Origin of the sequence: Blautia aquisgranensis, from assembly GCF_040096615.1 — a bacterium.
In the GTDB taxonomy this organism is placed as follows: domain Bacteria; phylum Bacillota; class Clostridia; order Lachnospirales; family Lachnospiraceae; genus Blautia_A; species Blautia_A aquisgranensis.
In genome coordinates, this window is record NZ_JBBMEJ010000014.1 from 57,672 (window position 1) to 101,591 (window position 43,920).

53 protein-coding genes and 4 pseudogenes (1 of these 57 cut by a window edge) are annotated in these 43,920 nt (G+C 40.7%); 42 read left to right on the top strand and 15 right to left on the bottom strand.

The window, feature by feature from the left end; translation table 11 throughout:
* The 8 genes from WMO28_RS11915 to WMO28_RS11950 all read left to right on the top strand — a co-directional run.
* Positions 1–84: the final stretch of a hypothetical protein gene (locus WMO28_RS11915; RefSeq protein WP_119240229.1), read on the top strand. 177 nt of this gene lie to the left of the window's left edge; only the last 84 of its 261 coding nucleotides appear in the window; its start codon lies beyond the left edge, outside the window; the stop codon is at positions 82–84.
* A gap of 36 nt (positions 85–120) precedes the next feature.
* Positions 121–2,883, top strand: coding sequence for a molybdopterin-dependent aldehyde oxidoreductase (locus tag WMO28_RS11920; protein WP_178642250.1), 2,763 nt, complete (start codon positions 121–123; stop codon positions 2,881–2,883).
* Between the two features lie 101 nt (positions 2,884–2,984).
* A complete protein-coding gene (locus WMO28_RS11925; RefSeq protein WP_178642247.1) occupies positions 2,985–5,279 on the top strand; it encodes a pyridine nucleotide-disulfide oxidoreductase/dicluster-binding protein in 2,295 nt (764 codons plus the stop codon).
* On the top strand, positions 5,279–5,500 hold the full coding sequence (locus tag WMO28_RS11930; RefSeq protein ID WP_005427475.1) for a DVU_1557 family redox protein: 222 nt from the start codon (positions 5,279–5,281) through the stop codon (positions 5,498–5,500). The genes WMO28_RS11925 and WMO28_RS11930 overlap by 1 nt, the downstream gene beginning before the upstream one ends.
* Positions 5,501–6,034, top strand: coding sequence for a class I SAM-dependent methyltransferase (locus tag WMO28_RS11935; RefSeq protein ID WP_178642244.1), 534 nt, complete (start codon positions 5,501–5,503; stop codon positions 6,032–6,034). It abuts the gene before it with no gap.
* A gap of 3 nt (positions 6,035–6,037) precedes the next feature.
* A complete protein-coding gene (locus tag WMO28_RS11940; RefSeq protein ID WP_021650124.1) occupies positions 6,038–6,472 on the top strand; it encodes a DVU_1555 family C-GCAxxG-C-C protein in 435 nt (144 codons plus the stop codon).
* Positions 6,469–7,794, top strand: coding sequence for a radical SAM (seleno)protein TrsS (gene trsS, locus WMO28_RS11945; protein WP_178642240.1), 1,326 nt, complete (start codon positions 6,469–6,471; stop codon positions 7,792–7,794). The genes WMO28_RS11940 and trsS overlap by 4 nt, the downstream gene beginning before the upstream one ends.
* Before the next feature lie 20 nt (positions 7,795–7,814).
* On the top strand, positions 7,815–8,990 hold the full coding sequence (locus WMO28_RS11950; protein ID WP_349057118.1) for a DVU_1553 family AMP-dependent CoA ligase: 1,176 nt from the start codon (positions 7,815–7,817) through the stop codon (positions 8,988–8,990).
* A gap of 33 nt (positions 8,991–9,023) precedes the next feature.
* Here WMO28_RS11950 and WMO28_RS11955 read toward each other — a convergent pair whose 3' ends face one another.
* Positions 9,024–9,755: a DUF5714 domain-containing protein gene (locus tag WMO28_RS11955; protein WP_178642237.1), complete on the bottom strand. Its 732-nt coding sequence runs from the start codon at positions 9,753–9,755 to the stop codon at positions 9,024–9,026.
* A gap of 330 nt (positions 9,756–10,085) precedes the next feature.
* Here WMO28_RS11955 and WMO28_RS11960 point away from each other — a divergent pair, with 330 nt between their 5' ends.
* On the top strand, positions 10,086–10,328 hold the full coding sequence (locus WMO28_RS11960) for a cation-transporting P-type ATPase (RefSeq protein ID WP_015526489.1): 243 nt from the start codon (positions 10,086–10,088) through the stop codon (positions 10,326–10,328).
* 175 nt (positions 10,329–10,503) lie between these two features.
* On the opposite strand, the gene WMO28_RS11965 is transcribed toward WMO28_RS11960, so the two are convergent.
* Together WMO28_RS11965 and WMO28_RS11970 are read right to left on the bottom strand one after the other, a co-directional pair.
* On the bottom strand, positions 10,504–10,713 hold the full coding sequence (locus WMO28_RS11965) for a DUF6219 family protein (RefSeq protein ID WP_117640132.1): 210 nt from the start codon (positions 10,711–10,713) through the stop codon (positions 10,504–10,506).
* A 60-nt stretch (positions 10,714–10,773) separates the two neighbouring features.
* Positions 10,774–10,953: a hypothetical protein gene (locus tag WMO28_RS11970; protein ID WP_435376420.1), complete on the bottom strand. Its 180-nt coding sequence runs from the start codon at positions 10,951–10,953 to the stop codon at positions 10,774–10,776.
* Positions 10,954–11,766: 813 nt separating this feature from the next.
* On the opposite strand from WMO28_RS11970, the gene WMO28_RS11975 reads away from it, so the two are divergent.
* Positions 11,767–12,405: a DUF1847 domain-containing protein gene (locus tag WMO28_RS11975; protein ID WP_349057119.1), complete on the top strand. Its 639-nt coding sequence runs from the start codon at positions 11,767–11,769 to the stop codon at positions 12,403–12,405.
* A gap of 124 nt (positions 12,406–12,529) precedes the next feature.
* On the opposite strand, the gene WMO28_RS11980 is transcribed toward WMO28_RS11975, so the two are convergent.
* Together WMO28_RS11980 and WMO28_RS11985 are read right to left on the bottom strand one after the other, a co-directional pair.
* On the bottom strand, positions 12,530–12,817 hold the full coding sequence (locus tag WMO28_RS11980) for a tyrosine-type recombinase/integrase (protein WP_330597755.1): 288 nt from the start codon (positions 12,815–12,817) through the stop codon (positions 12,530–12,532).
* Between the two features lie 175 nt (positions 12,818–12,992).
* Positions 12,993–13,595 (bottom strand): Type 1 glutamine amidotransferase-like domain-containing protein, encoded by a 603-nt coding sequence (locus WMO28_RS11985; RefSeq protein ID WP_173737984.1) that lies wholly within the window; start codon positions 13,593–13,595, stop codon positions 12,993–12,995.
* 332 nt (positions 13,596–13,927) lie between these two features.
* Between WMO28_RS11985 and WMO28_RS11990 the strand changes: the two genes are divergently transcribed.
* The 13 genes from WMO28_RS11990 to WMO28_RS12050 all read left to right on the top strand — a co-directional run bounded on the left by WMO28_RS11990 (position 13,928) and on the right by WMO28_RS12050 (position 22,016).
* Entirely contained in the window at positions 13,928–14,299 is a 372-nt protein-coding gene (locus WMO28_RS11990) for a hypothetical protein (protein ID WP_349057120.1), read from the top strand.
* Between the two features lie 276 nt (positions 14,300–14,575).
* Positions 14,576–14,740, top strand: coding sequence for a rubredoxin (gene rd / locus WMO28_RS11995; protein WP_020993356.1), 165 nt, complete (start codon positions 14,576–14,578; stop codon positions 14,738–14,740).
* Positions 14,741–14,816: 76 nt separating this feature from the next.
* Positions 14,817–15,251: a bacteriohemerythrin gene (locus WMO28_RS12000; protein ID WP_106492463.1), complete on the top strand. Its 435-nt coding sequence runs from the start codon at positions 14,817–14,819 to the stop codon at positions 15,249–15,251.
* Positions 15,252–15,512: 261 nt separating this feature from the next.
* Positions 15,513–15,662 carry a hypothetical protein gene (locus tag WMO28_RS12005; protein ID WP_349057121.1) on the top strand — a complete coding sequence of 50 codons (150 nt, stop codon included), beginning with the start codon at positions 15,513–15,515 and terminating at the stop codon, positions 15,660–15,662.
* A gap of 179 nt (positions 15,663–15,841) precedes the next feature.
* Positions 15,842–16,054 carry a DUF6219 family protein gene (locus WMO28_RS12010; RefSeq protein WP_005421604.1) on the top strand — a complete coding sequence of 71 codons (213 nt, stop codon included), beginning with the start codon at positions 15,842–15,844 and terminating at the stop codon, positions 16,052–16,054.
* Between the two features lie 3 nt (positions 16,055–16,057).
* On the top strand, positions 16,058–16,513 hold the full coding sequence (gene bcp, locus WMO28_RS12015) for a thioredoxin-dependent thiol peroxidase (protein ID WP_055053844.1): 456 nt from the start codon (positions 16,058–16,060) through the stop codon (positions 16,511–16,513).
* Positions 16,513–17,274, top strand: a complete 762-nt coding sequence (gene yaaA / locus WMO28_RS12020) for a peroxide stress protein YaaA (protein ID WP_062807489.1) — start codon at positions 16,513–16,515, stop codon at positions 17,272–17,274. Before bcp ends, yaaA (WMO28_RS12020) begins: the two co-directional genes overlap by 1 nt.
* Before the next feature lie 176 nt (positions 17,275–17,450).
* The gene (locus tag WMO28_RS12025; RefSeq protein ID WP_008708185.1) at positions 17,451–18,500 is read left to right on the top strand and encodes a GGDEF domain-containing protein; all 1,050 of its coding nucleotides are present in this window, start codon (positions 17,451–17,453) and stop codon (positions 18,498–18,500) included.
* 33 nt (positions 18,501–18,533) lie between these two features.
* Positions 18,534–18,692, top strand: coding sequence for a rubredoxin (locus WMO28_RS12030; RefSeq protein WP_081017100.1), 159 nt, complete (start codon positions 18,534–18,536; stop codon positions 18,690–18,692).
* Between the two features lie 153 nt (positions 18,693–18,845).
* Positions 18,846–19,592 carry an SDR family NAD(P)-dependent oxidoreductase gene (locus WMO28_RS12035; RefSeq protein WP_005421611.1) on the top strand — a complete coding sequence of 249 codons (747 nt, stop codon included), beginning with the start codon at positions 18,846–18,848 and terminating at the stop codon, positions 19,590–19,592.
* A gap of 92 nt (positions 19,593–19,684) precedes the next feature.
* Complete coding sequence (gene trxA / locus WMO28_RS12040; RefSeq protein WP_005421612.1) at positions 19,685–19,990, top strand: thioredoxin; 306 nt, start codon at positions 19,685–19,687, stop codon at positions 19,988–19,990.
* 12 nt (positions 19,991–20,002) lie between these two features.
* A complete protein-coding gene (locus WMO28_RS12045) occupies positions 20,003–20,323 on the top strand; it encodes a rhodanese-like domain-containing protein (RefSeq protein ID WP_005421613.1) in 321 nt (106 codons plus the stop codon).
* 1 nt (position 20,324) lies between these two features.
* The gene (locus WMO28_RS12050; RefSeq protein WP_349057123.1) at positions 20,325–22,016 is read left to right on the top strand and encodes an FAD-dependent oxidoreductase; all 1,692 of its coding nucleotides are present in this window, start codon (positions 20,325–20,327) and stop codon (positions 22,014–22,016) included.
* A gap of 120 nt (positions 22,017–22,136) precedes the next feature.
* Here WMO28_RS12050 and WMO28_RS12055 read toward each other — a convergent pair whose 3' ends face one another.
* Positions 22,137–22,820: a Crp/Fnr family transcriptional regulator gene (locus tag WMO28_RS12055; RefSeq protein ID WP_044924567.1), complete on the bottom strand. Its 684-nt coding sequence runs from the start codon at positions 22,818–22,820 to the stop codon at positions 22,137–22,139.
* A gap of 166 nt (positions 22,821–22,986) precedes the next feature.
* Between WMO28_RS12055 and WMO28_RS12060 the strand changes: the two genes are divergently transcribed.
* From WMO28_RS12060 to WMO28_RS12085, 6 genes and pseudogenes are all read left to right on the top strand, one after another.
* Positions 22,987–23,310: a thioredoxin family protein gene (locus tag WMO28_RS12060; protein ID WP_055057012.1), complete on the top strand. Its 324-nt coding sequence runs from the start codon at positions 22,987–22,989 to the stop codon at positions 23,308–23,310.
* A gap of 15 nt (positions 23,311–23,325) precedes the next feature.
* Positions 23,326–24,249: a thioredoxin-disulfide reductase gene (trxB, locus tag WMO28_RS12065; protein WP_148445632.1), complete on the top strand. Its 924-nt coding sequence runs from the start codon at positions 23,326–23,328 to the stop codon at positions 24,247–24,249.
* A 134-nt stretch (positions 24,250–24,383) separates the two neighbouring features.
* Positions 24,384–24,599, top strand: a pseudogene (gene yaaA / locus WMO28_RS12070) (peroxide stress protein YaaA); the annotation flags it as partial.
* Between the two features lie 45 nt (positions 24,600–24,644).
* Positions 24,645–26,186: an ASKHA domain-containing protein gene (locus WMO28_RS12075; RefSeq protein WP_349057124.1), complete on the top strand. Its 1,542-nt coding sequence runs from the start codon at positions 24,645–24,647 to the stop codon at positions 26,184–26,186.
* An 80-nt stretch (positions 26,187–26,266) separates the two neighbouring features.
* Complete coding sequence (locus tag WMO28_RS12080; RefSeq protein WP_173719879.1) at positions 26,267–26,497, top strand: hypothetical protein; 231 nt, start codon at positions 26,267–26,269, stop codon at positions 26,495–26,497.
* A 92-nt stretch (positions 26,498–26,589) separates the two neighbouring features.
* Complete coding sequence (locus WMO28_RS12085; protein ID WP_349057125.1) at positions 26,590–27,177, top strand: HD-GYP domain-containing protein; 588 nt, start codon at positions 26,590–26,592, stop codon at positions 27,175–27,177.
* 194 nt (positions 27,178–27,371) lie between these two features.
* Here the strand turns inward: WMO28_RS12085 and WMO28_RS12090 are convergent.
* The 6 genes and pseudogenes from WMO28_RS12090 to WMO28_RS12115 all read right to left on the bottom strand — a co-directional run.
* Positions 27,372–27,587, bottom strand: a pseudogene (locus WMO28_RS12090) (GyrI-like domain-containing protein); the annotation flags it as partial.
* A 118-nt stretch (positions 27,588–27,705) separates the two neighbouring features.
* Positions 27,706–27,963: pseudogene (locus WMO28_RS12095) on the bottom strand (MmcQ/YjbR family DNA-binding protein); the annotation flags it as partial.
* A gap of 36 nt (positions 27,964–27,999) precedes the next feature.
* Positions 28,000–28,891, bottom strand: a pseudogene (locus WMO28_RS12100) (radical SAM protein).
* Positions 28,892–28,970: 79 nt separating this feature from the next.
* Positions 28,971–29,441: a GNAT family N-acetyltransferase gene (locus WMO28_RS12105; protein ID WP_005924656.1), complete on the bottom strand. Its 471-nt coding sequence runs from the start codon at positions 29,439–29,441 to the stop codon at positions 28,971–28,973.
* Entirely contained in the window at positions 29,441–30,916 is a 1,476-nt protein-coding gene (locus WMO28_RS12110; RefSeq protein ID WP_118512127.1) for an amino acid adenylation domain-containing protein, read from the bottom strand. Before WMO28_RS12110 ends, WMO28_RS12105 begins: the two co-directional genes overlap by 1 nt.
* Before the next feature lie 20 nt (positions 30,917–30,936).
* Positions 30,937–31,611, bottom strand: coding sequence for an alpha/beta hydrolase (locus WMO28_RS12115; protein WP_118338790.1), 675 nt, complete (start codon positions 31,609–31,611; stop codon positions 30,937–30,939).
* Between the two features lie 253 nt (positions 31,612–31,864).
* Between WMO28_RS12115 and WMO28_RS12120 the strand changes: the two genes are divergently transcribed.
* A complete protein-coding gene (locus WMO28_RS12120) occupies positions 31,865–32,011 on the top strand; it encodes a hypothetical protein (protein ID WP_173729342.1) in 147 nt (48 codons plus the stop codon).
* The gene (locus WMO28_RS12125; protein ID WP_118512129.1) at positions 32,001–32,192 is read left to right on the top strand and encodes a DUF5131 family protein; all 192 of its coding nucleotides are present in this window, start codon (positions 32,001–32,003) and stop codon (positions 32,190–32,192) included. Before WMO28_RS12120 ends, WMO28_RS12125 begins: the two co-directional genes overlap by 11 nt.
* On the opposite strand, the gene WMO28_RS12130 is transcribed toward WMO28_RS12125, so the two are convergent.
* The 3 genes from WMO28_RS12130 to WMO28_RS12140 all read right to left on the bottom strand — a co-directional run bounded on the left by WMO28_RS12130 (position 32,170) and on the right by WMO28_RS12140 (position 33,607).
* A complete protein-coding gene (locus WMO28_RS12130) occupies positions 32,170–32,340 on the bottom strand; it encodes a hypothetical protein (RefSeq protein ID WP_173683925.1) in 171 nt (56 codons plus the stop codon). The genes WMO28_RS12125 and WMO28_RS12130 overlap by 23 nt on opposite strands.
* Before the next feature lie 317 nt (positions 32,341–32,657).
* Positions 32,658–32,861: a hypothetical protein gene (locus WMO28_RS12135; RefSeq protein ID WP_118512131.1), complete on the bottom strand. Its 204-nt coding sequence runs from the start codon at positions 32,859–32,861 to the stop codon at positions 32,658–32,660.
* A gap of 26 nt (positions 32,862–32,887) precedes the next feature.
* The gene (locus tag WMO28_RS12140; RefSeq protein ID WP_349057126.1) at positions 32,888–33,607 is read right to left on the bottom strand and encodes a hypothetical protein; all 720 of its coding nucleotides are present in this window, start codon (positions 33,605–33,607) and stop codon (positions 32,888–32,890) included.
* Positions 33,608–33,745: 138 nt separating this feature from the next.
* On the opposite strand from WMO28_RS12140, the gene WMO28_RS12145 reads away from it, so the two are divergent.
* From WMO28_RS12145 to WMO28_RS12195, 11 genes are all read left to right on the top strand, one after another.
* Positions 33,746–33,910 carry a type II toxin-antitoxin system antitoxin gene (locus WMO28_RS12145; protein ID WP_118062271.1) on the top strand — a complete coding sequence of 55 codons (165 nt, stop codon included), beginning with the start codon at positions 33,746–33,748 and terminating at the stop codon, positions 33,908–33,910.
* Positions 33,911–34,305: 395 nt separating this feature from the next.
* On the top strand, positions 34,306–34,782 hold the full coding sequence (locus WMO28_RS12150; protein WP_005423684.1) for a sigma-70 family RNA polymerase sigma factor: 477 nt from the start codon (positions 34,306–34,308) through the stop codon (positions 34,780–34,782).
* Between the two features lie 82 nt (positions 34,783–34,864).
* Positions 34,865–35,053: a helix-turn-helix domain-containing protein gene (locus WMO28_RS12155; RefSeq protein ID WP_055057014.1), complete on the top strand. Its 189-nt coding sequence runs from the start codon at positions 34,865–34,867 to the stop codon at positions 35,051–35,053.
* Between the two features lie 57 nt (positions 35,054–35,110).
* Entirely contained in the window at positions 35,111–36,022 is a 912-nt protein-coding gene (locus WMO28_RS12160; protein ID WP_349057127.1) for a helix-turn-helix domain-containing protein, read from the top strand.
* A 1-nt stretch (position 36,023) separates the two neighbouring features.
* Entirely contained in the window at positions 36,024–37,424 is a 1,401-nt protein-coding gene (locus WMO28_RS12165) for a tyrosine-type recombinase/integrase (protein WP_349057128.1), read from the top strand.
* Positions 37,425–38,270: 846 nt separating this feature from the next.
* Positions 38,271–39,155 (top strand): ParB/RepB/Spo0J family partition protein, encoded by an 885-nt coding sequence (locus WMO28_RS12170; RefSeq protein WP_158440012.1) that lies wholly within the window; start codon positions 38,271–38,273, stop codon positions 39,153–39,155.
* A gap of 10 nt (positions 39,156–39,165) precedes the next feature.
* On the top strand, positions 39,166–39,951 hold the full coding sequence (locus tag WMO28_RS12175) for an AAA family ATPase (protein ID WP_147598863.1): 786 nt from the start codon (positions 39,166–39,168) through the stop codon (positions 39,949–39,951).
* Positions 39,941–40,846: a ParB/RepB/Spo0J family partition protein gene (locus tag WMO28_RS12180; protein ID WP_349057129.1), complete on the top strand. Its 906-nt coding sequence runs from the start codon at positions 39,941–39,943 to the stop codon at positions 40,844–40,846. The genes WMO28_RS12175 and WMO28_RS12180 overlap by 11 nt, the downstream gene beginning before the upstream one ends.
* Positions 40,843–41,826: a DUF6017 domain-containing protein gene (locus WMO28_RS12185; protein ID WP_349057130.1), complete on the top strand. Its 984-nt coding sequence runs from the start codon at positions 40,843–40,845 to the stop codon at positions 41,824–41,826. The genes WMO28_RS12180 and WMO28_RS12185 overlap by 4 nt, the downstream gene beginning before the upstream one ends.
* An 11-nt stretch (positions 41,827–41,837) precedes the next feature.
* Positions 41,838–42,131 carry a hypothetical protein gene (locus tag WMO28_RS12190; RefSeq protein WP_349057132.1) on the top strand — a complete coding sequence of 98 codons (294 nt, stop codon included), beginning with the start codon at positions 41,838–41,840 and terminating at the stop codon, positions 42,129–42,131.
* A 363-nt stretch (positions 42,132–42,494) separates the two neighbouring features.
* Positions 42,495–43,835 carry an MATE family efflux transporter gene (locus tag WMO28_RS12195; RefSeq protein ID WP_015528771.1) on the top strand — a complete coding sequence of 447 codons (1,341 nt, stop codon included), beginning with the start codon at positions 42,495–42,497 and terminating at the stop codon, positions 43,833–43,835.
* The last annotated feature ends 85 nt before the right edge of the window (positions 43,836–43,920 follow it).

A 43,920-nucleotide genomic window follows, 5' to 3' on the forward strand; every position in this document is an offset into this window, starting at 1 on the left:
AGAGGAATGGAAAAACTTAAAGATCTGACGGGTAAGGGAGTCGATCATGATCCATGCGGAACACATAAGTCAGAAGATTTGTAACATCGGAACGTGTATTTTTTAAAGGAGGAATGAAACATGATTAAAAAGACACTGAAGATCAATGGTGTGGAGCGAATCCTTATTCTTGATAAGGATGAGACACTGGCTCAGGTACTTCGTGAGCATCTTCTTCTTACAGGATGTAAGATCGGTTGTGGAGAAGGTCATTGCGGAGCATGTAATGTTATTATGAACGGAAAAGTTACAAGATCCTGTATTTACAAGATGAGCCGTGTTCCGGACAATGCAGAGATCACAACAATCGAGGGTGTGGGAACAATTTCTGATATGCATCCGATACAGGTTGCATGGATGGCATATGGATGTGCACAGTGTGGTTTCTGTTCACCAGGTTTTATTATTTCAGCAAAGGTTCTACTCGATAATAATCCGAGCCCTACCCGTGAAGAAGTGAGGGACTGGTTTAACAAGCAGCGTAATCTCTGTCGTTGTACAGGTTACAAGCCGCTTATCGATGCGACCATGGCGGCAGCAGCAGTTATGCGTGGCGAGATGACCAAAGAAGACCTCGTATTCAAGCAGACAGGTGATTCTATCGTCGGTACAAACTATATCCGTCCATCAGCAGCACAGAAGGTAACAGGTACCTGGGATTTCGGTGCAGATGATGCATTAAAGATGCCGGAGGGAACTCTTCGTCTTGCACTTACACAGGCCAAGGTTTCTCACGCAAATATTCTCAGTATCGATACAACAGAAGCAGAGAGTATGCCGGGAGTTGTTCGTGTTATTACAGCGAAGGACATTAAGGCAGCAGGCGGAACCAACAAGATCAATGGTCTTGTAATGCTTCCGAAACACAATAAGACAGACGGATTTGAACGTCCTGTACTCTGCGACGAAAAGATCTTTCAGTTTGGTGATGCGATTGCGATCGTAGCTGCCGACACAGAAGAGCATGCACGTGCAGCAGCAGATGCAGTTAAGGTGGAGATCGAAGAACTTCCTGCATATATGAACGCAATGGATGCAATCGCACCGGATGCAGCAGAGATCCATCCTGGTACTCCAAACGCATTTTTTGAGACAAACTGTATCAAGGGACCGGACTTTGACTGGGACAGCATTCCGGATTCACAGCAGGTTGAGATCGAGTCCTACTGTTCACGCCAGCCTCATCTTCACCTTGAGCCGGACTGTGGTTATGGATATATTGATGAAGACGGTATGATAACAGTGCATTCCAAATCTATCGGTATACATCTTCATATGCCTATGATCGCAGATGGTATCGGTGTACCAATGGAAAACTTAAGACTTGTTCAGAACCATGCAGGCGGAACATTTGGTTACAAGTTCTCACCGACAAATGAGGCTCTGATTGGTGCAGCTGTTAAGATTCTGGAACGTCCGGTATCGCTGGTATTTAATCAGTTCCAGAACATTACTTATACAGGAAAGAGATCTCCTGCATTTATGAATATTAAGCTTGCAGCAGATGAAAATGGTAAACTCTTAGCACTTTGGGGTAACAACTATGTAGATCACGGTCCATATTCAGAATTTGGCGATCTGCTTACCTTGAGACTTTCTCAGTTTACAGGCGCAGGTTATGGAATTAATTCTATTCGTAATAAATCAACAACCGTATTTACAAACCATGCATGGGGCTCCGCATTCCGTGCTTATGGTTCACCACAGTCTTATATGGGATCTGAGATTGCGATTGACGTGCTGGCAGCTAAGATGGGAATCGATCCGTTTGATATCCGTGAAATGAACTGCTATAAAGAATCAGAGGGCACTACCATCCCGACAGGTTATCCACCGGAGGTATATTGTGAGGAAGATTTGTTTAAGAAAGCACGTCCATTGTATGAAGCGGCGAAAAAACGTGTTGCCGAAAAGAATGCAGCTTCTGACGGAAAGATGAAATATGGTATCGGTGTATCTCTTGGAGTATACGGTTGTGGTCTTGATGGTGTTGATACATCAAATGCATTTGCAGAATTAAATCCGGATGGAACCGTTACGATGTATGCTGCATGGGAAGATCATGGACAGGGGGCTGATATGGGTGTTCTTGTATCATCTCATGAAACACTGCGTCAGGCAGGAATCAGACCGGAACAGATTAAACTGGTTATGAATGATACGAAGACATGTCCGAATGCAGGACCTGCAGGAGGATCACGCTCACAGGTTATGTCAGGTAATGCATGTCGTCTGGCTGCAGAAAATCTTGTAGCAGCAATGAAGAAAGAAGACGGAACATTCCGTACTTATGATGAGATGGTAGCAGAAGGGCTTGCAACAAAATATGAAGGTAACTGGGTAACTACATTCTGTGCAGATCATCCGATCGATCAGGATACCGCACAGGGCGATCCATTTGCAACTTATATGTATACTATCTTCCTGCCGGAAGTTGCTGTTAATACAGAAACAGGTAAAGTTACCGTTGAGAAATTTACTTGCGTAGCTGACGTAGGTACGATCATGAACAGACTTCTTGTAGAAGGTAATTTCTATGGTGGTCTTGTACAGGGTATCGGTCTTGCTCTTTCGGAAGACTTTGAAGATTTGAACCATGACACCACTTTGAAGAATTGTGGTATTCCATATCCAAAGGATGCTCCGGATGATATTGAACTTCACTTCAATGAAACATATCGTCCAAGTGGTCCTTACGGTGCGGCTGGTTGTGGTGAGGCTCCACTGGATGCTCCACATCCTGCAATCCTGAATGCAATCTTTAATGCGACAGGTGCACGTATTACACGTATCCCTGCCCGTCCGGAAAGGGTTCTTGCAGCATTAAAAGAACTTGAGAAATAAGCTTAATTCATAATGTGGTTGGAGTAAAAGCTGCCAACTGTGATATAATCAGGGGAGACGGGAAACTGCCTCCCCTTTACAGACGAAAGGAGTATCAGGTTATGACATACATACAGGAGAGAGGTTCTACTCACGTTTATCATGTAAATCGAATGTCAAAAGAAGAGATGGATCATATGATCAGTCTCTGCGTCCATGAACAGCCGGCCTACTGTGTTGCAGCCTGTCCTTTCAAAATGGATACAAAAGAGATGCTGTATTATGCTGCAAAAGGAAATTTTAAGAAAGCGTTGGCAATTTATGAGAAAATTACACCATTTCCAATGATTCTCTGTGATGGATGTACGGCACCTTGCGAAGATAATTGCAAGCTTTGTGAACTTGGTGATGGTGTCTCCATACGAGAAGTAGAACGTGCGATTGTCCGGTATGGAGAACCGGGAAGAAGAAGCAGTGTATTCCGCATGAGAAAGAAGAAAAAGGCAGCAATCTTTGGTTCTGGATTATTTCCACTGTTTCTTGCGGGGGAACTGGAAAAGAAAATGTATCCTACGACGATTTATTGTAAGGAAGAAGATTATGAAAGCTATATTGCAGCGGCAGCCGGACATCTTTTGGAATCAGACCGCAGCAATGAAGCGAAACGTCTGAAATCTATGGATCTTTCTTTTGAATTTGGATGCAGTTTGAATCTTTCGTTTATCAGAGAAAAAATGGAACTGGCAGATGTGGTATGCGCATCAGAAGAAGTGGCAAAAATGTTAGCTCCGGAAGAAGCAGCAGATGTCGAGATTATGTTAAGAGAACAGGCAAAGATTGTCAGCGGACCTGCGGAATCTGTGATGGATGCGGCTTTTGCCGCAAAGCGGGCAGCTTTGACAGTGGATCTTCTGGTACAGAATTTATCGCCGCACAGCAACAGAGGCAGTGAAGGAGCAGTGACTACCAAGCTTTATACGAACATGGAAGGAATCCATGGATCGAATAAGATTTTCTGTGGTCAGGATGGGTATTCAAAAGAAGAAGCTGTAGAAGAAGCAAAACGATGTATTCAGTGTCATTGTGACGAATGCATGAAAGGCTGTGTGTATTTAAGTGAATATCAAAAACATCCGGGTTTATTAGCCCGTGAGATCTATAATAATACTCAGATTATCATGGGAGATCATCCGATGAACAAACCGATGAATGCCTGTGCCCTCTGTGGACAGTGTACGGTGATCTGTCCGAATGGATTTGATATGAGTCAGGTGTGTAAGTCAGCAAGAGAAAATATGGTATCCACAGATAAGATGCCGCTGGCGCCACATGAATTTGCACTGATGGACATGTTATTTTCAAATTCAGAGGCTTTTTTAAGCAGACCCCAGCCGGGATATGAAACTTGCAGATATGTATTTTTCCCGGGCTGTCAGGCAGGGGCGATAGCGCCGGATGTGGTTATGCAGGCATACGAAGATTTAAGTAATCGGGTAGATAGAGGTGTTGCTCTGATGCTGGGATGCTGTGGTGCAATCAGCGAATGGGCGGGCCGCTATGAAATGACAGAAAAAGTAAATGAGCAGCTGAAACAGGAACTGGCCAAGCTTGGTGATCCGATCATCATTGCAGGCTGTCCAAGCTGCATGAAGCAGCTAAAAGAAAGTATTGGAGCACATGTTATAGGAATCTGGGAAATTTTGAGAGAAATCGGACTTCCACAGCAGGCGAAAGGACTGGAGATACCGGTTGCCATACATGATGCCTGTGGTGCCAGAGGGGATGCACAGACACAAGATATGATACGACAACTTTTGTCGGATATGGGATGTATCGTTGAAGATACAGAATATTCCAGAGATTTGTCTCCATGTTGTGGATATGGAGGTCTGACGGCATATGCCAATAAAGATATGGCAGCGAAAATGACAGAAAAGTGTCTGGAACGTTCCGATGCACCATATATTACATACTGCATGGCATGCAGAGACCGATTTGCCAGAGAGGGAAGAGAATCCCGACATATACTTGAACTTCTGTATGGGGCAAATGCCAGCAACATGCCTGATATCAGTGAGAAACGCTACAACAGGCTCATATTGAAACAAACACTTTTAAAAAACATCTGGAATGAGGAACCGATCATGGAGAAAAAAGACTATACTGTTGCCTATACAGAGGAGGCAATCCATATGATGGATGAGCGCATGATACTGAAAAGTGATGTGGAACGTGTGTTATCAGATTACAGAGAAAATCAGGAAGCAATCCTGGATGAAGAAACAAAAGAACTGGTGACAAGAAGCAGACTGGGAAATGTCACATTCTGGGTGCGGTTTGTGGAAACAGAAGACGGATATCTGGTACACAGAGCATACAGTCATCGAATGAATATTATGAAAAGGGTGGGACAGTAATGGCAGTAGAAAGAACATATTATACGATTGATCCGGAAGGAAAGCTGACCTGCATGAAATGTAAGGTTCCTCTTGTAAAAGGAAAAGCAAAATTTATGTATCTGGAAAATGGGTTTCCTGTGGAAATGCCTGTCTGTCCAAAGTGTGGGTTTGTGTATGTTCCGGAAGAACTCGCACTTGGAAAAGTGCTCGCGGTGGAGCGTGCATTGGAGGATAAATAGATGAACAGGCATCCGGGAGGGGAAGCGCAGACGCTTCATCTTCTGGAGAACATAGAATGGAAAAAAGAAATGAAAGCACTGGATCTTGGAGCAGGAGAAGGAGACACGGTACGAATCCTGAAATCATTTGGGCTGGATGCACATGGTGTGGATCTTTTCCCACGGGGCAGTGATGTGGAAACAGGCGATTTTCTGCATTTGCAGTATTCATCAGACAGTATAGATCTTTGCATCAGCCAGTGTGCATTTTTTGTCAGCAGAGATCAGAAAAATGCACTATCTGAATGTTGGCGCGTTTTAAAAAAGGAAGGTTTTCTTTTACTGTCAGATCTGGATACTGGAAATCTTTTGGAAATGGCAGAACAGACAGGATTTACCATTCTCCGACAGGAGGATCAGACGTTACTTTGGCGGGAATATTATCTGGAAGCAATCTGGAATGATTCGTTCTGTTGCGAAGAGTATAAGCTTCTGCAGAAAGAATATAAAGGAAAGAAGCTGCGCTATACCATGTTGGTTGGCAGAAAGGAGTAGCACATGGATCTTTATGAAAGAATCATAGAACTTAGCAGTATGGGTTATCATTGCTCACAAATGGTTATGATTATGACACTGGAAGCCATAGGTGAGGAAAATCCACAGCTTGTAAAGGCTCTGGGAGGTCTTGGCGGTGGGATCGGTTACTGTGGAGATACCTGTGGCTGCCTGACAGGAGGAGCCTGTGCGATAGGTTTGTTCCTTGGCAATCTGGCTCCGCAGGAGAAAGAAGATATACAGATGAAACCGGCTGTGCAGGAATTATATCAGTGGTTCCATAAGAAGACGGAAGAAGAATTTGGTGCTTTTTATTGTAAGGATATCACTTCTAATTTGGATTGGGGAGTGATTATGGAGCAATGTCCTGCGCTGATTGCAGATACTTATACGAAAGTGATAGAAATACTGACAGAACGGGGAATATTGGAACTATGATTACGCTGGGTAAAACAAAAAGTGTATGCCCGATATGTATGAAAGTACTTACGGCTAAAAAATGTATCGGTGAAGATGGCATTTATCTGGTGAAAGAATGTGATATCCACGGAAAGTTTCAGACACTGATCTGGGAAGGAACGGCAGCAGAGTATCTTTCCTGGGGAAGAGAAAACCTGTCTGCGGAGACTCCGGTAAATCCCAAAATCAAAGAGAAATCCTGCCCGGATAATTGTGGACTCTGTGAGGAGCACGAACGAAAAGGCTGTTGTATGGTACTGGAAGTGACAAAGCGCTGCAATATGCACTGCCCGGTCTGCTTTGCTTCGGCAGGAGAATGTCTGGAAAACGGTGATCTTTCAATTGATGAAATAGAAAAGCAATATGATTTTCTGATGGATCATGGAGGACCATTCAATATTCAGCTCTCAGGTGGAGAACCAACCATGCGGGAGGATCTTCCGGAGATCATACATATGGGTAGAGAAAAAGGGTTTACATTTTTTCAATTGAATACCAATGGAATCCGTCTTGCGCAGGAAGCAGGATATGCCAGAAAACTAAAAAAAGCAGGACTGAATACAGTATTTCTTCAGTTTGACGGTGTCACAGATGATGTGTATCAGACATTGCGCGGACGCTCTATGATAGAACTGAAAGAAAAGGCTGTGTTAAACTGTTCGGAAGCGGAACTGGGAATTGCCCTGGTACCTGTCATTGCGCCAGGAGTAAATGACATGCAGGTTGGAGATATTCTGAAGTTTGCGATGGATCATATGCCATTTGTAAGAGGAGTACATTTCCAGCCGATCAGCTATTTTGGCAGATGTTCTCAGCAGCGTCCACAAGCTCCGATTACCATACCAAAGATGTTGAAGCTGATCGAGGAACAGACTGACGGGCTTATGAAAAGCAAGGATTTCGCCGGTGGTGGAGCAGAGAATCCATATTGTTCTTTTCATGCAAGTTATCTGAAAAAAGGTGAGAGGGAACTGAAACTCCTGGAAAAGAAATCAGACAGAGGATGTTGTTGTACTACCAGCGATGATTCCAGACAGTATGTGGAAAATCAGTGGAGCTATAGCACAAAAAAATTTAGTGATGATGAAATGACACAGACAGATGCGCTGGATGAATTCCTGATCCGGGTTCATAATGAAACTTTTGCAGTATCAGGGATGATTTTTCAGGATGCATGGAATCTGGATCTTGAACGTCTGAAAAGATGTTATATCTGCGAGGTGGATTCTGATTATGGAATGGTGCCATTTTGTGCATATAATCTGACGAATTCGAAAGGAATATATTTATACAGAAAGTGAAACGATCGAATATAGATGCAATGATCTGTAAGCAGGAAGGCATTACAGAGATTACAAGAGATGAAATACACAGAATACAGCTGGAGAAATTAAATATTGTACTGAAGAGAGAGAAAGAACGAGAGGGTTTTTACCGAGATTTGCCGGAAAGACTGGAAAGCCTGATAGATTTGAGAAGCCTTCCTTTTACGACAGAAACAGATCTGGCACGAGATGGAGGCAGGATGCTGCTTTGCTCCCAGGGGGAAGTACAGAAAGTGATATCAGAACAGACAAGCGGAACTACCGGTGCCGGTAAACGTGTATTCTATACAGAGGGAGACTGTGAACACACCATAGAACTTTTTATGGCAGGTCTGGGTGAATTTATTTATCCTGGAAGTATAACGATGGTAGCTATGCCATTTTCAGGTCCTTTTGGATTAGGAGAACTGATCGCGGAGGCAATCAGACGTCTGGGAGCAAAACCTCTTTCAACCGGGACAGGAAGAACTTATGGCGAACTGAACAGGATTCTGGAAGAGGAGCAGCCGGATACGTATGTGGGAATGCCGACGGCATTGCTGTCCATGCTTCGAATGTGCGGAAAAGGCAGTATAAAAAGAGCACTGGTATCCGGAGATGCCTGTCCGAAAACTGTCATGAAAGCAATCGAAGAAATTCTGCAAACACGACTTTGGCCGCACTATGGTTCCAGAGAGATGGGGCTTGGAGGTGCCATTTGCTGCACGGTGCATGAGGGCATGCATATGCGGGAAAACCATTGTATTACAGAGATTATAGATGAGAACGGAAATGTGCTGCCGGACGGTAAATGGGGAGAACTGGTGATTACAACCATTGGAATGGAAGCACAGCCGTTGATTCGATATCGAACCGGTGACTGGACAAGGATCATTCCAGGAAGATGCCTCTGTGGAAGTGAAATAAAACGCCTGGACTTTGTAAAGCGGATGGATCCATTGGGAAGTATCAGAGAGATGGATGAATTGCTGTTTGAGATTCCGGAACTGGTAGATTATTGTGTGAAAATTGTAGATGGAAAAAAGGAAATTACAGCGCTTTTTACATCGGACAATGGAGAAGAACGAATCAGGAGTGTTTTGGAAGAGAAGGATATTCGTTCATGGAACTGCAAAAAAGCAAAGTGGGAAGATGGGGCGCTGTATCCTGGCAAACGAGTTACAAGGCAGTGATTTCGTGGTATCATGGAATCACTGCCTTGCCTGTTATTCAGGATAGTATGGACAATCTTCCTGGATGCATTCGCGATTATCTTCGCAGTATTTACACGTTATAAAAGATGACGGAATGTTTACAGAACAAAACTGACTGTAAAAATGAACAGCTTCTTCAATGGCAATTCTGCTGGTACGCTTGCAGCAGCGAGGTCCACCAACATCTGCCAGTCTGGATAAAATAATGGAAACAAGTTTTTGAGGAAACGGCCATGCATCTTTGTGAAGTGGACTGGATCCAGTCATAACGGACATGAAAATACCGGCTCCGGCAGCAGCTCCACAGACACCCCAGTAACCACAGGTACCGCCCGGAACCTGCTTCGCTCTTTTACAGATCTCAGATAGTGCAGCATCGTAATTCATATGTTCTCCATTATTGCGAAACGCTGTCAGAAGAACGCACGGAACAATTGCATGATGCTCTGGTCCATGCATATGTACAGATGGAAGATCCATAATTTTTTCCAGAAGAAGCAAAGCATCTTTTTCGGTACTGTCTCTGAGCGCTGCGATTACCGGAGCATATGTGCCATAGCTGTGACAGGCATCACAGATAAAGTGACTATTTTCACAGACCGCATTGGTTAATTGCTCTTTATGGCAGATACTACACGTCTGAATAGAGCTTTCAGCACGATACGTAATAGGAGCACCACAAATCAGACATCCGGAAAAATGTTCCGCTTCACCACAACAACAGGAATTATTCGTATGATCCATTTGATTCACCTCCGGAGAATTTATTTTAATAGTGTTAACGATGTAAAAAGTATAACATAAAATGAAAAAGTAATGATAAAGTATCTTGACAATCATGTTACTTTGGGTATATGATTTGATCCAATAAAGGGGAGTAACCTGCGCTTAACAAATTGCGTTTGTGATGTTGTCAGTACGGTGGAAGCATCCGGTATCATAAGGAAATGGTGAGACTTTTATTGCATTTTTTATTATGCAATGAAGGTCTTTTTTTTATATTTTTTTCAAAGAGGTCTTTCATTGCATAAGAAATTCAGGTAGTAAATACTTAGAAACGATGAGGCGGAAGTGATGAAGGAAATTTATCAGCAGACGGTAGAAGAGGTTCTTGAAAGGGTGAATGGCAAGAAATCTGGACTTACAAGTGAACAGGTGAAAAGATCCAGAGAAAAGTGTGGGTGGAATGAACTTACAGAAGGAAAGAAGAAAGGTATCCTGCAGATTTTCTTTGAAGGAGCTGTCTATTTCCCGACAGCTCCTTTTCTTGTATTCATTCGGCTGATACAAAGCGACAAAGCCGGCACAATATCATAAGTAATATATAAAACTCTGATGTACATGTTTTTTTTGAAATCGTAGTACCACAGTCTGCAAACAAACGATATAAGCCATCTTTTCCAGAAACGGAAGAGTAGATTTGAAAGAGCCTGATGGAATCTCCCCTTTCCATCAGGCTTATATATAATGGAATACTCCCCTATTCCTCTTATTATTCCGCAGATTCTTCAGCTGCAGTTTCTTTCTTTTTTCTGGATTTGCCAGAAATCATTTTATGACCAGAGTAAATGGCCATAGCCATGCAGATCAGTGAACTGAATGCACAATATTTATGTGCTGATTTCATATTCTTATAGCCGGTGTAGCAAGTTCCGATCATGGAAACCAGCGCACCGATAGACCAGTATTTATGTGATTTCATTTGAACCTCCTGAGCTTTTTTTATATCATACATCTTTTTTAGAAATATGCAAACTTGAATTTATCGTCTTGTTCCATTCTTATCAAAATTCTTTTTTAATGCTATTTCTGTTGGGAGAATAGACCCAATTAAAGGAATAAGTTGAATACCACAGATAATTCCTCCTATACTCCCAACACAATCTTCATTTTTTCCAATCACTAAAAGCATGAATATTACTGTTATCGGCAACATAACCATTCCACAGACATACCAGACTTTACCACAATATTTATGAGCAAATTCCCATGCGAAATTGCAGATGAACAATTATTATGGAGAAATTATAACAGAGTATTTGACAAATTATATGTGTTTTATTGTGTTGTCAGTGGAAATCTTCTCCATACTTTTTACTTTCGGAGTGGTAAAAAGTGTTGTTGTACTGTTATTTGTGGACACGGCAATTTTTATTGGATTGTTAGTAGTTGGTTTGGTAAAAATGGATTTGAGAGGGAAAGAAGTTTTATGATTCAAATTTTATATTTCAGAAATAACAATAAGATACTATTTTTCCCACGCCTACTATGAGAACGGCGGCTATGAGATAGAAATTGCATATACTGGCGAATAAAAGAACCGCTGTTGCATGGTTTATTGGCTTCCATGTAGCTGGTATTCGGCTGAGGTATTGAAAGAGCTGGGATTGAAATGAGGGAAGTGGATAAATGTTTTGATTGACGAAATAACCTATACATGATAGTATAAATCCAAAGATGATGGTCTATCAGAGAGACTGTTATATATCTTCAAGTTTAAAAAGATAATTTTCAATAATTTTTCAAAAATCAGAATCGACAATTCATGACAAATCAATCCTGAATCGGGGAACGTTTCTCATAGAAAAGAACTACAAAAAATAAGAAAATAAAAACGGAAAACCATTGTCTGTAGTATAAGTATTTGTTATTATGAAGTAAATAGCGGATATTTTACAAAGTAAAGCTTAATCTAGAGAATCTGCCAGTGGCAGGCCTCTGTAGATACCAAGGTATACAAAAGGAGAATGAAAAAATGAAAAAAGAAGACATGTCCTGTATCGACTGCGCAGTAAAAAACTGCAACAAAATGGATAAAACCTATCCGGATTTCTGTCTGACAACACACATGGATGAAGAAGTTCTAAATGAAGCTATGGAATGCTACAATGAAGACGAGAACCGCAAAGTAACAATCGCTGCAGCTGAAGTAGAGTATGAGAATTACTGCAAACATACCCGTGTCGAAGAAATCATGGATTTTGCAAAGAAGATTAATGCGAAAAAGATCGGGATCGCAACCTGTGTCGGATTGTTGAAAGAAAGCCGTATCCTGGCAGATATCCTGCGCAGACATGGCTTTGAGGTGTATGGTGTCGGCTGTAAAGCCGGAACACAGAAGAAGACATTGGTCGGCATCCCGGAATGCTGCGAAGGTGTCGGTGTGAATATGTGTAATCCGATCCTGCAGGCAAAGCTTCTGAACAAGGCGAAGACGGACCTGAATGTTGTGGTCGGACTTTGTGTGGGGCATGACAGTCTGTTTTACAAATATTCCGAGGCACTGACTACGACAGCAGTGACGAAAGACCGTGTATTGGGGCATAATCCGGTGGCGGCGCTTTATACTGCGGATAGTTATTATTCGAAGTTGAAGAAGAGTGAAGAAGAGTAATATTTCTAATTTGGGCGTTTAAAGATACATAAAGATATCCCATTCAAGCATTTCTCTTTTTATCCAACGAAAAAAAGAACACACAACACTCTGTATGTTCTCTTTCTGTATGTGAAGTCCAATATTATACTTTGAAGTAGCTATCCAATCCTTTGAACTCTTCCGCTTTCATTTCTTTTGTAACATCAGCATAGATGTTCAGTGCAGTTGAAATATCTGAATGTCCGAGTGCGTCTTGAATGACCTTTATATTTACTCCAGCTTCACACATTCTTGTTGTAAATGTATGTCTAAGCGAGTGGCAGCTAAAATGAGGAAGTAACACATCAGGTTCATCACTGTGCAAAAACTGCTCATCATTGCAATCACGGATAATTCTTCGGATTGTCTTGTAGTTTGCGAATATCCGTATAAATAGAAAAAGCCCTTTGAGAAGAGGATTTCTCCCCTCTCAAAGGACAACCAGACAAACTGGAACTTGTCGGGGCAAAGCCCCTCCATCTTGCTACGCAAGACCGTTCTGTCGCTTAAAAGCCCCACTGGGGCTTTCATTGTTCTGCTTCGCTCCACAAACGCGAATTTTCAAATTAGTCTTTGCAAATAACCTTTGAACCTTCACCATCAATTACAATTCCCTGACGGTTGTTAATTGGGCATAGATTCAAATCCGAAAACTCAGTCATTATTTTCTCGGTAACTTTCTTAAATGGTGCTGTAAGATAATGCGGAAGAACATAGAAATCAATCAAATCAAGCCCTGCATCATCTTCTTGTGAGTAGTCCTCCGGCTTTTCATCCATTTGCTCGATATATTGGATGCTTGGAGCGCATATAATCGCACCTGCCGACTCGCCGATCATCAATTTTCCATTTGCCAATTCCTTTTTCAGCAGCCCATCAGTTCCCGTTTTACGGAGCCGGTCCATAAGAAAAAAAGAATTTCCGCCGGTAAAATATATCACATCTGCATCTTCAAAAACAGACTGTATCGTTGAATAAGCCTCCGTTGAAATATCAATTTCAGTTACGATTGCTCCCAACTTTTTGAATAATTTTCGAGCCGAGCCGACATAACCGGTGTAGCCTTCACGCAGCGAAGCTGTTGGAATAAATGCGACTTTCTTATTTTCAATTTCTTCCTTTATCAGACTTCCTACACTTGAAAAATGCGAACATAAAAATAGTTTCATCAATATTCTCCTTTATAAATTCCGATTTATCTTTGCCTTATGTTATCATAATTCGGTTTAAATTGCTATAAATAGTCTTATCCCAATAATAGAAAACCCCAGAAATCATTAAGATTCCGAGGCCTTATGTTTGAACATATTTACCTTTTAATTTATGTAAGACAGATGTGGAAGTACAGCAGGAGCTAGGAATAGGCAGGACTTCTTTTTATAAAATGAAGAAGCAGGCACTTGGATATTTAGGATTTTATTTTTATGAGATCGTGGTACCGCAGGCAAAGGATAAAAGATTTAAACCGTCACTGGGCGTTGAGGAAGAGTAGGTGAGTAATATGAGATACGAAGATTCGATGAAAGGTGTAGCTGATCAGATAATCAAAGAACAGCAGCGAGTCAGTAAAATTATAAACAATCCAGAAGAGTTCCATTGGCATGACGAATATGCAACGTTGAATTTCTTTCGGTTTATCTGCAAAAATATCGGTAACTTGAGAAATGGAGAAATTGAAAAAATGGCCACACGTTTAAAGAACATAGATCAGAAAGCAGTGGAAAACCATGTGAATGGTGCTGTTTGGGCATTTGATTATGATAAGATGTTCTGTGTATTGATGGAAAATGAAATTTGCCGAAAGGTGTGTGAAAAGAATAAATATAACAGTTGGATGAATCTGATTGGACAGTATTGTGTTTCAAGTACTTAAAGACGAAGAAAGTTGTTGGAGAGAAATAATTTCCAGCAACTCTGTCTTTAATGAATATAGTTCATTTTTTTATTCAACTATTCCCATGATATATACAATATGTAAATGTGCAATTCAAATATCAGTTTATGCTAAGTACAAAAATAATAATAATTACTATTATTGACAAGAGAATAATTATCATGTATAATACAGATATACAAGAAACAAAGTGTTAGAAAAATTGCTAGGAACTTGGTAACAAAAATAAATCGACATTTAAAAGGGAAAATGACTATGATAAAATATGAATGTGAACCATGTGGATATATTTATGATCCGGCAGTAGGAGATCCAGACGCTGGTATCGATCCAGAAACTGCATTTGAGGATATTCCAGATGACTGGACATGCCCAATCTGTGGATTAGGAAAAGATGTTTTCGTTCCTGTAGAAGACTAAGCAGAAAATGCAGGTACGAAACTGCCAGACATTAAAAGAGCCTAAGAGAACATATAAAAGAAATGGAGGTCAAATTATGACTTACGATTTAAACATTACCTTTGATGACAATTTAGTAACAGGAAATGAAACAATTGATACCCAGCATAAAGAATTGATCGACCGTATCCAGAACTTTGTAACTGCCTGTCAAAATGGCGACAGCAAAGTAAAAGCAATCAAAATGCTGGATTATCTGGATGAATATACTGACTTTCATTTCAAAGAAGAGGAAAAGCTTCAGGAAAAATCCGGTTATCCAGAGCGTGAAAAACATTATGAAAAACATGAAGAGTTTAAAAAGACAATTCAGGAACTGTATGAATACCTTCAGGAGTATGAAGGACCAACAGATCAGTTCAGTGAACTTGTACAGAAAAATGTAATCGACTGGCTGTTTGGACACATTAAAACATACGACCGCTCTGTGGCAAAATTTATCTTTATGAAACAAAATCCAGATCGATGCTAAAATAAACCAGGGAATGAGTTCACTCAGAATGTAGACAACATGATGAAGTAAACTAGGGGCTGTCACAATGCAGTCCCTTTCCTGTTATAGCGATATTCTAGGTAATATATTGCGCTGGCATGACATATTATTTTACTACTACTATATGGGAAGAGCAAGCAGCTCTTCTTTTTTTGTCCTTTTTATCCAATTTTAAGTTGTAAAGTCTCTTTTCATTCGACAAAATTCTCCACAGACAGAGGATATGCGACGAGCATTGATATGAACATCTATTTATGGAAAGAGGATATTGAAGACGGGGAATCGGTAATGACAGCCGAATATAGACCTGTAGAATACGGAAAGGACTATGATGTTGTCAATAATCCTGATAAATTTCAACTATGTATAGATGGAAAAGAGATTAAATAGTAATCTCCTGAAAGCAAGCTTTTTGTCAATTATTTCAAAGAAAAATTAAAGGATAACAATACATAGTTTTGACAATGATATTTTGAAAAATTTTATAGGAATGCTCTATTATCAAATTGACATAGGAATATGGTAGCGTATAATTAGAATTGAATACACTGAAAAAATGGAGGAATTACATGAAAGCACATAAATATTGGTCAGTAGGAGCATTGATCACAATGCTTGGGACTTTTTACACTGGATATAAAAAGCAAAAATCAAGTCACAAATACTTTGCTTTAAGTTCTATGTTATGTATGGTAATGGCGATATATACAGGTCATAAAATGATTACCGGGAATAGGAAGAAAAAGGCGAATAAAGAGAAAGATACAGAAAGGGAGGGATAAATAATGTTGGAAGTAGGGGTTAAGGCACCGGATTTTGAGTTGCCAGATCAAAATGGGAAAATACATAGATTATCGGATTATACAGGAAAAAAAGTGATTTTATATTTCTATCCCAAGGATAATACAGCGGGATGCACGAAACAGGCATGTGGGTTTTCTGAGCGATACCCTCAGTTTACCGAAAAAGGAGCAGTTATTCTTGGAGTCAGTAAGGATTCTGTATCCTCTCATAAGAGATTTGAGGAAAAATATGGATTGGCATTTACACTTTTAGCAGATCCAGAGCGGAAAGTTATTGAAGCGTATGATGTATGGAAAGAAAAGAAAAATTATGGCAAAGTCTCTATGGGAGTAGTAAGAACCACATATCTTATTGATGAACAGGGGATTATTATAAAGGCAAATGATAAAGTCAAGGCTGCAAATGATCCTGAAAATATGCTCAAGGAATTAGATTAATGAAGATAATATTATCCCCTGCTAAAAAGATGATTACAGATACTGACAGCATAGCGCCGGATGGATTGCCTGAATTTATTGAAAAGACGACAGAGATACAAAGTTGGTTGAAAAGTAAGTCAAAAGAAGAACTGAAGACTGTCTGGAAATGTAATGACAAAATTACAGAACAGAACTTCAATAGATTGGAAAACATGGATCTTTATCATTTACTTACCCCAGCTGTCTTATCATATGAAGGAATTGCTTTTCAATATATGGCTCCATCTGTGTTTGAGGACAGTCAGTTCGAGTATGTACAAAATCATTTGAGAATAATATCTGCATTTTATGGTGTGTTAAAACCAAGGGATGGTGTGACGCCTTATCGTTTGGAAATGCAGGCGAAGGTTGGAATAGGAGAAACAAAAAATCTGTATGAGTACTGGGGAGATTTATTATACCGCTCAGTGATTGATAACAGCAGGATTATAATCAATCTGGCATCGAAAGAATACTCTAAGTGCATAGAAAAATATCTGACACGACAGGATAGATACATTACGATTACATTTTGTGAGTTATCAGGAGATAAACTGGTGACAAAAGGTACATATGCTAAGATGGCCCGTGGTGAAATGGTTAGGTTCATGGCTGAAAACAGAATTGAAAATCCTGAGGATATTAAGAAATTTGATAGACTAGGCTATTCATTCCGCTCTGATTTATCATCAGATGCAGAATATGTTTTTGAACGGAAAACAGAGATAACATCTTGTTAAAAAGATACTTGTTATGGGTATTTTTTTAATAAAGTAATTCGATTTTTCTTAAAAAATCATTACCATAACAAATTATGATATTATATTTAAAGGTATTTGTCCAAAATATAGAGAAAGTAAATGAATAGCATAGTTATTGAAATGAATATTATTTAAGGTTAGAGATAAATTATGAAATGAAGACAAACAAGAAAAGTAAAAATTTAATAGGTATTATACAGAGTTTCCTTATATTGATATTGGTAGTTCTTATTATTTTTATGATGATTCAGATTAGTAGGCTGCAGGGAACAGCACGCGTAATAAATTATGCTGGTCTGGTACGTGGAGCTACGCAGCGCGAAATAAAATTAGAAATTACAGGAAACCAAAATGACGAATTAATTAAATATTTGGATGATATTCTTCTTGGATTGAGATATCAGGATGGACATTATGACCTGGTAAAACTCAATGACGAAGAGTATCAGGAAAAATTGCAAATCCAGAGTGATTACTGGGATAAATTGAAAACAGAAATTGAAGCAGTAAGAAACAAGGGATACGAAAATACAGACATTGTTAATATGAGTGAAATATATTTTACGATGGCAGATGAAACTGTCTCTGCCGCAGAAAGTTATTCAGAAAAAATCGCTGTAAAGATTCGTACCATAGAGCTTTTGTCGGCACTTGATATGTTGAGTCTGGTGATATTGGTTATTATGCAGACTCTAAAGGCAATGCAGATGGCAATGCAAAACAGACTGCTGGAACAAAAAGCATTCGTAGATGCCCATACTGGACTGCCAAATAAAAATGCCTGTAATGAGCTACTTAATAAAAAAGATATAATTACAGATTCTACAGCATGCATAATGTTTGATTTAAATAATCTAAAAACTGTAAATGATACAATGGGACATTCCGCAGGAGATCAGTTGATATTGAATTTCGCAAAGCTTTTGTGCAGTGTCATTCCAGAAAAGGATTTTGTTGGAAGATATGGCGGAGATGAGTTTATAGCAGTTATTTATCATACGAGCGAGGCGGAAATTAAGGAGATATTAAAATCATTGTCAAGAGAAAAAGAGAGATTAAATAGTTGTGAAAATCAATTACCAATCGACTATGCATGCGGATGGGCATTATCCTCCGATGATATGGCGTGTACAATGCAGATGTTATTGGATGATGCAGATGCTTATATGTATAAGAATAAACAGTTATGTAAGAAATATAATTAGCGCTCAGCTCAGAGTAGATGAATCTTCTTAAATATAATCGATGTATGTGACGTTTGCGGATGGGAATATGATGAAGAGGAAGGTTATCCTGAAGGTGGTATTGCACCAGGAACAAAGTGGGAGGACGTTCCAGAAGATTTTGAATGCCCATTATGTAATGTTGGAAAAGATCAGTTTTCAGAAGTTGAATAAAATTCTGATTATTTAAATACGGATAGATAAACAAAAACCCTGGTGCGTGTGAGCAACAGGGTTTTTTATTGCGATCGTTTGTGATGATATCACAGAAAATGATTTACCTTTTGCTTATAATGTAACTACAAACAAAGTAAGGAGGTAGTCTAAATGAGATTAAAAGATAAAGTTGCAATCATTACGGGTGGAAGCCGTGGTATAGGATTTGCTACAGCTGATAAATTCTTGAAGGAAGGTGCTTCAGTTGTGTTAGCAGCAAGTTCACAGGAATCGGCAGATGTTGCTGTAGATAAATTAAAAGAAAAATATCCCAATGCAATAGTTGCTGGAATTAGTCCAAATCTGGCAAGCATGGAGTCTGTCAGAAAGGCTTTTAAAGAGGCAACTGAAAAATATGGATGTGTCGACATACTGGTAAATAATGCAGGGATTTCAGAAAACACCTCATTTATGGATTATACAGAGGAGACTTTTGATAAAGTCATGGATCTAAATGTAAAAGGAGTATTTAATACTACTCGTGTAGCAGCAGAATGTATGGTGGCAAGAGGCAAGGGGGTCATTCTCTCAACTTCTTCCATGGTGAGTATTTCGGGACAGCCAAGTGGGTTTGCTTATCCGGCATCGAAGTTTGCAGTAAACGGATTGACTGTATCATTAGCAAGAGAACTAGGACCTAAAGGTATTCGTGTTAATGCGGTTGCACCTGGGATTACAGAAACTGATATGATGAAGGCCGTGCCAAAGGAAGTTATCGAACCTATGATTGAAAGAATTCCATTGCGTCGTCTTGGACAGCCAGAAGATATTGCCAATGCGTTTGTGTTTCTTGCTTCAGATGAGGCGAGTTACATTACAGGTGTTATATTAAGTGTAGATGGTATGGCAAGAAGTTAAGTTAATGAGGTATGGTGATGTAATCACGGAAAATAAATGAAATTAAGACTATAATAAATCTACAAAAAGAAAAAGATAAGGAGGACTGTAAAATGTCTGCTATTAATATCAATAAAAATAATTTTCAGAACGAAGTACTGAATTCCGATAAACCCGTTCTTTTAGATTTTTGGGCATCTTGGTGTGCACCTTGCCGCATGGTAGTACCTATTGTAGAGGAGATTGCAAGTGAGCGTAGAGATATTAAAGTTGGAAAGATTAATGTAGATGAAGAGCCTGAACTGGCAAATAAGTTCAGTATTATGAGCATTCCGACTTTAGTGGTTATGAAGAATGGGAAGATTGTACAGCAGGTTTCAGGGGCGAGACCTAAGAATGCGATTTTAGAAATGCTTTAGGGAGGTGTGCTAATGGGATTTTTTGATCTCTTTAAACAGTCGAATATTAATCAAGGCATAGAAGAATATAAAAGGACTGATGATGCAGTTCTGCTGGATGTACGTACACCGCAGGAATATCAGGAAGGACATATACCAGAAAGTAAAAATGTGCCGTTGCAGCAACTTGACAATATTGCTTCTGTAGCGAAGAATAAGGATATCCCACTGTTTGTATACTGTTATTCCGGTTCACGAAGCCGCCAGGCAACTGGGATACTGCAACGAATGGGATATTCTAAAGTAAATAATATCGGTGGCATTGCAGCTTACTCAGGAAAGGTGGAAAAATAAGATGAAGGTAATAATTGTAGGAGGTGTAGCCGGAGGAGCTACAGCCGCAGCAAGAATACGCAGACTGAATGAGCATGCTGAAATTACTGTGTTTGAAAGATCCGGATACATATCCTATGCGAATTGTGGACTTCCATATTATATTGGAGACGTGATCACAGACCCGGAAGAACTTACACTACAGACACCAGAGAGTTTTTTTAAACGCTTCCGTATTAACATGAAAATTCATCATGAAGTTATCTCCATACATCCGGAACGTAAAACGGTTTCAGTGAAAAATTTAGAGAATGGTGAGATATTTGAAGAAAAATATGATAAGCTGATCCTCTCTCCAGGTGCAAAGCCAACACAGCCGAGACTTCCCGGAGTAGGTATTGATAAACTTTTTACACTTCGTACTGTAGAAGACACTTTTCGGATAAAGGAATATATAAATAAGAATCATCCAAAATCGGCTGTATTGGCAGGTGGCGGTTTTATTGGTCTGGAACTGGCAGAAAATTTGAGGGAGCTTGGCATGGATGTTACGATTGTCCAGCGGCCTAAGCAGCTGATGAACCCTTTTGACCCGGATATGGCATCCATGATCCATAATGAAATGAGAAAGCATGGGATAAAACTGGTACTGGGCTATACAGTAGAAGGATTTAAAGAAAAAGACAACGGAGTGGAGGTCCTGTTGAAAGATAATCCATCCCTTCAGGCTGATATGGTAGTTCTGGCAATCGGAGTCACACCAGACACAGTATTAGCAAAAGAAGCCGGTCTGGAACTTGGCATCAAGGAAAGTATTGTAGTGAATGACAGAATGGAAACCTCTGTACCGGATATTTATGCTGCAGGTGATGCAGTTCAGGTAAAACATTATGTTACGGGTAATGATGCGCTGATTTCTTTGGCAGGACCAGCCAATAAACAGGGCAGAATCATCGCTGATAATATTTGTGGCGGTGATAGTCGTTACCTTGGCAGTCAGGGAAGCTCCGTTATAAAAGTGTTTGATATGACAGCAGCCACTACAGGTATCAATGAAACCAATGCCAAAAAGTCAGGATTAGAGGTAGATACAGTAATTCTTTCTCCTATGAGTCATGCCGGTTACTATCCTGGTGGAAAAGTGATGACCATGAAGGTGGTTTTTGAAAAAGAGACCTATCGTTTGCTTGGTGCTCAGATTATTGGATATGAAGGAGTTGATAAACGTATTGATGTGCTGGCAACAGCAATCCATGCAGGGCTGAAGGCAACCCAGCTGAAGGATTTGGATCTCGCATATGCACCGCCTTATTCCTCTGCCAAGGATCCTGTAAATATGGCAGGATTCATGATAGACAATATAGCAAAAGGTACCTTAAAACAATGGCATCTGGAAGATATGGATAAGATTTCTAGAGATAAAAGTGTTGTGTTGCTGGATGTGAGAACTGTAGGTGAATTTAACAGGGGGCATATGGATGGATTCAAAAACATTCCTGTAGATGAACTAAGGGAACGTATCAATGAAATTGAGAAGGGAAAGCCTGTTTACCTGATATGCCAGAGTGGGCTGCGAAGTTATATTGCCAGTCGTATTCTGGAAGGAAATGGATATGAAACATACAACTTCTCCGGCGGATTCCGCTTCTATGATGCAGTTGTCAATGACCGTGCGCTGATTGAAAAGGCATATGCATGTGGTATGGATTATTAAAAATAATCATAATATTTTTATAATTTTCTCGTTATATAAAAAGATCCCCCATTTATTAGAATGACTTTCATAATTCTGATAAATGGAGGATTCTTCTTTATATGTTACAGAAAAACAATTTTATGACCTTTGGAGTGTTTCCAGTCTTTTTGGATCAAGGATTGTGATTTTGCCACGGGAGAGTTTGACGAGACCCTCGCCTTGAAAGTATCGAAGCATTCGAGTGATAACTTCCCTGTGGGAACCAAGATGGTTTGCGATAGTTTCGTGAGTGATTTTCAGTTCATTTGTTCCTTCAATGGATGTTTCTTCTAAAAGAAATGAAGCAACACGCTTATCCAAACTCTTCCACATAATCTGTTCAATCAGCCACATGACATCAGAAAAACGGGTAGCCATTAACTCATTGGTATAATTTGCGACAGGAGCAGATTCTTTCATGATGCCCTTATAGATTTCAGCAGGGATGATCCAAAGATCCGTATCTTTTTCTGCTTCAATGGTTACTTCAAATTGAATAGACCGCATGATACATGAGGCGGATAAAAGACACATATCCATATCGAACAGACGGTAAAGTGTAATCTCCCGTCCTTCATCTGAAAGTATGTAAGTTCGAAGCTGCCCGGATTTAACCAGTAATAATCCAGTACAATCCAGGTTTCCATTGTGAATGATTGTCCCTTTTTTTACATACTGTGTGATTAAATTGTCTGAAATTATTTTTTTCTGTGCTGTATTTAAGTCATTCCATAGTGGAAAACAATTTTCGAAGTTCATAACCGTTATCTCCTTTACGAACATAGTATACTTGCTTTTTTTAGATGCGTCAATTATATAACTGGCATATGCCATAAATAGAAATAAAAAGAAGTGTAATAAAGTAAATTATCTTTTCTGTGATATCATCACGGAAGCAAGCACTTATTTGGGGTATATTAAGTTCAAATAGGAGAAGGAGTTGAAAAATATGACATCTATAAATATAAATAAAGAAAAGTTTGGACAATTAATTCATAAGGAAAAACCGGTTTTGGTTGATTTCTGGGCACCTTGGTGTGGTTATTGCCGTAGAATTGGAGCGGCTTATGAAAAAATAAGTGAAGAATACAGCGATATTCTTATTGCTGGAAAAGTGAATATTGATGAAGAACCACAGATTGCAGAAGCTGAAAAGATTGAGGTGATTCCTACGCTGGTTTTATATCGAAATGGAAAGGCAATAGATTCTATTGTTGCACCTGAATCAAAAATAATGATAGAGAATTTTATTAATGAAGCATTGGAAAAATAAAAGGAGGACTGCTGTATGAATGAAAATCATGTTTACGATATGATTATCGTGGGGGGAGGACCTGGAGGGTATACTTCAGCATTATACGCAGCCAGAGCAGGATTTGATACCATTGTTTTAGAAAAATTATCTGCAGGTGGTCAGATGTCATTGACCTGGCAGATTGATAACTATCCTGGTTTTGAAAATGGAATTGACGGATTTTCATTGGCAGAGAAAATGCAAAAACAGGCGGAAAAATTTGGCGCTAAAAGTGAATATGCTGAAGTTTTTAATATGGATTTAACAGGAAAGCTTAAGAGAGTAGAAACTAGTTCGGGAATTTATATTGGGAAAACAGTAGTGATTGCTACTGGAGCAAATCCAAGAGAACTTGGTCTCGCTAAAGAAAAAGAATTGGTAGGTCATGGGGTTGCTTATTGTGCCTCCTGTGATGGTATGTTTTATAAAGATAAGATCGTGGTGGTTGTTGGTGGTGGAAATTCTGCTGTATCAGATGCTGTTCTTTTAAGTCGAATTGCTAAGAAAGTCATCATTGTTCATCGAAGAGATACATTACGTGCAACGAAAATCTACCATGACCAGCTGATGAAAACTGAAAATATAGAGTTTCGATGGAACAATACAGTAAATGAACTGATTTATGGAGAACGATTGACTGGTGTGCGGTTGAAAGATACAGTTACAGGAGAAGAAAACATTATAGAATGTGACGGCCTGTTTGTGAGTATAGGAAGAAAACCGACAACAGATTTTTTAGATAATCAGATAGAACTGGATAATAAAGGATATATTGTGGCAGGTGAAAACACTGAAACGAGTATTCCGGGTGTTTATGCTGTAGGAGATGTCAGAACAAAGTTACTTCGTCAGATAGTAACAGCAGTGGCAGATGGTGCTATGGCAGTACATATGGCAGAAGAGTATGTGGAGAAATAATAATCAGAATTTGAATGGTGAACTTTTCATACTGAAATATGTACAATTTCAATAATGACATGAACTTATGGGAATGTATTGCGGATACTTTGTGAACTTTATCCTGATACAATGATTATGCTGATGAAAGAAGGCATCGCCTGGAGATGAAGGCGAAAGCTGAAATAGAAGATACCAAAAATCTATATGACTATTGGGGTGAAAGATTATATCGTTCAGTGCTTGATGACAGCAGGATTATCATTAATCTTGCATCAAAAGAATACTCGAAATGTATAGAAAAATATTTATCAGATAAAGACAAATATATTACGGTTACGTTTTGTGAACAATCAGGGGATGACCTTCTTTTTTTACAGAATAAAAAATGCACAAATTGTAGGGAGATGAATACTATGAGAGGTCTTAGCCGAAAATTATATCTTGATCTTTCTGTTCCAACCGAAGAGGATCAGCGTTCAGACCAGCAGCGCATTCTGGAAGCTTTATCCGCGGAGGGCGTGAAAGAGGAGGTTCATATTCCGGTTCGCATGTTGAGACAACTATATCCATTACTTGATCGTGCAGGTTGGAAAATAACCGTTTCGCTTTCCTGGAATGGAGAAAAATGGGAGCTGGTTGATATAGAAAGCGGAGATACAGCCAGACAGCATTATGGGCTGGCTGTGGATCTTGGAAGTACAACGGTAGTGGTGAGACTTTTAGATTGTAATAGTGGTGAGATATTGGGAGAAGAGAGCTGCTTTAATAAACAGATTCAGTGGGGAACCGATATTTTATCACGTATTTTTTTCTGCAAAGATGACAGGAAAAAACTGGAAGAGATACGGCTTGCTACAGTTGAGTCTATTATAAAGTGCATGGATAAGCTGGATGTAAAGCATCCGGTGTCACGAAAATGTCTGTCTATGGTAGTAGCAGGCAATACCACCATGATCCACTTTCTTTTGGGAATAGATGCTTTCTGTGTCTTTTATACGCCACATGCTGTTCATGCAGACCGTCCGGGATTCCAGCCGGCAAAAGATCTGGACATTCCGCTGAATGGTTATGTATATTGTTATCCGGCGAAGTCTAATTATCTGGGTGGTGACATCATCAGTGGAATGATTGAAACGGAATTATATAAAAAGGATGGAATCAGTGTTTTCTTTGACATTGGAACCAACGGTGAACTTGTGATAGGAAATAAAGATTTTCTTCTTTGCGGCGCCGGTGCGGCGGGGCCTGCATTGGAAGGCGGTGTAGTACACACCGGGATGAGGGCAGATGCCGGAGCAGTGGACAGCGTGAGGATAAGAGGTGGAAAAATCCATGTTCATGTAATTGGTAACTCTTCAGGAAAAATTAGCCCTAAGGGTATCTGCGGTTCCGGTATTGTCGATCTGATTGCGGAACTTTTTTTAGAAGGCTGGATAGATATTCGTGGTAAGTTTTCTCCTGAAAAAACGAATCTTATTCAGAAACGAGAAGGTCAGCTTTGCATAGAATATGCTCCGGGTCTGTATTTTTATCAGAAAGATATCGACGAATTTATTCTTACCAAAGCCGCAGCACATATAATGGTTGAGATCATGCTCCGGGAATCTGGACTTGAACTGAATCAGGCAGATCGATTTTATGTAGCCGGCTCTTTTGGAAAATATGTATCTGTGGAATCAGCCATTACCATTGGGATGTATCCTGACATGGAACGGGAGAAGATGATCAATGCTGGAAATTCTTCGCTGGAAGGAGCACAAAAGCTTTTGCTGAACAAAGAACTTCTTGCAGATATTGATCTGATACTGGAAGAAATGACTTATATACAATTTGCGGAAGTGGATGATTTTCTGGAACAGATGGTAGCTGCCCAGGCCTTACCTCACACAGATTATAAAAAATATCCAACGGTCATGGAAAAATTAAAGAAAAGACAAAACATATGCTTTTATTGATCCGAGGCTGAGAAATCTGTCATGGTAAGCATATTCCAGATTTCTCTGAAAACAGAACAAAGGAGGAGACAAGATCAAAAATGAAATTTGATGTGCTGGGGTTATTAGCAGCCTGCTCATATGCATTGGACTGTGTAGAGGCAGAGCTGATTAAAGTAACAAACAATCATTCTAAACGTGTGGCATATATGGCGGTTTGTACTGCTGAAAAAAATGGGTATACAGGGTCAAAGCCTGCAGGATCTGGCAGAGTGTGCATTGCTGCACGACAATGCAGTGGCACAATATATTCAGGAAGAGCTTCAAAATGACGCTTTACGTAACGGGGTGACGAAGCTGGGAAGGCATTGTACCATAGGAGAAAAAATTCTGAAAAATATACCGTTTCATAATGATGTATCTAATGTCATACTGTACCCCCCATGAAAACGCTGATGGAAGTGAACCTTTTGGAAAACAATGGAATGAAGTACCGTTTTTTGCAAGGATTATCCATATGTGTGATACGATAGATATATTTTGCCGATCTATGAAATCAGATTCGGATGAGTGGAAAAGAACAGAAGAATTTGTAATAAAGTCAAAAGATAAATTGTTTGATTCCTTCTGCGTGGAAGTTTTTTTTAATGCTTTTTCAGATGAAAAAATTCATATGATTGATAATGAAACCCTGGATACGATGTTGTGGAAGAAAGTACCCAGAATAAAGATGGAACTTAATTTTGCACAGATTAAAGCTATTGCAGATCTTTTTGCCCATATTGTGGACTATAAATCACCCTTTACAAGTAACCACTCAATGGGTGTTGCGGAAGGTGCGGAAAAAATATCAAGGTTCATGGGATTTGATAAGGATATCTGTCAGAAAATGTATATTGCCGGAGCTTTACATGACATAGGAAAGGTCGCAATCGGGAATGAGATTCTGGAAAAACCAGAAAAATTAACCGATGAAGAATTTAAAACGATGAAACATCATGCAGTATTATGACTGCCAGAATGGAAAGCCAGAAATAATCCATTCGGATTTGATAATATCGCTTTTCTTTCTTCATATTTTTGATGCTCTCCCCTAATAATAAAATATAGAGTACTTAAAACAAGTTCATTTAAACCATTTTACCATGTTTTGTACTTAAAATGTACTTGTATTATGAACTTATTTTGTACTTATCAAATGGAGAGGAATCCTTCAATTTTATAATCAGTCTTGTAACTCATTTTTAATGTGTATGCAACAGCATATAGAACACTGATTGCTTGTTGATATGCTCCGCCTTCTTCATTTGGATTGCCTTTTTCTCTAACTGCAATATAATTTGCCTTAGGTACATTTACAATCTCTGGTTTGTTCTTCGGCATATAGAATTCTTTATACTCTTTTTTAAAATCAAAAGCCATAATAACCTCCAAAATTCCGATTTTCTCAATTCTCCAAACTTGAATTTATCAGTATCTCTTTTTGCATGTTTTGGGTATCGTTGCTTCATAACTCATATCAAGCAACATTTTGATTTTGTCATCTGATACGCTGCACATCCAGTGCAACAGTAATCCAGCTATCCTTGCTCATGTGATACGCCGGGAAGAAGCCGGGTTCCTCTCGTAGTGTGCCAATCAGAATTGGGTCACATTTGAAATCGACCACTTCCAGCATTTCTTCGCCTTGCAGCCCCAGCTTGTTCTTTGGTACATCCATAATCAGAGCAAACCACTTCCGATTATTACAATGCCGGAACACCTCATAATTCGGATATTTGAGCCACGGATAATCTGTCTCGGCGTTATATGTCTGATTCTAATTCTGCGTGTTTCATAACCTCACCTCTACAACTTCTAGCTTTCTGCATGTTACTATATAGTTTTGATTACCTGTTCTTCTGCATTTTGGCCGAGGGATAATCTCTTCGTTGAAAAAATAATTGACCACGATAGGCGGATCGTTGAACGGGCGTTTGATGGAATCATCATCCTGGACATACAGTAGCCCTTCCTCTTGGCAAAACTGCCGCATCTGCGCATCCAGCATTGACCAGTAGCTGCGTTCTTTTTTATTGTAAATGGTATCGTACAGCGGCAGCAGGTCTGGATGTTTTTCCGTTATATAGTCAAAAATCGTTTTCTTATAACCGCCCCGCAAGTTTAGGTTTTCCAGCCAGACCAAATTACATTGATTCTTCGCCCGGTGGATGATGGAGGGCAGGTCGGTGAGGCCGGGGAAAATCGGCGAGATAAAGCAGGTGGTGCGCACACCAGCATCATGGAATGCTTTCATAGCGGCCAGCCGCCGCTCAATGCTCACTGCATTGTCCATATCAGCGCGAAAATCTTCGTCCAGTGTGTTTGATCGACCAGGATACCCGCGCATTGGGGAATGTTTTAATGAGGTCAAGGTCACGCAGCACCAGGTCAGACTTGGTAGCAATACTGAGGCTACATTCACTGCCCTGCATCTGCTCCAAAATGGCGCGGGTGCGGCAGGCGGTTTCCTCCAGCGGCTGATATGGGTCGGTCACGTAACAGAGAAACAGTTCTTTCCCTGCATACCGCTCCGGGTGTTTGATTTCCGGCCAAAATTTAACGTCTATGAACTCTCCCCAGGGCTCCGGGTGATTGGTAAAACGCTTCATAAAAGATGCGTAGCAATATTTGCAGCCGTGGCCACAGCCCACATAAGGATTGACCGAATAATCACTCACAGGCAAATTGGATTTTGTGAGGACGCTTTTTACTTCAACGTTTCAGATGATTGGCTCCATTGTATGTATGCTCCTTTGATTTTGCTTATTTTTCACGGGACAGTTTCATCATATCCTTCATATCGGCAAAACCGATTGTTTGATACAGCGGCCTGCCTTTGTTTGAGGTTTCAAGATAAATTTTTGAAATATGCCGCTGACGAGCCTGCTCTACAAGCCACCTGACGATTCTGTTCCCTATGCCGTGTCCGCGAAACTGCGGCCGGGTATAAATGTTCATCAGGTAGGCACATTTCCCGTTTAGATTGTCCGGTGAGGGCATCTCATGATAGAGGCATATCCCGCCGCAGCCGACGATTTCCTCCCCTACGTAGGCAAAGCAGGCAATATGTCCGCCCTGCGGCAGTTCTGTTTGATAGTAGCGGCGATTTTCCGATTCCAGCTCTGTTACAGACCGCTCCGAGGGGATGGAGAATACCTCATGCAAGACTTCCATTCGCCATTGCATTAATACATTCAGGTCCTGGATTGTGGCCTGCCGGATCTGAATCTCCATTATAATGCCCCCGCTTTCATTACCACCGGCAGTTTCGACACATCCGGCTTACCGTTGACATTCAAAGGAATCTGCTTCATCTTCACAAAGAACTCTGGGATCATAAAGGAAGTCAAATTTTCAGACAGTTCTTTTTTTACTTCCGAGACTTTCAGCTTATTGTCGGAAGGCACCACATAGGCGGTCATATAGGACAGTCCATCCTCGTCTGTAAAAGCCCGGACAATAGCCTGCTGCACATCCTTGCACCGATAGAGCCGGGACTCCACCTCGGCAAGTTCCACCCGCTTGCCGTAAATCATGATCTGGTCGTCCTTGCGGTGCAGGAATGCAATGTTGCCATCCGGCAGGATATAGCCCAAATCGCCGCTGCGGTACATGGTGCTACCGTCCGGCTGCCGCTCAAAAGCTCTGTTTTCCTCGGCATGGTCGCCAATGTAGCCCAGAGATACACCGCCGCCATAAATGCAAATCTCACCCGTCTGCCCTTTGGCAACCTCGTTGCCAGACTGATCCAGAATCCTGATTTGCGCACCTAGTACAGGATGACCGATGGGATAGGTACCGTCCTCCAGCACAGTTCCACTATTACAACGGTAATAGGAGGCGCAGACCGTTGTCTCGGAGGGACCGTAGGTGTTGTAAACCTCTGCTTTGTTCAGCAGGTGATCCACATAAACGCCCCGCAACACATCGCCGCCGCTGATAAGCAGCCGCAGAGAGGACGGAATGACAGACAGGTGGTTCATTTCTGCCAGCAGATACGGAAAGCCGCTGATCATAGTCACATGGTGGCGTTCCACAAAAGCCATCAATGCATGGATGTCGGCCTTATCCTCGTCAGCGGGGATGGCCAGAGCGGCACCATTCAGCAGACTGGTGAACACTTCCTCCACAAAGATGTCAAAAGAACAGACGGAATATTGCAGCATGACATCACCGGGGCCGGGATGGAACTCGTTGGCAAAGGCACGGACATAATGGCAAACATTGCGGTTGGTGACACAGACACCTTTGGGCCGCCCGGTGGTACCTGACGTATACAGCACATAGGCGGGGCGTTCCGGGTCTTCGATGGCGTTGCGCTTCCAGGAGGGCGTCTCCACGCCGCAGATCTCACAATCTGTATAGCGGATGGGGAAACTGCTCAGTTTGGGCGCAAAGGCGTGTTCCGTCAGCACAAAATCCACCTGTGCCTCGGTCATCATGTCATGGATGCGCCCGGTGGGAAAATCCGGCTCGGCTGGGACATATCGGCCGCCGCATTTGAGTACCGCCAGAATCGAGGCAATCATCTCGGTTCGGTGACGCATGACGATGCCGATGCTGTGTACTTCCTGCGGAAAGCTGCACGTGATCATATCCACCATGTTGGACAGCTCTCCAAAAGTCATGGCGCGGTCGTTTTCAATGATAGCCGGGGCATTTTCATGTTCTTTAACTACTTTCTGAAAAAGCGAATAAATCGTATCCATCGTTTTATCTCCTTGTCGGTTTATCTATTTAATATCCAGTGAATGCCAGCCGCTGTGCGCTTGTTGCACGCCTGATAGTGGCTGCCACTGTTCAGTACGAAGGTGGTTTCGATGCCTTTCCCGTGGCACAGTGTTTCTATCTCCTGCGTATTCTGCTGCACAACGTTCAAAATCGGATTATCGGTGGAGCTCTCCTTGTCTCCGAGAGAAAAATACAGACAGTCAGGTTTGCGCTTCATCTCATGGGAGCACACATATTCCATGATGCCCTCAAACCAGAAGGAACCTGACATACTCGCTGCGCGGGCAAACACATCCGTTTGGTAGAGAGCGTAGAGGGCGAACAGCCCGGCCAGCGAGTAACCGGCGAGGCCCCGCCAGGCGGGCGCACCGGGAAGGAGCGCTTCCGCTTCCGGCATAATTTCATCCAGAAGCAGTTTCAGGTAATCATCCGCACCCCCGGTGCAGGGCGTATCGTGTTTAGAGATCGGCCCCATATACCACGGTGTCATGTCATGATCCCATTTCAGCTTACTGACCGCCACCAGACAGAAATCTGGGCAGCCGAGCGCCATCAGGTTTTTATACACACTGTTAACGGCATTGGAAAAGGTGTTGAGATAGATAACTGGGCTGCCCGGCTTTGCGCTTGGGTATATGTCCACTCTTTTTTGTTCTATGGTTAAAGAAGTCACCTTGTTGCCTCCTCTCTTGACGATTCATTGTATAAATATTGTACGGTATCCGAAAACGAAAGCAAGTACGCAGAAAGTTCGTACATAGTATCAAACTACTGACCAAGGCTATAAACAGGAGGAAGTAGCCGTTGGCGATGTTGTCTGTCTATATGTTACGGCCCCGGTTTCCGCTGTTCTATATCGGTGCGAAGCTACAGAAGTCAATATTCCTTACCATTATGATGATGGCAACGTACATATGAACCATGTGATGAGATTGAAAAAGCTGGATCAGTACAACCCGTCTTTTCTCCCGTTTGAGAAGCTGAAAGCCTATGGGATTGGTGCGGTACGTGGGCCACGAAGAATGCCTCACAGTCTGATTTGCGAACTGGAAAGGAATCGGTATGAGCAGTGATATTTGGAATCCCTGGCATGGCTGCCGCAAATACAGTGAGGGCTGTGACCACTGCTATATGTACTATCTGGACAATGAACGGGGCAAATCAGGCGGGGAAATTTATAAAGTCAAGACAAATTCCGATTTCTCAGTTTCAAAAACTAGAAGTTGTATCATCACGTATCTTTATCTTTTTTAGAAGAAATAGGACTGTCAGATATAGCAAGAGATATACCCAGACATATACCCACTCCAATTCCAACAACCTTGCTGTTTAAAACAATACTCCAAAGTATTGCTGTTGATATTCCGATGCTGACTCCTTTAATTATACTTTCGCTTTTCATAAGCTTTGTCCTCTAAATTAGCACTTCAAATCGTTTTCTTTATTCTATCACAGCTTCTATTATTCCGCCATCAGTCTTTCAAACCAAGTATCCATGACAATGATGAACTGGCTCGCTCATGGCCATTCTTGCAACATTCCATCCAAAGTATTATGATTCACATAATGCTTATGTTATCATAATTCGGTTTAAATTGCTATAAATAGCCTTATCTCAATAATAGAAAACCCCAGAAATCATTAAGATTCCGAGGCCTTATGTTTGAACATATTTACCTTTTAATTTATGTAACAAATAAAATTTTGATTGACCTTTTGTTAATATGAATCAATCATCTGCATTAGCTTCTTATAAAATTCATTTCTATCGTTGTAAATTTTTTCCAATTCTTTTTCTGTAAACAGTGCATAGGCTCTATCAGGAACAGCTGTCAAGCCATCGCAGCTAAATGGTATGCGCCGCCCACCCCTGAAAATGGCTGCTTCCCAGTATTTTTTTCTAAAATATTTAATTATTCCCATATAGTATCACCTCTTTCCCATATTTGTTATATACGTTCTGGCAAGTAAAATACTTCTGTTCTTACTATATTATCATCAAAATCCATTTCTACATAATAGTCTCGGACAAAATATGCTCTCCAGTAATCTTGTAGTGAGTAAATTTCCAATGTCTTGAAATCAACTATGCACAATGGAATAGCTTCTTTATTTTCTCCGTCCGTCTTTCTGTATTCTAATGAAGCTGCAACTTTACTTAGGCAATTCTGGCATAAATGGTCTTCTAGCATGTTAGTATCAATTTCATAATTTTCCAGCAACGTCACATCTATGCTTGCCATACCACGGCTTGGAGTTCCGTCTGAAGAATAAGATATTTCACCTGTATTCCCAGAGAGGAATGAAGTTGAAGTAGCACTTTCTACCTCATTTCCATTTTCATCGTAATTTTTCAGTGGAAAATCAATCACATACCAGTCATTCAGCGAGATCAATCCAATAGTGTCAAAGTTTCTAAAGTAGCTCATCAGGCTTTCTTCCGCATTTCCGCATAGATAACATTCTGATGTGTTTTCCAGGGATGAGCGCAGATCGTCAAAAGTTACATCAATGTCAGCACGGTGTTTAGTAGATACTAGTTGGGAAGATGTCTGCTCATGGGCAGAGGCATAATATGCGATGATTATGGAGATAACAATTATGACTGCCAGTATGGAAAGCCAGAAATAATCTATTCGGATTTGATAATATCGCTTTTCTTTCTTCATATTTTTGATGCTCTCCCCTAATAATAAAATATAGTGTACTTAAAACAAGTTCATTTAAACCATTTTACCATGTTTTGTACTTAAAATGTACTTGTATTATGAACTTATTTTGTACTTATCAAATGGAGAGGAAGCCATATGGAAAAAGATAAACATCTTGGTCTTCGGATTGATTCTGAGACGCATGGAAAACTGAAAAGTCTTGCTGAATTTGAGGGGCGTTCTATCAATGGAGAAGTGCTGTATCTGATTCGTCAGGCGATTGCTCAACATGAGAAAGATCATGGCACATTAAATAAATAGGAAGATCATACATCGGGCTGGTGAGTTCCGGTGTATTTTTATGTCAATTTAAAAAGTATCAAATGATGATACTTTTATAGGAATCAGTGATACTTTACGGCAGGTATTTGAGATACCCCTGATACTTTGAACTGTTATACTGATTATGCTGGAAATAAAAGAACAGCAGGAAAACTTCATATGATTATTAGAAAAGCTCTTTCGGGTTAGCACCCCGGAGGGGCTTTTTTTGTTGCCCTGAAATTTTGATTTCCGGCCAATAAGCCACAGGTCTGCCTGATCTGGTGGCCTGAAAGGAAATCAGTACGCATGATCAGAGACATCAGAAGGAGCCGGTCTCCTCCGCTCCTGAATTTGGAACACGAAACAGATTTCAAATTCAGGAGGAACGGACGATGTATGTAGAGCATCCATATAAATTCAATGACAAATTTTATGCAAAAGTTGATGGGAAATTTTATGAAATAACCAGAGAGGTAGCCAAGGCAATGCTTTCTGCTTACCGTAATGAGATTTACAGAAGTAAAAAGTGGCAACCAGAAGATCCGGAAACCATGACAAGAAAAACAAAGTGGACGGAGCTGTTGGATTGTGTTTTCAGTGAGAATACAGATGGAATCGGAGTGCAGGATTTACCGGATGAGGGCCAGCGGAGCGTAGAAGATCTGGTAATTCTGCAGGCTGAATCAGCAGAACTGCATCAGAATATCGCAAAGCTGTCAGAACATGAGCAGTTTATTATCAAATCCATCTACTTTGAGGGCATGAAGCAGGTAGAATTGGCGAAAATACTGGGAATTTCAAAGGTTCGGATGTCTCAGAAGGTCAGCGCAATCTTAAAGAAAATGCGGAAAATGTATGAAATGGGTTAAAGAGTGGGAATGGCACTCTTAACTTTTTCACGATTTTCGTATTTAGAAATAAAATCAAAACAGATAGAAAGAGAGTGAAAATATGGCAGAAAAAAGATGTTATACGGTGAAGGATTTACAGGAAATGCTGGATGTCAGCAGATCAACGGTCTATAAGCTGTTGAGACAAAATGAGTTCCGCTGGATTCAGTTAGAAGGCGGTGGCTACCGCATTTCCAAGAAGAGTTTTGACGAGTGGTTGGATAAGGGAAATGCTTCTGTGACATCCTAAATTTTTTGCGAATTGTGAGATATGATTTAAGAAAAATGAATGGGAGGAGCGTGAAACATGGCAGTGATACAAAGAGTTGGATCACCGGCAAAACCCCGAAAGTGGATGAGTGTCCACGAGATGGGGGATATGTTGGGATTAAAGAAGACAGATCGTTACTGGCTGGTTCATAAAAACTATTTTCGGACAGAAACATTACTTGGAAAGATGAGGGTTGAAATTGCCAGTTTTGAAAAGTGGTATGCCAATCAGGACTGGTATCACAAAGTCAATGGGGAAGCACCGGGAAAAGAGTTGAGGCTCAGGTCTTATTCCCCAAAAGAAATACAGGAAATGCTGGGGACGGACAACGCAACGGTATATGAGATATTGAAGAAAAACAATATTGAGACAGTTACCGTGAATGAAAGAATGCGAGTGCCGACGGATGCTTTCTGGGACTGGTATCACAGCCAGTCCAGATATCGTACACAGGAAGATCGTAAGAAAGATGCAGCTGCAGAGGCAGCCAGTCTAAGTATGCCGGAAATGGCCCGGCTGCTTGACGTTCCACGAAGTACCGTATATGGAATCCTGAGCAGCAAAAAATATGCCCCATTTCTGGACGTCATTGTAATTGCCGGACGGAGAAGGGTGACAAAGGAGAGCTTTGAGCGGTTCTTGCGGGCACAGGATACTTATGAGCTGTTTAATTTTGAATATGAAGAATTGGAACTGGAAGAAAAACGGGAATATGAGAATTATAAGCGAAGATGCCTTGCAGAAGCAGATCACAGCCAGGAGAAAAAATGTCTGGAGTATCTGACAGTGCCGGAAGCGGCAGAACTGGCAGGAGTTGAGCCTGCAACTATCGCTTTTTGGTATACAACAGGAAAAATACCGATTCGGAAAACAGGAAAGATTATTCGTATTCCAAGAGAAGCGTTTAGACAGTGGTTATTGAAGCGGAAGGAAAAGGGGGTGGTATAGCATGGCTTCGATACAGAAGAAAAATAACAAATATTGTGTTGTATATTACTGTAAAGATATAGAGGGAAAACGGAAACAGAAATGGGAAACGTATGATACGAAGAACGAAGCTAAAATAAGAAAAGCAGAAATCGAACTGAAAGAAAAAAAAGGCGGTATCATCGTATCGAACTGTAAGACGTTGCAGGATCTGATAAATGAGTATGTCGAACTGTATGGAAAAGACAGGTGGGCATTGTCTACCTATGACGGGAATATGTCATTGCTGAAGAATTATATATTGCCTATCATTGGGAAAACTCCACTGACGGATATCAATACCAGATTTCTAGAGATTTACTATAAGACGCTGACAGAGACGCCATCCGTTCCAGACTTGAACGGAAATATCAGAAGCGAGTTCGTATCTACCAGTGTAATCCGTGATGTACATAAGCTGCTGAAGAGTTGTTTTAATCAGGCTGTGAAGTGGGATATCATGGAGAAGAATCCAGCATTTAAAGCGACGGTACCAAAGCATAAATCAGAGAAACGGACAATATGGGATGCAGAGACCTTTGCATATGCTCTGGATGTGTGTGAAAATGAGTGCCTAAAATTGTGTATGAACCTTGCCTTTGCCGGTTCTCTTCGAATAGGAGAACTACTGGGGCTTACCTGGGACTGCGTAGATATATCAGAAGAAGCGATCAAAGAAAACCGGGCGTATCTTTATGTAAATAAGGAAGTACAGAGAGTCAGCAAAAAAGCGTTAGAGGAATTAGACCAGAAAGATGTGATCGTCATATTTCCAGAGGAGCGGAAAACGAATAAGACGGTACGCATTATGAAAACACCAAAAACAGAAAGCAGCGTGCGGAAAGTGTTTTTACCCAGGAGCGTAGCTGAAGAACTGATTGCATGGAAAGCACAGCAGGAGGAGATAAAGGATATTTTGCAGGAAGAATACCAGGACTATGGCCTTATCCTTGCTACTGAATATGGACTTCCAAGGGGCGGTGCGTATATCAGAGATTCCCTGAATAAGCTGATCAAACAACATGATCTACCACAGATTGTGTTTCACAGTTTCCGGCATATGAGTGTTACCTATAAGCTTAAGCTGAACGGCGGTGATATAAAGGCGGTACAGGGAGATTCTGGTCATGCACAGGCAGATATGGTTACAGAAGTATATTCGCATATCATAGATGAAGACAGACGGCGCAATGCGACACTGTTGGAAGATTCCTTTTATAACAGGAAGAATCTGAATCCGCAGATCCATGATACCGAAAAGAGGACGATGATGGAAGTTCCAGAAGGAGTGGACGCAGAGTTACTTGCAAAAGTTCTCAGCAATCCGGAAATGGCTGTGTTGCTGACATCATTAGCAAAATCAATGCAAGGGGAACATAATTAGGATAAAAGCAGACCGGTGGAGAGCAAAATCTCTGCCGGTTTTATTTATGAGATCAAATCAGAGCATGTGAGAAAAAAGAGGTAAAATAGTGGTCAAAGCATCTTGCGTAAATGGCGGTATCTGATGTATAATTTAGAAGAAATCTGACAAAGAAAATAGTGTATCACACATTTCATTTCCCGCTTTTAAATGGGCAGGATAGTTGGATTTTATGATTTGAAAAATTATAGATGGAGTTGGCGCTTTATATTAGAAGCGTACAATCATTTTCTCAGAAAATGTAAAAATCCGGAATAATTTTCAATGATCTTATATGAACAGAAATAGTCTGGGAGGGCGCTTTTTTACTGGACTTATAAATGAATAGGTTGTCTCTGTTGGACTAGTCTGAACCTGCATAAAAGTTGCTCCTAAGCACTAGATGTGGGTTCGATTCCCGCACGGGACGTCCTATTAAAAGCGGAATGTATTAGAAAAATTTCTAATATAATTTCCGCTTTTTTGTTTTTTCAAGTGGAAAATGGAATGGAATATCAGCTAATACGGAAAGAATCCTATTAGCCGCTGTCTAATAAAACGCACTGCTGGTATAATAGCTGGAAATAAATCGAAATTCTAATAAAAGAGAAAAGCCAGCTGTTTATTTGAGAAAGTGGATGTAAATTCAAGCTCAGATAAGAAAAAAGAGGAAGGGAAATATCCGGCGGTAAGTTATTAGGCGTGAATACAATAAGATCTTTGCTTAGTGAAAACTAAGGTCAACAGTAAGCCTGTTTGGATCAGATTTCAAAAAGAAATCTATCTGGACAGGCTTTTTCTGTTGCAGATAAGAAATGGAGGAAAGATATGGATACAGTGGATACACGAAGTGCATCAGTTCCAGAAGATGGCGAAAAAATTATAGAGATTCAGCTGGAACGTCTGCGGACCTTTAAGAACCATCCATTTAAGGTTCGGATGGATCAGGAAATGATTCGGCTCAGTGCGAGTGTTGAGAAATACGGAATCATAAATCCACTGATTGTACGACCGATTCCAGATGGTGTTTATGAGATTATCTCCGGACACAGAAGAAAGGCAGCTGCTGAAAAGTTTGGTTACAGGAAGGTGCCGGTCATTATCAGAGTCATGTCGGATGATGAAGCAGTAATTAATATGGTGGATTCCAATTTACAGAGGCAGCAGATAACATTCAGTGAAAAGGCTTTTGCTTATAAGATGAAGAATGAAGCTATGAAGCGAACCGGAGGAAGAAGAAAAAGTAGCCAGTCTGACTACCCGTTGAAAGGAAAAAAGACAGTAGAAATCATTGGTGAAGAATTTGGTGACAGCGCAAAACAGGTACAGCGGTATCTGAAACTGACGGATTTGATTCCTGAGTTACTGGAAAAGCTGGATAACGGTGAACTTTCATTTAACCCAGCTGTGGAACTTTCGTATTTAACGATAGAGGAACAAAAGGAATTTATAGATGCTATGGAGTATACACAGGCAGTTCCATCCATTTCTCAGGCACAGAGAATGAAGAAATTAAGCCGGGAAAAAAAGCTGACGGGAACAAAAATGAGAGAGATCATGGGTGAGATCAAAAAAGGGGAAATTACCAGAGTGATGTTTAACAACGAACAACTGTATCGGTATTTCCCAAAATCATATACCCCGGCAGAAATGAAAGAAGAAATACTGAGTATGTTAAACCAATGGAAACCGCAGAAAATGGCAGTAAAATAGGAGGAAAATTATGTGTAGAGTAATCGCAATATCAAACCAGAAAGGTGGCGTCGGAAAAACCACCACAACCGTAAATCTTGGAATTGGACTTGCCAGACAGGGAAAGAAAGTTCTGCTGATTGATGCAGATCCACAGGGGAGCCTTACAGCAAGTCTTGGCTATGTAGAACCGGACGAAATAGGAACTACACTTGCCACAATTATGATGGCTATTATCAATGAAAAAGAATTTGAGATCACAGATGGCATTCTGCATCATAAAGAAAATGTAGATCTTCTTCCGGCAAATATCGAATTGTCTGCATTGGAAGTAACAATGGGGAATGTGATGAGCAGGGAACTGATTATGAAGGAATATATTGAGGCTGTGAGAACGGAGTATGACTATATCTTGATTGACTGTATGCCAAGCCTGGGACTAATGACAATCAATGCACTGGTAGCTGCGGACTCCGTGTTGATTCCAGTACAGGCAGCTTACCTTCCGGTGAAAGGCCTTCAGCAGCTGATACATACGATTGCAATGGTGAAGAAGCGGCTGAATAGGAAGCTGATATTTGAAGGAATACTTCTCACAATGGTAGATTTCCGCACAAACTATGCAAAGGATGTGGCTGGTAAAGTGCGTGAAGCTTATGGAGAAAAGATAGAGATTTTTGATACAGTGATTCCTATGTCAGTGAAAGCAGCTGAAACAAGTGCAGAAGGCGTCAGTATCTTTTCCCATTGCCTGAATGGAAAAGTAGCGAAAGCATATGAGACGATTGCAAAGGAGGTATTGAGAAATGAAGAGTAAAAGCGCAGACAAAATAAAGATGCCCAGTATAGATGAACTGCTGGGAGTGTCCGGTGAGGAAAGTGCAACAGATATTGAGATTAGCAGAATACACAGCTTTGCAAATCATCCATTTAAAGTTTTGGATGATGACAAGATGGATGACCTGGTAGAGAGTATTAAACAGAATGGTGTGCTGACACCTGTTTTAGTAAGGCCAGATAAGAATAACAGCTATGAGATGATATCCGGGCATCGAAGAATGCACGCAGCCATAAAAGCTGGACTGGAGACAATACCGGCTATTGTGCGGGATATGGAAGACGATGAAGCCATTGTCATAATGGTAGATGCCAATATCCAACGAGAAGAATTGCTTCCAAGTGAAAAGGCGTTTGCATATAAGATGAAAATGGATGCTATGAAAAGGCAAGGGATACGGACAGATTTAACTTCGTGCCAAAATGGCACGAAGTTCAGAGCTGATGCTGCAATGGCAGAACAGATAGGAGAAAGTGCAAGAAGTATTCAGCGGTATATCCGTCTGACAGAACTTATTCCAGACCTTCTTGATTATGTAGATAAGAAACGTCTGCAGTTTACCGTTGCGGTTGACATTTCCTATATTGACAAAGAGATTCAAACATGGTTATTTGAATACATCAAGGAAAATGGTACGGTTAAAGCAGTTCAGGTAGCAGCACTCCGCACAGCACTTGAAGTAGGACCGATGACGCAGGCGAAAATGATCTCCATACTGGTAAACAGTCAGCCTGGTAGGAAGCAGGAACAGAAAATCACATTTTCAGAGAAAAAACTGAGAAATTTCTTCTCTGAAAAATATACGGCAGAGGATATGGAAAGTGTAATTTTGGAACTTCTGGATCAATGGAAGAGAGGTGAGATAACAGTATGAATTTTGAATACTATTATGGCACTCAGGCTGATCAGTTCAGTTTTATCCGGATTCCAAGAATATTATTATTAGATGAAGCATTTTCCGCACTGTCTTTATCAGCTAAAGTCCTTTACTCGGTACTTCTGGATAGAATGGGACTATCAATGAAAAATAAATGGCTTGACGAAGAAAACAAGGTGTACATTATCTATCAGATCACGGAGATACAGAGTGACTTGGGATTCTCTAAGAAAAAAGCAATGGATTATCTCACAGAATTGGAGAAAATCGGACTGATTGAAAAGAAAAAGAGAGGCTTTGGATTGCCGAACATTATATATGTTAAGAGCTTTATGGCACATCAGAGTAGTCAAAGAAGTAATGAAATGGGAACTTCACAGGAAAAAGATGCGGTACATAGAAGTATCGAAAGGGGAACTCCTGAGGTGATGAATAAGCACCTCAGAGGTGCCGAAACAGATACCTCAGAAGTGTCCAAAAACGGACTTCAAGAGGTTCCCAAAACGGTACCTCTATATAATAAGACTTATATGAATTATAATAACCAGAGTAATATAAAATCGAATCATATCAAATCAGATGGCGATAGGATTCGATGTGATCAAAAAGAACAGACAATCAATGCTTATGCTGAACTGGTAAAGAAAAGTATTGATTTTGATGTTTTACTGCATACGTATAACAGAGAGCAGGATCTGGTAGAAGAAATATATCAGCTGATTCTGGAAACCGTTCAAACTGAAAAGGATATGATACGGATCGCCGGCGAATATTATCCTACAGGTTTTGTGAAGGGAAAATTACTGAAACTGAATTATTCGCATATCGAGTATGTGCTGGAGTGCATGGATAAAAATACTACGAAAGTCAGAAACATAAAACAGTATTTGCTGGCTGCTTTATTCAATGCACCATCAACGATTGGAAGCTATTATAAAGCAGAGGTAAATCACGACATGCCACAGTACGCAAACTGAAGGAGGTACTTATGATTGTTTTAAGAATGGCAGGAAAAATTATATTGTTACCGGTGTGGTTATTATTAGCCACTGCCCATTTACTGGTAAAGATCGTAGTTGAAATCTACTGCATCGGCAAAGGGATTGTCAATCTCATTCTGGGTTTTATGCTGATTGGAACACTGCTCTGGTACAGACAATGGGAGCGGTTTGCTTTACTTGCAGTTGCCAGTGGTATCTTGCTGTTCTTTCTGTGGATCGGAGTGTTTATGGAAGTTATACTGGAATCAGCACAACACAAAATTGGAAAATGGATTATATAGATATAAAGAAAGTATCTGCCAGAACATAAACGGAAATCCCGATCATTCCGGCAACACTCTGGGTTACATATTTAGTGAATCTTTTCAGCATAATTCTTGTCTCCTTCCGTAAAGACTTGCCTTCTATTATATATCTGTATTTTAAAAAATAGCAATCAAAAACTCCTCTCAGGCGCTATGCATAATAATTTCAACAACATGCTGCTTATAGCAGGTATTGATAAATTTATATCATTCTGATGATATATTATATTTCATTTTTCACGTTAATGATGTAAAATTATCAATGTAAATATCAGGGCATATTCGAATAATCATTTCTAAACTTTTTCAAATATGCTCCGGAAAGGAACTTTTATACTAATGAAAACCAAGATTCAGGATATGACCTCCGGTTCACCGGGACGGTTGATCATTCTTTTTGCAATTCCCCTGATGCTGGGAAATATCTGTCAGCAGCTTTATACAATGGTGGATACCATGGTTGTTGGCCAGGTTGCAGGTGTGGAGGCTCTTGCCGCACTGGGTGCTGTTGACTTTCTGATGTGGGTTGTCACAGGAATATCCACAGGACTCACTCAGGGATTTTCTATTCAACTCTCCCAGTATTATGGGGCAAAGGATTTCGAAAATCTGCGTAAATCTCTGGCTCACAGTTACCGGCTGACCGCATTCATCGCAGCCGGAGTATTGATTCTCAGCCAGTCATTTGCTTCGCTGGTATTAACAGGGCTGCATACACCTTCCAATATTATCGGAATGTCTCTGTTATATCTGCGCATCATTTTCTGTGGAATCCCCGCCACAGCAGCCTATAATATGTTTGCCTCTGCTCTAAGGGCTATGGGAAACAGTAAAACACCGCTGACCGCAATGATCATCGCATCTGTGCTGAATGTCTCACTGGACATCCTTTTTGTGGCAGGCTTCGGATGGGGTGTGGCAGGAGCAGCAATCGCAACTGTGATTGCACAGAGCTTCTCCGCTGTTTACTGTTTCCTGATTTTACGCAGAATTGATATCGTTCATCTGACCAGAGCAGATTTTATGCCTGCCTCCGGCATGAATGCCCGCCTGATGAAGCTTGGTATTCCTGTTGTATTTCAGAATATCATCATCGGTGTGGGCGGTCTGGTAGTCCAGTATGTGATCAATGGCTACGGTTTCCTTTTTGTAGCAGGATTTACAGCTACAAACAAGCTTTATGGTCTGCTGGAAATGGCTGCTATTTCCTATGGATATGCCATCGTTACCTATGTGGGTCAGAATCTGGGAGCCGGAAAGATTGACAGGATCAGAAAAGGCGTCCGCAGCAGTATGCTGCTTTCCCTGCTTACCTCACTGATCATTTCTGCTGCCATGTTTTTATTTGGAAAAAATATTCTCTCACTTTTCATCTCAGGTGAACCGCAGCAGACACAGCAGGTATTGGCAATTGCTTTTAAATACCTTTCTATTATGGCTGCCATGCTCTGGGTTTTGTACTTCCTGTACGTGTACAGATCTGTACTTCAGGGGCTGGGAGATACCTTAATGCCTATGGTAAGTGGTATGGCTGAATTTGTCATGCGTATCAGTGCTGCACTGATCCTTCCCCATTTTATCGGACAGGACGGTATTTTCTTTGCAGAGATTGCAGCATGGAGCGGAGCCACTGTGATCTTATGCATCAGCTATTATGTACGGATGCATAAATATCATTAAAACAAAACAGGGAGCTGTCGGTAAATAACGTTTTTTAGAGCTGACAGCACCAAACAAAAATATCCTGACAGTTACAGAGCTTTCT

Coding starts and splice junctions, on each gene's coding strand:
- WMO28_RS11975 (WP_349057119.1), top strand. CDS start 11,767: ATGAAAAAAGAAGACATGTCCTGTATCGACTGCGCAGTAAAAAACTGC.
- WMO28_RS12000 (WP_106492463.1), top strand. CDS start 14,817: ATGACTTACGATTTAAACATTACCTTTGATGACAATTTAGTAACAGGA.
- WMO28_RS11960 (WP_015526489.1), top strand. CDS start 10,086: ATGAAGGAAATTTATCAGCAGACGGTAGAAGAGGTTCTTGAAAGGGTG.
- WMO28_RS11990 (WP_349057120.1), top strand. CDS start 13,928: ATGAGATACGAAGATTCGATGAAAGGTGTAGCTGATCAGATAATCAAA.
- WMO28_RS11925 (WP_178642247.1), top strand. CDS start 2,985: ATGACATACATACAGGAGAGAGGTTCTACTCACGTTTATCATGTAAAT.
- trxB (WP_148445632.1), top strand. CDS start 23,326: ATGAATGAAAATCATGTTTACGATATGATTATCGTGGGGGGAGGACCT.
- WMO28_RS12135 (WP_118512131.1), bottom strand. CDS start 32,861: ATGGGAATAATTAAATATTTTAGAAAAAAATACTGGGAAGCAGCCATT.
- WMO28_RS12160 (WP_349057127.1), top strand. CDS start 35,111: ATGGCAGTGATACAAAGAGTTGGATCACCGGCAAAACCCCGAAAGTGG.
- WMO28_RS12125 (WP_118512129.1), top strand. CDS start 32,001: ATGAGCAGTGATATTTGGAATCCCTGGCATGGCTGCCGCAAATACAGT.
- WMO28_RS11965 (WP_117640132.1), bottom strand. CDS start 10,713: ATGAAATCACATAAATACTGGTCTATCGGTGCGCTGGTTTCCATGATC.
- WMO28_RS12025 (WP_008708185.1), top strand. CDS start 17,451: ATGAAGACAAACAAGAAAAGTAAAAATTTAATAGGTATTATACAGAGT.
- WMO28_RS12145 (WP_118062271.1), top strand. CDS start 33,746: ATGGAAAAAGATAAACATCTTGGTCTTCGGATTGATTCTGAGACGCAT.
- WMO28_RS12045 (WP_005421613.1), top strand. CDS start 20,003: ATGGGATTTTTTGATCTCTTTAAACAGTCGAATATTAATCAAGGCATA.
- WMO28_RS12185 (WP_349057130.1), top strand. CDS start 40,843: ATGAATTTTGAATACTATTATGGCACTCAGGCTGATCAGTTCAGTTTT.
- WMO28_RS11970 (WP_435376420.1), bottom strand. CDS start 10,953: ATGGTTATGTTGCCGATAACAGTAATATTCATGCTTTTAGTGATTGGA.
- rd (WP_020993356.1), top strand. CDS start 14,576: ATGATAAAATATGAATGTGAACCATGTGGATATATTTATGATCCGGCA.
- yaaA (WP_062807489.1), top strand. CDS start 16,513: ATGAAGATAATATTATCCCCTGCTAAAAAGATGATTACAGATACTGAC.
- WMO28_RS12035 (WP_005421611.1), top strand. CDS start 18,846: ATGAGATTAAAAGATAAAGTTGCAATCATTACGGGTGGAAGCCGTGGT.
- WMO28_RS12005 (WP_349057121.1), top strand. CDS start 15,513: ATGAACATCTATTTATGGAAAGAGGATATTGAAGACGGGGAATCGGTA.
- trxA (WP_005421612.1), top strand. CDS start 19,685: ATGTCTGCTATTAATATCAATAAAAATAATTTTCAGAACGAAGTACTG.
- WMO28_RS12195 (WP_015528771.1), top strand. CDS start 42,495: ATGAAAACCAAGATTCAGGATATGACCTCCGGTTCACCGGGACGGTTG.
- WMO28_RS12050 (WP_349057123.1), top strand. CDS start 20,325: ATGAAGGTAATAATTGTAGGAGGTGTAGCCGGAGGAGCTACAGCCGCA.
- WMO28_RS12175 (WP_147598863.1), top strand. CDS start 39,166: ATGTGTAGAGTAATCGCAATATCAAACCAGAAAGGTGGCGTCGGAAAA.
- WMO28_RS11985 (WP_173737984.1), bottom strand. CDS start 13,595: ATGAAACTATTTTTATGTTCGCATTTTTCAAGTGTAGGAAGTCTGATA.
- WMO28_RS12190 (WP_349057132.1), top strand. CDS start 41,838: ATGATTGTTTTAAGAATGGCAGGAAAAATTATATTGTTACCGGTGTGG.
- WMO28_RS11940 (WP_021650124.1), top strand. CDS start 6,038: ATGGATCTTTATGAAAGAATCATAGAACTTAGCAGTATGGGTTATCAT.
- WMO28_RS12155 (WP_055057014.1), top strand. CDS start 34,865: ATGGCAGAAAAAAGATGTTATACGGTGAAGGATTTACAGGAAATGCTG.
- WMO28_RS11930 (WP_005427475.1), top strand. CDS start 5,279: ATGGCAGTAGAAAGAACATATTATACGATTGATCCGGAAGGAAAGCTG.
- WMO28_RS12150 (WP_005423684.1), top strand. CDS start 34,306: ATGTATGTAGAGCATCCATATAAATTCAATGACAAATTTTATGCAAAA.
- WMO28_RS12180 (WP_349057129.1), top strand. CDS start 39,941: ATGAAGAGTAAAAGCGCAGACAAAATAAAGATGCCCAGTATAGATGAA.
- WMO28_RS11955 (WP_178642237.1), bottom strand. CDS start 9,755: ATGGATCATACGAATAATTCCTGTTGTTGTGGTGAAGCGGAACATTTT.
- WMO28_RS11935 (WP_178642244.1), top strand. CDS start 5,501: ATGAACAGGCATCCGGGAGGGGAAGCGCAGACGCTTCATCTTCTGGAG.
- WMO28_RS12170 (WP_158440012.1), top strand. CDS start 38,271: ATGGATACAGTGGATACACGAAGTGCATCAGTTCCAGAAGATGGCGAA.
- trsS (WP_178642240.1), top strand. CDS start 6,469: ATGATTACGCTGGGTAAAACAAAAAGTGTATGCCCGATATGTATGAAA.
- WMO28_RS12110 (WP_118512127.1), bottom strand. CDS start 30,916: ATGGATACGATTTATTCGCTTTTTCAGAAAGTAGTTAAAGAACATGAA.
- WMO28_RS12010 (WP_005421604.1), top strand. CDS start 15,842: ATGAAAGCACATAAATATTGGTCAGTAGGAGCATTGATCACAATGCTT.
- WMO28_RS12075 (WP_349057124.1), top strand. CDS start 24,645: ATGAGAGGTCTTAGCCGAAAATTATATCTTGATCTTTCTGTTCCAACC.
- WMO28_RS11920 (WP_178642250.1), top strand. CDS start 121: ATGATTAAAAAGACACTGAAGATCAATGGTGTGGAGCGAATCCTTATT.
- WMO28_RS12130 (WP_173683925.1), bottom strand. CDS start 32,340: ATGAAAAGCGAAAGTATAATTAAAGGAGTCAGCATCGGAATATCAACA.
- WMO28_RS12120 (WP_173729342.1), top strand. CDS start 31,865: ATGAGATTGAAAAAGCTGGATCAGTACAACCCGTCTTTTCTCCCGTTT.
- WMO28_RS12105 (WP_005924656.1), bottom strand. CDS start 29,441: ATGGAGATTCAGATCCGGCAGGCCACAATCCAGGACCTGAATGTATTA.
- WMO28_RS12165 (WP_349057128.1), top strand. CDS start 36,024: ATGGCTTCGATACAGAAGAAAAATAACAAATATTGTGTTGTATATTAC.
- WMO28_RS11950 (WP_349057118.1), top strand. CDS start 7,815: ATGATCTGTAAGCAGGAAGGCATTACAGAGATTACAAGAGATGAAATA.
- WMO28_RS12085 (WP_349057125.1), top strand. CDS start 26,590: ATGTCATACTGTACCCCCCATGAAAACGCTGATGGAAGTGAACCTTTT.
- WMO28_RS12060 (WP_055057012.1), top strand. CDS start 22,987: ATGACATCTATAAATATAAATAAAGAAAAGTTTGGACAATTAATTCAT.
- bcp (WP_055053844.1), top strand. CDS start 16,058: ATGTTGGAAGTAGGGGTTAAGGCACCGGATTTTGAGTTGCCAGATCAA.
- WMO28_RS12080 (WP_173719879.1), top strand. CDS start 26,267: ATGAAATTTGATGTGCTGGGGTTATTAGCAGCCTGCTCATATGCATTG.
- WMO28_RS12140 (WP_349057126.1), bottom strand. CDS start 33,607: ATGAAGAAAGAAAAGCGATATTATCAAATCCGAATAGATTATTTCTGG.
- WMO28_RS12055 (WP_044924567.1), bottom strand. CDS start 22,820: ATGTTCGTAAAGGAGATAACGGTTATGAACTTCGAAAATTGTTTTCCA.